Source organism: Pedobacter soli (genome assembly GCF_900101435.1).
GTDB lineage: Bacteria > Bacteroidota > Bacteroidia > Sphingobacteriales > Sphingobacteriaceae > Pedobacter > Pedobacter soli.
On record NZ_FMZH01000004.1, the window covers coordinates 406,313 to 463,983 of the forward strand.

The window sequence follows — 57,671 nt, forward strand, 5'->3', positions numbered from 1 at the left end:
AAGAGCGGTGGTGGTTCTTTGCGGGGTTTGGCTTCTACGGCAGTAATATTACCACCGGTCGGGAAACCCGATGCCACATCTTCAACGAGAGCAAATAGCTTTTCTACTTCTTCTTTGTCCTTATAGTTGGAGGTGGATATGGCTTTAAAAACCTGTTCGTCTTTACTAAGCAGGATGGCGATCTGATAATAGGTTTGTGGCACAAAATTTTTAATCTCCAGGTGGCGCGCGCAAATCATGGCAAGGGTAGGGGTTTGTACCCGGCCAAGCGAAAGAACAGTACGGTTACCTGCCGAAATACTTAAGGCCTGCGTAGCATTCATGCCCACCAGCCAATCCGATTCGGAGCGGCAATGTGCCGAATTAAATAAAGTATCGTAATCGGTTCCCGGTTTTAAATTCCTGAAACCATCTTTTATGGCTTCATCAGTTTGAGAGGAAATCCAAAGGCGCTTAAAAGGTTTTTTACACTTTAAGAAGTAGTAAATGTACCTGAAGATGAGTTCACCTTCGCGCCCGGCATCCGTTGCTACAATAATTTCGGTAGCCTCATCAAAAAGCATCTTAATGGTATCGAGCTGTTTTTTTACAGCAGGATCATCAACAAAGCCGTCTTTAGTTTTTATCTTACGGATAGCCAGCTTAAATTTCTGCGGTAGCATGGGCAAATGTTGCTTTCGCCAGCCAATAAAACCATAGTCCTGCGGAGGTGCCAATTGCAGTAAATGCCCGAATGCCCAGGTAAAAGAATAGCCTTTACCTTCAATATATCCGTCTTTTCTGGTGGTTGCCCCGAAAACTTTTGCAAGCTCACGGCCAACAGATGGCTTTTCTGCAATTACAATCTTCATGAATTGGTTTTATCTTTTCAAACTTCAAATATGCTTAAAATAATGGCAAGAGGACCAATAAAATTATTCACAAATAGCCATGTAGTTGATTTTAAATGTAATGGCAGGGATGAGTTAGGATTAAAAGCCATTGATTAACAGATTAGGATGTGGTTGGGTAATCTGTAGCAAAATTAGCATTATTGATACTGAATATCACGGTCTGAATTGACATAGACCTTATTTTACTTTGATTTGTTGCTGCACACTGCAGGAAGGTTTCAAAGTAGGTTTGATTTGTCGCTGCACACTGCAGGAAGGTTTCAAAGTAAGTTTGATTTGTTGCTGCACACTGCAGGAAGCTTTCAAAGTAACTTTGATTTGTTGCTGCACACTGCAGGAAGGTTTCAAAGTAAAATGGCGGCTTTACAATTATACCGAGGATTTATTGCTTGCAGGCAAACAAACGAGGTTGTAATTTGTCGATGTTGTAGATTTTGCGTAAATGGGTTTAACAAAAGGCCTTTACTTTAATCTAACCAATCAAAAATGAATTAAGGCTCAATGGAAAAAACTTACGAACTGGCAGGAGAACAAATTAAAGCAGGCCTCGAACCGCAAATTATCAGGGTATATAGCAATGCTGCATTGTGGCAATATTTAAGCGTTACGCCACAAATAAGGTTTAACCAGCTTGTAAATACGATTAAAGCAGATTACGAAACGGAGTTTGGGCAAGCGCTTGCTATTGGTAACCGCTCCTTAGTTGTCGAGATTTTGGTACATGTATATTGCGATTACCTGGGCTTATCTTTTAACAGGCTGGTAAAGGTAACCTGGATTCAGAACCTGGTTAAAAAATTGTTAAAACGCGCCGAAGTGGTTGATTGTGGGGAAAAAGGAGTTGATGGAAACAGGTGGGTATGGGATTTACTGGCACCCTTTGCACCGCTTTTCATCAAACTCCTGCCTAAAAATATGAATGCCAAAAATATTAAGCAGCATTAATCTACCTGTGCGGCTAAAACTTGTTCCTGATTTAAAGCTACACTAGCAGCCAGGGTTTCGTTTAAAAAAGAAGAATGATAGGGCTGATCTGAATTATTGATAAACAATACCGTATGATCTGAAATGCTATTGATAACCTGATCGGCCAGCTTAGCCGGTACCGCCGGGCAACCCTGGCTTCTGCCCAGTCGGCCAAGCTCATTGATGGTTTGTTGCGAAACATAATCGGCACCGTGCACCACTATTGATCTTTCGCGCGCCTTATTGTTAAAGCCCTGGTCCATGCCATCCAATCTAAGCGAACGCCCGTGCTTGCCATAGTAGATTTCGCCGGTTACATAAAATCCCAAACTGCTCTGGTTAGAGCTCATGTTGTTCGAAAAATGTGCCGGCTTATCGCCACCGCTGTTTTGTCCGTGCGCTACCCAGGTATTCATCAGTAGTTTTTTATGGTCCAAATCAATAATGTACAGGCGCTTTTTTGTGCTTTCCTGATCAAAGTCGGCAATGGTTAATATGGATTTAGCGCTTAACAAACCGGAATATTTCATGTTGTAGAATCCGGTTAAAGCTTTCTCGAAAACCTGCTCGTTTAACCCTGCCGAATCGAGATGTACGCTGTGGTACAGGTTAGTTATAAATTGATTGTAGAGGCTGTCGGCAGCAATGTTTTTAACTGCCTGTTGTTGTGTTTGTGGAAGCTCCACGGCTTTCCAACTTGTTCCGACAATGCTCATCCCCACTAAAAAAATCGCAGCAATGCCCAGGATTTGTTTCTTCATTCAGTTTGATTTGATAATGAGTTATTTATACGATGGTTTTTCGTATTTGTTGTGTATTACAGGTTTTGTAGTGCCGCAAATACAAAGGGTTTTACACTTTTGTGACTTAAAGTACTGAGATATAGCGCTGAGGAGTAGGTGTTTTGGCGGGGCACGCGCCTGATATCCCCAGATTTCGCGAAGGGTGCAGGTTTTATTCTGCGTTAATCGTCTTAAATCGGCGGGCAAAATAGTTGCGTATCGATTTAAGTTTCCCGCAGATTTCGCTGATTACGCAGATTGTATTTTTATTCTGCGTTAGTCTCTTTTAATCAGCGGGGAAAGCTGTTAGATGCGATTTTTGTTTCCGCAGATTTCGCGGAGTACGCAGATGTATTTTATTCTGCGTTAATCATCTTAAATCAGCGGGCAAAATAGTTGTGTGTCGATTTATGTTTCCCGCAGATTTCGCTGATTACGCAGATTGTATTTTTATTCTGCGTTAGTCTCTTTTAATCAACGGGGAAAGCTGTTAGATGCGATTTTTGTTTCCGCAGATTTCGCTGATTACGCAGATTGCATTTTTATTCTGCGTTAATCATCTTAAATCAGCGGGCAAAATAGTTGCGTATCGATTTAAGTTTCCCGCAGATTTCGCGGAGTACGCAGATTGCATTTTTATTCTGCGTTAATCACCTTTAATCAGCGGGGAAAGCTGTTACATGCTATTTTTGTTTCCCGCAGATTTCGCGGAGTACGCAGATGTATTTTATTCTGCGTTAATCATCTTAAATCAGCGGGCAAAATAGTTGTGTGTCGATTTATGTTTCCCGCAGATTTCGCGGAGTACGCAGATTGCATTTTTATTCTGCGTTAATCACTTTTAATCAGCGGGGAAAGCTGTTGCATGCTATTTTTGTTTCCCGCAGATTTCGCGGAGTACGCAGATGTATTTTTATTCTGCGTTAATCATCTTAAATCAGCGGGAAAACCCTGGCCGATCTTTAAATCTAATTGTTTATTTTTGCGCCATGCCAAACCAAGAAAATGATTATTCGTTCTGGACGAAATACAAAAGATTTGCTTCTACCGAGATCTTAATGTACCTGATCATGATTATCGGTATTGCCCTCGGCATTATTTTTTTAAGCTAAGTGCCAGTTTCAGGTAATCAGCTCCGTTTACATCATTGATAAATTTCGAAAATTCTTCGTACTGTGCAGCCGGAAAAGTTCCATCGTTTAGCACAAATTTGCGGTAATAGGTAAGCTTATTTCCGTTAATACTCGTTTTGCAGGTGTACTGACCAAATGCACTTTTAAACGCTTTATCATGTGCCGTGATTAAACTGGTATCTACTCCATCCGGAAGTGTATAAACAATAGTATCTTCGTCTGTATAACCGCGGTTAATGTAAACCGGCAAAGTTCTGTTTTTAATTTCGGGTACCGATTTTTTGATGTTAAAGGCATTGAGCTGCAAAAACATTTTATCGCCATTTAGCGGTGCATAATTTCTGATACTCAGGTTTACTTCTTCAGTCAATTTGGGGTCGATATCTTTCTTTTGCGCCAAAACAACAGCATCAAAGTCGATATTATCAATGTTGTAGGTCTGTTTTAACAGTTTGTGTTGTTCGGTTTCCGATTTGCCAATTAGCGATTCTTGGTTATCGTATTGTGCACCCGAATAAACCGTATTCATTTTGCCTGATATGTTTCCGTTGCTTTCTACAGTAAGATTAGCTGTTCTGATTTGACGGTTTTCGGCTGTGGTAAGCTTGGGGGTATGGAGTATTTTACCTCCCTCTGCGGTACAGGCCAGTACCAGCCTATCGTCGGTAAAATCGCTTAAAAAGCCAAAAGGTATTTTCTGACTGGTGCATTCTAACCAGGTGGTATCGCCTTTTAGCGGCATACACAAAATGATGTGGTTGCCCTGGGCCATACTGGCGTAATTGGGATTGAGGCTTTTCTTCTCCGAACCAGCTTCCACTACACAATAGTATGAATCAATGTCGGCCGCTTTTAATAAACCTTGCATATAATTAACCAAAGCTTTACAATCGCCATAACCCAAACGGTCTACTTCGCTGGCTGCAATGGGCTGGAAACCCCCAATGCCAATCTGCACGCTTATATATCTTGTTTTTTCCTGCAGATACTGGTAAATTTTACGGGCTTTATCTTTGTCGGTTTTTTCATTCTTTACCAATTCTTTAACCATTTGTACAGTTGCCGGAGACAATGCTGTGCGGCTGGTCAACAAATCATCATATATCCATTTACCTAAATCCTGCCAGTTAGTATAATTTCCTTTATGACCGTAATAATAAAACTCCTGAGGTGCAATTTGAATGCTGGTGCGGTAAGTTTCGGGGTCGGGGCTGTAAGGTTCTGTTCTCACGGCTAAAACATTGCTTACTTTCCAGATTGTCTTTTTTTGCTTTTCATCTGTAAGCACTTCGGGCTCGCCAGTATAGTTTTGTGTTTTTATCCGTACCTGATCGGTTGGTTTGCTGATAAAAGTATAACTGCTTTTTTCTACCGAAACGTCGTTTGCTGGTTTGGGTGTCCAATCGGGGATAAGCAGATTTTGTTTGTTCCTGATTTCATAATTGTAAACTACCGTGTAGGGGTACTGACTTACCGAAGGTAAATAATGTTTCACCCGGCTATCTACAAAGAGTGAAAAGCCATCGGCAGCGCTGGCATCAGTAAAATCGTTTTGGGTAAACTTGCCGGTTAATTTACCAACAGCATTATAAACTTCGCCTTTTATACTTTTTATAGAGATGTTCTTGTCGTAAAAAACTACCAATCGCGCTTCATCCTCACCATTTTCGTTAAATACGGTTATGGCCTTTTTAACACTCATCATTACATTATCCGGCGAACGCATATCGATGGTGGTTTCCTCATTACGGATGCAGGCATTGGCCCTGTTGCGCAATGTGGCCGGAACCAGATCAGCATCATAATTATCCTGAGCAAAACCAGTTAAAGTAATTAATAAAAAAAGGGAAAAGGCAAGTATAGCTCTCATTTCAGTTTACTTCTTCAATAAAAATTCTGTCTTTTGGTTCTGGATAATACGGCTATAAAATTCTTTTAAGAATAGATATTCTTCTGGCTGATAAATGGCGTTGTTAAACTGCAAAATCTGGTTTACACTTATAGTATCTTCTTCTAATTTGCTAGATAGCAGATACCTGCCACCATTATTTGGTAAGCCAATGGCCATATCTTTCGGCTTTTCCAATAACTGGTATTTCGCCGGTAAAGTAATATTCATGGTAATGCGCTCGTCCGATCCCGAACCTAAATCAACCGGGTAAGTACGCTCATTTAAGTTGAAAGGATTTTTAGAAATCGGGTTGATAAAAAACGGACTAAAGTAAAACTGGTTCTGGTTAGTGCCATCATTTATGGTAAACTCCACTTCGTATTTTTCGGTCAGCATGTTTTCTACGCTATCGAGATTCGAAATCTGGTGATCTGTTATTTTAATCCGTGTTAAACGCTCATCCAGTTTTTCTACATATTCATCCGGAGAAGTATAACGCAAAATATCGCGTCTTTTATTGAACGCAGAGTAGCCCATTGAATGCGTAGTAAGTGTGCCTACAATTTTACCGTCAGTGGTCAATTTCCCCGAAAGGATATAGTTGGTAACCGATTTCTGACTGGCTTTAAGATCTATCCAGTAAGAAGGTTTTTTCAGGTTAATTACCCGGCCCTGGTCGTTAATACACCTTAAAGGCAAAAGTCCGAAGGGTAGAAGTGGCTCTGTTGCATCCAGTAAATAACTTTTATCGCCAATATTTACTTTGGCAACCAGGTAATTAAAATCGCTCATTACAGGGTAGAGCTTGTTAACCGTTCCGTTATCGCGGGTAGAAAGAATAACTGCTTCTGCATCTAAATCTGCTGCCGAGAGTGCTGCAATTAAACTCAGGTTGATGTCTGCTACATTGCCAGAACGTGTTTCGAGCGCTTTTTTGATGTTATCGGTCGAATATTTGCCGTAGTAGTTATCCCATTTAATTTGTTTTTTAATGTAATTGAAAATAGCCTGAGCTTTCTCGAGCTCATTTGTTGCTCCTTTCGTTATTCCGGGAATAAGGTCTTTAAAAAGATCTTTTCGCTTCATCTGCGAACCCAGGGTTTTTTCAGACGATAAGTCGTTATCTATATCTTTCCAGGTTTTGGTATAAGAAGTTTTACCTCCGTTTAAATTCTGCACATCAGAAAGTTCAAAGTAAATGGCCGATTTGAAATTGCTGGGCGCCGTCATATTGTCTTCTTCAATAAAAGCTGGAACGTTTTTCATGAGGTAGGTAATTTTCGAACAATCGATAGCGGCGCCAGATAAACGCAAACATTCTTTGCTCAGTTCTACCTTTTGATCGGTAAGTTTCTGAAAACCCCGGAGTGAAACATTATAGTTGTAAATACCTGGAATATAGACCAGGTACTCGCTGTGCACTTTAGGAATATCGCCCTGAAACTCCCAGGTTTTAAAATTAAACAGGTTTGGCGATTTTAAAGTGTAGCTATACTCAATTACCGATCCTTCTTTCAAATTTGGGAGCGTAAATTTGGTTAAGCGGGTATATTTTGACCTGTTTTCGGTGAAAACCGCTTTTCTGTCCATTACGGTTTCCACAAAATTGTTATCGATAAAGTTAAATGTTGAAGCTTTTAAATCACTAATGGTTTCTTCGCGGCTATCGTCTCTATACATTGGAATTACAATATTGGCCTCTTTAAAGCCCTCTTTATTGTAAATTTTCATTTTTACGTGATGTTCGAAAACCAGAACGAGGCTATGTGTATTGTCATCGAGTTGGATAGATGCGGTACCAAATTCCTTTAAAACGATAGCGTTGGCATTACTATCGAGTGTTTTTTTGTCAAACTGGTAATCATCATGGGTAATAGCTCCGTAGGTAAAATTTTGAGCATAAGTACTTAACGATAAAAAAAACAGGAAAATCAGGATGGATATATTCTTCATTAGAGCGTATATAAATTGGCGCAATTTAGGTGTAGCAATTAAGATTCTAAAATAATTTGAAAATTAAATTTATAAATTAATAAAGTGGTTTTATAGAACTAATGAAACCTTTTTAGCATTTTTGGAAAAAAGAATTTGACATGCCGATCCTAAATCTAATGTCGCAAATCTCACATCAAAAGAAATGAAATTAAATTTAAAGCGCCCTTTAGCATTTTTTGATTTAGAAGCTACCGGAATAAATGTCGGAGCCGACAGAATTGTAGAAATTGCAATTTTAAAGGCCATGCCAGATGGAACTGAAACTGTTAAAACCTGGCGTGTGAATCCAGAAATGCCTATTCCGTTGCAAACTTCCTTAATTCATGGGATTTACGATGAGGACGTTGCTAATGAGCCTACTTTTAAAGCCCTTGCTGCAGAAATTGCCGGATTTATTGGCGATAGCGATCTGGCTGGGTATAACTCCAATAAATTTGATATCCCCATGCTTTTAGAAGAATTTTTAAGGGCTGAGATTGATTTCGATATGAACGACCGCAAATTTGTGGATGTACAAAACATATTCCACCAGATGGAACAGCGTACATTAAAAGCGGCTTATAAATTTTACTGTCAGGAAGATTTGGTTAATGCCCACGCGGCCGAAGCAGATGTAATTGCCACTTATAAAGTATTGCTTGGGCAGTTAGAAATGTATAAAGAAACCGAGTTTGAAAACAAACAAGGCGTGAAAAGTATTCCGGTGGTAAATGATGTAGAAGCGTTACATGTTTTTACCAATATCAATAAACCTGTTGATTTTGCCGGCCGTATGGTATACAACGAAAACGATGAGGTATGCTTTAATTTCGGTAAACACAAAGGTAAAACCACAGCACAGGTGTTTGCTGTTGAACCCAGCTACTATGCCTGGATGAAACAAGGCGATTTTCCGTTATATACCAAAAAGAAACTGGACGAGGAATGGGCTAAATTTAACGCGAAGAAAAACGAAAATAAAGCCCCAAGGCCACAAAACACTGCGCCTGTCAATAAACCGTATTTTCAGAAAAAGCCACAGCCAAAACCAGAAAAACCTGCTCAACCCATTAACAACGATATGTTAGAACAGCTGAAAATGAAGTTTGGGAAATAGAGACTTTTAACCACAGATAAAAAGGATAAACACAGATATTTAATTGGATGAACTTAATTCCATAACAGAAAAAATAATTGGAGCTGCCTACACGGTTTCAAATACGCTTGGTTGTGGTTTTTTAGAAAAGGTTTACGAGAATGCAATGTTTTTGGAATTATCGAAATGTGGTTTTTCTGTTATAAAACAACAGCCCTTACCAGTTTTTTATGATAATCATGTTGTAGGTGAGTACTTTGCAGACCTGATTGTGGAAGAGGAAGTTATTGTCGAAATTAAAGCGATTAAAGATTTAAATGAAATTCATCAGGCACAACTGATGAACTACTTGACAGCCTGTAATAGAAGATGTGGGTTATTAATAAACTTTGGAAAACCCAGAGTAGAAATTAAAAGAATTTTAAATGGCTACTAGCTATATCTTGGCAGAAAAAGCTATAAATAAAATCTGTGTTAATCAGTGTCTATCTGTGGTTAAATAACATATAAACGATGCGTATAAAATTATTAGGCCTCTTACTTTGCTCGGCGATATACACGAGCGCGCAAACGCAACTACCTATAGAACCGGTATTTCAGCAGACGTATCAGAAAGAAACCCGGAGTACAACCGGTAAGCCTGGAAAAAATTACTGGCAAAATTCGTCCAAATACGATATTCAGGTAAATTTTAACCCCGTTAGCCGTTTGCTTAAAGGTAAGGTACAGGTAGTGTATACCAACAATAGTCCAGATACCTTAAAGGAAATCTGGTTTAAGCTTTATCCAAACCTCTACAAAAAAGGTACACCAAGGAAAGCTAAATTCTCAGAGTCTGACTTAGGGGAAGGTGTAGCCATCGAAAAAATGGCTGCTAACGGCAAAACCATTACAGGCTTTAAAATCGACGGTACCAATATGACTGTAAATGTTCCTGCGGTATTACCGGGTAAAACCATCAGTTTCGCTATTGAGTATAACTATACTTTAAATAAGGGATCGCATATGCGTACAGGTCAGGTAGATGAAGGTTCTCATTTTGTGGCCTATTTCTTTCCGCGCATTGCTGTTTACGACGATGTAGATGGCTGGAACAAATTCCCTTATACAGGTGCTGAAGAGTTTTACAATGATTTTGATCAGTTTAATGCAGCCATTACCGTGCCAGGTGGTTACGGCGTTTGGGCAACCGGCGATTTGAAAAATCCGAATGAAGTTTTCCAAAAAGATATTGTGAGCAGAATGTTATCGGCAGAGAAAAATGATGCGGTAATTGATGTGATTACTGATAAAGATCTGGCTGATAAGAAAGTAACTCAGTCCAATGCATATAATACTTTTAAGTTTGAGGCAAAAAATGTAACCGATTTTGTATTTGCCTTGAGCGATCACTACCTCTGGAAATCGAGCAGTTTGGTGGTTGATCCTAAAACAAAGCGACGTACACGTGTGGATGCAGTTTTTAATCCAAAGCATAAAGATTATTATGAAGTGATTGATTTTGCCCGTAAAACGGTCGAATCGATGAGTTACACTTTTCCGAAATGGCCTTTTCCGTATAACCACGAAACGATTTTTGATGGTTTAGACCAGATGGAATACCCGATGATGGTGAATGATAATCCCGTTGATAATCGTGCCGATGCCATTACATTAACCGATCACGAAATTTTTCATACCATGTTCCCTTTTTACATGGGCATTAACGAAACCAAGTATGGCTGGATGGACGAAGGTTGGGCAACCATAGGTGAGTGGTTAATTTCGCCAATGATCGATCCAACCATTGTGGATGAATATGGTGTACAACCAACTGCATCTACTTCAGGGAGCAAAGATGATACCCCGATTATGACCTTAACGCCTGATTTAAAAGGATCGGGTACTTTTACCAATTCGTACCCGAAGCCGGGTTTAGCTTATCTTTTTGTTAAGGACTATTTGGGTGATGAATTGTTTATCAAAGCTTTACATACTTATATCAGAAACTGGAATGGTAAACATCCTATGCCATACGATTTCTTTAACAGCATAAACGAAGGTAGCGGCAAAAACCTGAACTGGTTTTGGAAAGCCTGGTTTTTTGAAGATGGCGTAACCGATATGGCCATAAAGTCTGTAGATAAAACCAGCGATGGCTACTCTGTTACTGTTGAGAATAAAAGTGTTAAGCCTTTGCCTATTGACTTAACTTTAACCTATGCTGATGGTAGCACTGAAAAGCATCACAGTACCATAGGTGTTTGGGAAAATGGTGACAAGCAGGTTAAAGTTGAAATAAAAACAACCAAAAAACTAAATAGGGTCGTAATGGGAAGTGCCCATGTACCCGATAAAGTAAAAAGTGACAATAGTTTCTCGGTAAACTAATAAGATTTAAATAGAGGATAGTAAGGCTTGTTAATTGGGCCTTCATCACTAAAAGCCTTATAAATTTCGGCCTTTCTTAAAGCTTTTTTAAGAGAGGCTTTTTTATTGTTGATGAAAATTTTGTTTTGAAAGTTATTTTCAAATTATTTAATCAATTGAATTTTGTAGGCTGGGAAATAGTTATCAATGCTTATGACACTAAGATTTTCGCTAATTGATTGTGCGATAATTAATCTGTCAAATGGATCGTTATGATGGTGTTCTAAAGTTGTAAGCTGCAAAATGTGATTGAGTGTTATAGGTAATATATCAAACCCACTTACCTCGATAATATTAAAAATTTCTTCAATACTTGAATTCAGATTCAGCCTACCAAGTGAGTATTTAATTGATAGTTCCCAGTAAGTTGCAATACTAACAAAACATTTATTGTTGGGATCTTCTATGATACGCTTTAATCTCTTAGGGAGTTTGGTATCATTTGTAATGAACCAAATTACAATATGTGTATCAAGAAGGATATTCATTACAGATAATCTTCAAAACCATCGACAGGATCATCAAAGTTATCTTTCATGCTGACTAATCCTTTTGCCAGACCAGCAGTTCGCTTTTGCTTATCGCTTTTCTGCTGTTGCTTTGCCATTAAGGAATCTATATAATCTGATACCCGCTTCTTCAGTTCAATAGGCAAATCTGCTAGTTTCGTATAGAGTTGAATATCAGTCATAATATCAAATTTATGAAAAAGATTTTAAAACTATTCAGGCTTTAAAAAATCAATATTCCGTTTTAGTCCGGCAAATTTAGTGCGTTTAACTGCTGAGCCTTTAAAAACCTTTTTAAAAACTTCATCAGTAATTTCTGTCAGATCCTTCGCGCTCAAATCCAGTAAGCCACTCTCAGGCTTAAAGGCTGCTTCGTTGTGTGCTTTTGAGAAACGGTTCCAGGGGCAAACATCCTGGCAAATGTCGCAGCCAAACATCCAGTTGCTCATTTTATCTTTAAACGCTGTTGGGATTTCATTTTTAAGCTCAATGGTTAAATAAGAAATACATTTACTGCCATCAACTACCTGCGGGGCAATAATCGCGTCGGTAGGGCAGGCATCTAAACAGCGTGTGCAGCTACCGCAGTAATCGGCCTGGTAAGGGTTGTCGTAATCCAGCTCCAGATCAATGATCAACTCGGCCAGAAAGAAAAATGAACCACTGCTTTTGCTGATCAGGTTAGAATTTTTGCCAATCCAGCCAATACCCGATTTTTTCGCCCATGCGCGATCTAAAACCGGGGCCGAGTCAACAAAAGCTCTGCCCGAAACTTCACCGATGTTGGTTTCTATAAAATGGGTAAGCTCTTTTAACTTGTCTTTTATTACGGTGTGGTAATCCAGGCCGTAAGCATATTTAGAGATTTTTGGCGCATCAGGATCACTTTGTGTTTCGTCGGTATAGTAGTTTAACGAAAGGGAGATAACCGATTTCGCACCCTCTACCAATAACCTCGGATCGAGGCGTTTATCGAAGTAATTTTCCATGTACTTCATTTCGCCATGGTGGTTTTGGCTCAGCCATTTTTCCAGGCGGGGCGCTTCTTCTTCCAAAAATTCTGCCTTGGCAATACCGCAGGCCAGAAAGCCCAGGCGCAGTGCCTCGTCTTTTATCAGTTGACTATATTTTGCAGAATTGTTGTACACCAGCCTGCAAAGATAAGGCATAGGATTAAAACATTTTTACTAATCGCTTGTTCTAAATACAGAAACTAAAAATAGCTTGTAGTTTTTCAAGAACCGGAATTTGACCAGCTAGACTAACAATTTAATCTTAATATTATGGAAAATATAGATCCAAAACATACGGAAACTGGAGGAGCTCACAGACCTATAGAAAAAGATTACGAAAGCCATAAAGATAATCCTGGACCTGCCAAGCCAGCGATTACCGAGAAAGATGTAAATGGCGCAGGACAAGCCTTAAAATGGGTTTTGCCTATATTGATTATTATTGCCTTAATTGTATGGTTCGCCATGCGTAAATAAGGACTTTATGGTTAGATTAAGTGCCGGTTACCTCACAGCAACCGGCATTTTTTATGCTATTTTAAGAGTTTCACCTGATAAAGATCATTTCTTCTGTCTTTTAAAATCTTTACGGTACCATAATGGTGCAATTCATCCAGCAGGTGCAGATCAACATCAACTACCAGAACCATTTCTGTATTGGGCGTTGCCTCGGCCTTGATGGCATTGGTAGGAAAGGCAAAATCAGAAGGGGTAAAAACCGCCGACTGTGCAAACTGGATATCCATATTGTTTACTTTGGGCAAGTTACCCACACAACCTGCAATGGCTACATAACATTCGTTTTCGATGGCGCGGGCCTGTGCGCAGTGCCTTACACGGGTATAACCGTTTTGGGTATCAGTTAAAAAAGGTACAAACAAGATTTGCATTCCTTGGTCGGCATAAATCCGGCTCAACTCTGGAAACTCTACATCGTAGCAGATCAATATACCCACTTTACCACAATCGGTATCAAAAACCTGTACTTTATCGCCACCAATCATCCCATAGTATTTCTGTTCGTTCGGTGTGATGTGAATTTTGCGGTACTCATCTATTTTTCCCGTGCGATGACAAAGGTAGGTAGCGTTGTAAAGTTTGCCGTTATCCAGCAAAGGCATACTACCGGTTATGATATTTACATTATAGCTCAGCGCATATTCATGCATTTTCTGTACAATTTCTTCCGTTTTTTCAGCCAGTTTACGCATGGCTTCAATTTCAGGTAAGTGGTTATAGGGTTGCAGTAAAGGGGTATTGAACAACTCCGGAAACATGATGAAATCTGATTTGTACCCGCTTACGGCATCTACGAAAAACTCTACCTGCTCATAAAATGATTCCATATCAGGAAAAAGCCGCATCTGCCACTGCACCAGCCCGAGGCGAATGGTCATGGCCGAGCGGGCCGAGGCATCAACTCCCTGATAGTAAATATTGTTCCACTCAATGAGGGTGGCATATTCTTTCGATTCCTTATCACCCGGAAGGTAATTCTTTAAAACTTTCCGAACGTGAAAATCGTTTGAAATCTGAAAGGTAAGCGTAGGATCATAAATCTCTTTGGCCTTAACCTTATCAATGTATTGCCGTGGTGTTAAAGTTTCTGCATAAGCGTGATAGCCCGGGATACGGCCACCGGCAATGATACTCTTTAAGTTTAAGCTTTCGCAAAGTTCTTTACGGGCTTCATAAAGTCTGCGGCCCAGTCTCAGCCCCCGGTATTCTGGATGCACAAAAATTTCGATGCCATACAAAGTATCTCCATTTGGATTATGTGTAGAGAAAGAATAATCGCCGGTAATCAGCTTATAAGTGTGCCGGTCGCCATATTCGTCATAATCTACAATAATGGAAAGTGAGCAGGCTACTACCTTTTCATCAACGGCGATACAAAGCTGCCCTTCGGGAAAAAGGTTTAAAAGTTTGGCAATGCTCGATTTAGGCCAGATGGAGCCACCCATGCTATCGTAGGCCTGAAGCATAGATTCTTTGAGGTCTGCGTAATCCTCGAGCGTTAGTTTACGTATTTCGATATTCATGATTTGCTTGATTTTGTATGTAATGAACACCTAAAGGCTATAAATGTTCTGATTTTTCTAATCAAACAGCACGAAAATTACTTGGCATACCACCATGAGATCGTCATTCCCAACTTGATTGGGAATCGTAAAGCTTTAAAAGGATAGATAGCATAAATATTATTGCATTCGCTTTGAGATTCCCGTTTGCACGGGAATGACGTTGATCTATGTGGATCGTTAAAATGTTCTCGTCATTGCGAGCTGAAGAATGGGTTGTGCGCAGGAGCGAAGCAATCTTTTTGGTAGATACTCCAAAGTAGGCCTGTAGCTAGAGTAGATTTCTCCGTTCCACTGCGTTTCAGTCGAAATGACGATTATGCTAGGTCTGTACTAAAACAATTTTCCGCTTTGCCCCGGATAATTCTTTTTCAAATGCTTATAAGCAGCTTCAGTAGCTTCGCGGCCGCGCGAGGTACGCATAATATAACCTTCCTGTATTAAAAAGGGTTCATAAACTTCCTCAATTGTACCTTCATCTTCACCAACAGCGGTAGCAATGGTTTTTAAGCCCACGGGCCCACCTTTAAACTTATCGATAATGGTTGTCAGGATGCGGTTATCCATCTCATCCAGGCCATGTTCATCTACATTTAAGGCATCTAAAGCATAGCGTGCAATTTCCGGATCGATGGTGCCATTTCCTTTAATCTGGGCAAAATCACGGGTTCTACGCAAGAGGGCATTGGCAATACGGGGTGTACCGCGGCTTCTGCGGGCAATTTCGTAAGCACCTTCATCGCTGATCGGCGTTTTCAGGATTTCAGACGAACGGAGTACAATGGTAGTTAACAATTTAGCATCGTAATAGGCCAGTCGCGCGTTGATGCCAAAACGGGCACGTAGAGGCGCCGTTAGCAAGCCCGAGCGTGTAGTAGCTCCCACCAGGGTGAATGGATTGAGCGAAATTTGCACCGAACGGGCATTAGGGCCGGTTTCGAGCATGATATCTATCTTAAAATCTTCCATGGCCGAATAAAGATATTCCTCCACCAAAGGTGATAAACGGTGAATCTCATCGATAAACAAGATGTCGCCTTCATCTAAACCCGTTAACAAACCTGCAAGATCACCTGGTTTATCTAAAACCGGGCCAGAGGTTACTTTAATTCCGGTTGCCATTTCGTTGGCAATAATATGAGACAGCGTAGTTTTCCCCAATCCCGGAGGGCCATGCAGCAGCACATGATCCAGCGCTTCGCCACGAAGTTTGGCCGCCTGAACGAAAATTTTCAGGTTTTCCATCACTTTTTCCTGCCCGGTAAAATCTTCGAATGCTTGCGGCCTTAATACCCGCTCAATATCGCGATCGGTAGGGGTTAAGTGACTTGAATTAGGATCCAGATGCTCATTCATACCGCAAATATAATATTAAATGCTAAAAAAATTAGGATTTTTTAAATTTCTCAGCAACCACTAAATCTTTCGAGCCTGCGGTATAAGTATAAAAGCCTTCGCCGGTTTTAACACCTTTTTTACCCGCTGCCACCATGTTTACCAATAATGGGCAAGGCGCATATTTAGGATTACCGAAACCATCGTGCAACACTTTTAAAATAGCCAGACAAACATCTAAACCAATAAAATCGGCCAGCTGTAATGGTCCCATAGGGTGTGCCATACCCAATTTCATTACTGTATCAATTTCATAAACCCCGGCTACACCTTCGTAAAGGGTATAGATGGCTTCATTAATCATGGGCATTAAAATGCGGTTGGCTACAAAACCAGGGTAATCGTTTACTTCAACCGGAACTTTGGCTAAATTTTCAGATAGCGCCATAATGGTTTTAGTTGTTTCATCGCTCGTGGCGTAACCGCGTATCACCTCAACCAGTTTCATTACGGGAACAGGGTTCATAAAATGCATGCCGATTACTTTGTCGCCCCGTTTAGTAACTGCTGCAATTTGCGTAATCGAGATAGAAGAGGTGTTGGAAGCGAGTATAGCCTGAACAGGTGCATATTGATCCAGTTCTTTGAAAATATTTAACTTCAATTCAACATTTTCAGTAGCGGCTTCTACCACTAAATCAGCATGCGCAACACCATCTTTTAAACTGGTAAAAGTTTGTATGTTTTGAAGGGTCGATGCTTTTTGTTCGGCAGTTAGCGTTCCCTTGCTCACTTGCCTGTCGAGGTTTTTACCAATGGTATCCAACGCTTTGGCTAAAGCCGTTTCGTTAATGTCGATCAGGTTTACCGGATATCCGAATTGTGCAAAAGTATGGGCAATGCCATTTCCCATTGTGCCCGATCCTATAACTGCGATTTGTTTCATCATTTAAATAGATTAATGGACGAATTTACTTATTTGTATCTGACTTCTATCATACCTTAGAGATATATTCAGATCAGCGGATTGATGTAGGAATATAAGTGTTTTGGCGATTGGTTACGTGTTAATGATGTATGTTTTGGTGATTTTTTCTTGTAGGGTTATGATTGTTGGTTGATTGGTGGTCTGATTGTTTTGAATTTCATTATTTCGATAATATTTACGGTGGTTTTCTTCTGAATTTTAGTGTTCTTAATAAAATAATCGAAAATTTCTGTCGAAAAATGTCATTTAACAATGTTAAAACGATTTATCGATACATAAACATAATTTATCGTTTCTTAAAATTTTAGTTATTCTCAAATTTCTTTATTAGTGGCTGAATTATTATTCGCTGCAATTATTCGTGATGGACCGGATCTCCCTTCAATTTCCGGTAACAATGAAAAATTAAACTAATCATTTAACAGGTTTCAATTGATACAGGGCATGCGGTTCTGTTGCGGTACTTGTTGTGGTTAATTCTTCAAAACACATTATTAACTTATTAAACTAAAATGTAAATGAAAAGAAAACTACTAAAGTTTTTGTTGTTCTTTATTGTTTTGCTGGGGGTGAAGGCCTCAGCTCAGGAAAGGACAGTAACAGGAGTGGTCTCAGCCAAAGAAGACGGATTGCCACTGCCGGGGGTAAGTGTTAAGGTTAAAGGAACCAACAACGGGGTAACTACCGGAGCCAACGGTGCTTATTCAATCAAAGTACCATCGGGTATACATAGTCTCGTATTCACTTTCATCGGCTTCAAAACCAGAGAACAAAATGTAAATGCCAGAAATATCGATATCGTACTCGAATCGGATGTAAACAGTCTGGATGAAGTAGTAGTAGCTGCCGGAGGGATTAAACGTGCCGCGCGTGAGCAAGGTTATGCCTCTACCCGTGTAGATGGCGAATCGCTTACCGCAGGTAAATCGCCTACCATTGCCGGCGGTTTGGCAGGTAAAGTAGCCGGCTTGCAAATTAATGCTGTAGGTAGCGGGGTTAATCCGAGCTACCGTTTGGTATTACGCGGAAACCGTTCTATCACGGGCAATAACCAGGCCCTGATTGTACTGGATGGTGCCGTAGTGCCGAATGCTTTACTGGGCAACCTTAATCCGGATGATGTAGATGATATTACGGTTTTGAATGGTGCGAGCGGTGCTGCCCTGTATGGTTCAGATGCTTCTAACGGCGCACTGATTATTACCACTAAAAAAGGTAAGCAGGGTACGCCTGTAATTAAACTATCCAATACAACAGTGTTGGAGCAGGTTAGTTTTTATCCGCTTTTGCAGAATAGTTTTGGTTCGGGCTCTACCTCAGGTGTACAGGTGTATGATCCGATTGAAAACCAGCAATATGGACCAGCTTTTGATGGTACATTAAGACCAATTGGTCGCGTGCTCGAAAACGGTACCCAACAATATGCTGCTTATTCGGCTACCAATGATAAATATGATTTTTGGGATACCGGCGTCTCTAACCAGACCGATTTCTCTATTTCTGCAGCTGACGAGAAATCATCGAGCTATTTATCGGCACAATATCTTAACGGATCGGGTACTACACCAAAAGATGAATATACTCGTATTGCTTTGAGATACAACGGATCACGGAATTTTACCAAAAATTTTACAGCCAATTACAACGCCAGTTACACACAGAATAAATATGATATTACTAGTGCAACTTCTACTATTTATAACAATTTATTGAATACACCGGCACAAATTCCCTTGTTAAGTTATAAAGACTGGCAAAATACCGGTGGCTGGGGTAATCCGGATAATTATTACAACGATTATTACGAAAATCCGTATTGGGCTATTGATAACTACAGGCAAAAAACGCAGAATGAATATTTAACCGGCTTGTTAGAGTTAAAATATAAAGCAACTGACTGGTTAGATTTTACCTATCGGGCTGCCATTAGTAACCGCTATTACAAAAACAAAAACAGTACTGCAGGCTATACTTATACGCAGTACACACTCGATCATTCGGCTAAAACCAACGAAAGTAGTGGAGTTTCTGATCAGATGTTGAGTACCAGTAACTTTAGCACCGACTTTTTTGCCAATATCAAAAAAGATATCAAAGATTTCTCGGTCAATGCATTGGTGGGTACTTCTTTAAAAAGCTACAACTATAAATACCTCAATGCTTCGGGTAGCGGCTTACAGGTTACCGATTTGTATAACCTGGGCAACATTACCGGAACGCCTTCGGCTGATGAATCAAATTACAATACCCGTCAGTATGGTGTGTGGGCCGATGCCACCATTGGTTACAAAAAATATCTTTTCCTGCATTTAACAGGAAGAAATGACTGGGTTTCGGTAATTGGCACCCGCAAACAGATCGTTTTTTTATCCTGCTGCTGATGTGTCGTTCATCCCAACAGATGCTTTTGCTTTCCTGAAAAACAGCAAGGTAATCGATTACATGAAAATCAGGGCAGGTATTTCTAAAGTAGGTAATGTTAACGTAGGTAACAGTACCAATGGTGGCGCTTATTCGCTCGAATCTACTTTCGATTCACAAACTGGTTATGGCTATGGTACAGGTTATACACCAAACAATACTTTAGTTTCCAACAACCTGAAACCTGAAATTACAACAGGCTACGAAGCTGGTATAGATTTCAGGTTATTTAAAGGCCTGGTTGATGGTACGGTAACCTATTACAATACCAGCTCTACCGGACAAGCCATTGTGGCCGGAGTACCGATTACGACTGGTTATAGCTATTATTTGCTTAACACCGGCGAATTAACCAACGAAGGTTTGGAAACCGCACTCCATTTTACACCAATCAGAAAGGGCGACTGGAAATTAACCCTGGGCGGTAACTACACCTACAACAATAATAAGCTGGTGTCTTTATCTAACGATTTAACCCGGATTGGCGTAAGCAACAGCTCAACTATTTTTGGTCAGGTTGGTCAGGTTTACCCGGTAATTATCGGTTCTGATTATATCCGCGATCCGGAAGGCAGGGTAGTGGTTGATCAGAATACAGGCTACCCGGTTGGAAAAACTGAAGGTAATATTTTAGGAAACACCATTCCAAAAAACAGGCTCGGGCTTGATTTTCAGCTGAGCTATAAAGGTTTAACTTTCTCTGGCTTGTTCGAATACCGCTCCAACTATGTTCAATACAGTACAGCAGGCTCAACTTACGACTTCTCGGGGTCATCAGCCCGTAGTGCTTACTACAACAGAGAGAAATTTGTATTCCCTAATTCTTCATACTACGATAGTGCAACAGGTACTTATGTAGCTAATAACAGCATCACTGTTTCTGATGGTGGAGCAGGTTTCTGGACCAGCAGCAGTTTGTACTCGAGTGTAACCAGTAACTATGTGTATTCGGGTAACTATTGGAAACTGCGCGAACTGGCGTTGTCTTATAAACTGCCATCATCGGTATTGCGCAATGTGAAATTTATCAAATCGGCTACCGTTAGTGCACAAGGCAGAAACTTATTTATCTGGATGCCGAAATCGAATGAATACGCCGATCCGGATTACAGCAATAACGGAGCAGACAGTAACGCCGTGGGGATTACCTCACTTTCGCAAACGCCTCCAACCCGTTATTATGGCGGAACTATATCATTAACTTTCTAATGACAAGAATTATGAAAAGACTTTTAAAATTATCGATCATCCTGATTACTGCTTTTACGGTGCAAAGCTGTAAAAAGAGTTATCTGGATATCAACGAAAATACCAACTCAGCTACTTCATCTTCACCGAACCTGGTTTTGCCGGCGGTACTGAATAATACAGCTTCAAATTTTATTACCTATTTTAATTATGGTGCCTGGATGGCTGGTTATCAGGCTAATGCTGGTGGTTACTCATTTACAGGATCGACCTTTTTTACCTATAACTGGAATTCGGGTACCAATAACGGCTTGTTTAATTCGGCTTTTACCGATTTGCGGAGTTATCAATATATCATTACTTCTACTACAGGAGTAAACAAATATGTATTGTACAATGCTGTAGCCCGGATTATGAAATCATATTATTACCAGATTCTGGTTGATGAGTACGGCAATGTACCTTATACAGAAGGCCTGGCTGGTGTAGATAATCTGACACCACATTACGATGATGCAGCTACGGTTTATAAATCGCTGGTTACCGAAATTGATGCCGCCATTAAAGACCTGCAAACTTATGGTTCAAGCTCAGTGGTAAGTGCATTGGGCAGTGCCGATATTGTATTTAAAGGTGATGCAACCAAATGGATTAAATTTGCCAACAACATTAAACTACGGATTTTAACACGTGCGCAGGCCGGAACGCTGGCTGCTTACGCAACAAGTGCATTTGGTACTTTCTCTGCCGAAGGTTTTTTAACCGAAGATGTAACCATTAATCCGGGTTATGTAAGTACGAGTGCCCGTCAAAACCCTTTGTGGAATACCTATCACTCTTCTTATACCGGTAGTAACGGCGCTTATGCAGCACAGCAGATTCCAACCCGCTGGATTTTTTCGTTCTACAATGGTACTAAACTATCGGATGCTACCCGTGGTGCTTTAATTTATAAGAATTATGCAGCCGGTACCACCCCGATTAACCAACTGGGAAATGAAACTAATGTAAGTTCATGGATTTCGGGCTATCCGGCCTGGTACATTGGCGTAGGTACAGCGCTGAATGCACCAGAAACGCAGGGCATTATTAAAAGCAGGGTAATGGGGCAATTAATTATGCCAGCGGCAGAAACTTATTTCCTGTTGGCTGAAGCCGCCTTAAATGGTCATACTTTATCTGGTGATGCCGCTACGAATTTCGATAACGGTATTAAGGCATCTTACAATTATCTCCAAAAAACGGGTGCAAATACCACATCTGCTACTACAGCTGTTTTAGATGCTTACCTAACTGCTTATAAAACAGCAAATACAGGTAATTACCTGGTAAATTATAGCGCTGCAACTACTGCTGCACAACGTTTAGAAGCTATTATTACCCAAAAGTATATTGCGTTGAATTTTGTTAATGGTTACGAGGCCTGGCAAGAGTACAAAAGAACCGGTTATCCAGCCATCTCAGGTACCGGCGCTACCACCACTTTTGTATCGCTGCAATCTTCTGCAACTTCGGCCGATAAACTCCCGGTTAGAAACCTGTACCCAACTACCGAATACAACCTTAATCCAAACGTACCAACGGGTTTAAGCGCCTATACCTCAAAGATTTTTTGGGATGTTAACTAATTGATTTTTTAAACAGAAAGAAATGAAGAATTATAAAAAAATTAGCCTTGCATTGCTGGTATTCACTGCGGGTTTTACCGCTTGTACCAAGCAAGATGGCATTTATACCGAAAATGGTTCGAGCGGGATTATTGAACTAGCCGATTTGCCTTCGAGAACCAGCTCTACGGCTTACGCTGTAGCCACTAAATCTTTTGATGCTGCAGCTTCGATTGATTTTCCGGTAACCATAAATTACACTGGTGTAGATGGAGCAGCTGAAGATGTAAACCTGGTTCTAGGTTTTGACGATGCAGCTGTAGCTACCATGAGCAGTAGTTACACAGTATTGCCTACCACATTGTACACTGTGCCCAGCTATAATGTAACAATCCCAAAAGGATCAAAAACAGCAACTTTTCACCTTACGCTAAATACAGCAGCTTTCGATTTTACCAAAACCTACGCACTGGGCATTAAAATTAAATCTGCTTCATCTGGAACCATTAGCAGTAATTACGGAACTGGTGTATTTTTAATCGTAGCCAAAAATAAGTACGATGGCGTATATACCGTAACGGCTTCGAGTGCCATGGTTGATAATACCTCAAGTACTTTAACCGGTTATTACCCGATGACGCAGGAGTTGAGAACCACTGGTGCTACTTCGGTAGTTGAATATGATGGTTATCTGTATGCCAGCAATTATTATCACCCGATTAAAAGTGGTACATCTACCTCAGCTTATGGAAACTTCGCGCCTATATTTACCATGGATGCCGATGGAAATGTAACTTCAGTAACCAACTATTACGGACAGGGAACTAACTCATCTGTTCGGGCGGCAAGGTTAAATCCGGCAGGGGTAAACAAGTTTACCGTTTCGGGCAATACCAAAGTTTTAGAGGTGAGTTACATCATGACGCAGTCTGGTGCCGACAGGACATTCTTTTACGAAAAGTGGACTTATACTAAAGCAAGATAACAGCTGTTATTGTCATTGGTAAAAGGGAGGTTTCGGTGAGAAATCTCCCTTTTTTTATCTCAAATTTTAATCTATTTATTAATGTTTAATATGTTGATTAACAAAAATATATAGTTAAAAAATGTTAAATGAAATGTTAAATTTTCGATCCTGTTTTTTAGTCGATACAAAGCAATTACTCATCGGTACAAGCTTTCAGATTACAGTCATTTTAAGGACATTTGAATCATCAGAAAAAACAAAAAAGCATTTTAATTGCTTATAGAAGGAAAAGAAAATTACCGCCTGATCTTAAAAAGTAAAGGCGTTTTAATAAAGGTACTTCCTAGTAAATTTAGGTTAGTTAATGATTAGTTAAAATAGAGATCGTGCTGGATAGCCGATCTCTATTTGTTTACAGTAATTTGCTTTTAGCTTTAGTCTTTTAGCTTTCTGCTTAAGGAGCTAACCTGCTTTTCACCCAGCTACCCTTAAGCTTTTCAAAATTAATCCTATCGTGCAATCTGCTGCTACGACCTTGCCAAAACTCAATACGTGTAGGTTTAACCACATAACCACCCCAATGAGCTGGCTTAACAATGGCTTTATCCTGGTTTTTGGCTTTAAAATCGGCGACTTTTTGTTCTAAAAAAGCCCTGTCGGGGATAACCTGACTTTGCGGAGAAGCAATAGCACCAATCTGGCTTTCTTCAGGCCGGGTATTAAAATAAGCCTCTGAAGTTTCTTTATCCAGTTTCTCAACCGTACCCTCAATTCTAACCTGTCTTTCCAGTTCAGGCCAGTGAAACACCAGGCAGGCAAAAGGATTTTTCTTCAGTTCTTTTCCTTTCGCACTCAGGTAATTGGTGTAAAATCTGAAGCCCTGCTCGTCTGCACCTTTTAAAAGCACGATGCGGGCATCAGGCCGACCTGATTTATCGGCAGTGGCCAGCGTCATTACGTTAGGCTCATATATTTTAGCTTCAACAGCGTGTTCAAACCATTTTTTAAACTGTACAATCGGGTCGTTGTCTACATCCGATTCGTCTAGTGAAGCGCTTTTGTAATCTTGGCGCAGGTTTTGTAGAAATTCATTTGTAACTTGCATAAAACAAAAATAGGCATCTTTTACGGTGCTACAAATGATTATCGTCATGCTTAACAATATAAAACCGAAAACCGGCCGGCTCCTGATCTCAGAGCCTTTTATGTCAGATCCTAATTTTAAAAGATCAGTTGTACTGTTAACCGAGCATGGCGAAGAAGGGACGGTGGGCTATATCCTCAATCAGGTAGGGAACTTAATTTTAAATGATGTAATCCAGGATTTATGGCAGGCCGATAACCACATTTATTTTGGCGGACCGGTAGCGGCCGATACACTCCATTTTATACACCGTTGTTACGATAAGCTGCAAAGCGGCGAACCTATTGGCGATGGCTTGTATTGGGGTGGTAATTTCGAAACACTTAAAATTCTGATGAATTCTAATGCGATAGATGCAACTGAAATTAAGTTTTTTATGGGCTATTCGGGCTGGGGTGTAGGGCAGTTAGACCGGGAAATTGAAGAGAACGCCTGGATGGTAAGCGATATTCCGAATACAGACCTGATTTTTGGTAATGACGATGAAAAACTCTGGCGCGATGTGATTGTGCATTTAGGGCCAAAATTTGCCCATGTAAGCAATTTTCCGATTGATCCGAATTTAAATTAGTCAGTTAGCAGTTTGCACTTGACAATAGCTAAATTCAAAATAAGGCTAAAGTATTAATTTTAGTTTCTTTTTAAGCTTGTCACGTTGAGCCTGTCGAAACGCCTCACTTTGTATTTAAGTAGGTCCTTCGACAAGCTCAGGATGACAATCTTTATTTATGATTCAGCCTGTTATATTTTATCATAAACGACCTTCCGACTCAGGACTAAAGACTACATTGTAGCAGCACTTTCCTCAACCTTTTTTCTCAAATCATCTTTGTAAGCCTGCATTTTAACCGTTAAAGATTCATCGGCTGTTGCCAGAATCTGAGCGGCTAGTAAACCAGCATTTTTAGCTGCATTTAAAGCAACTGTAGCTACCGGAATACCGTTTGGCATTTGCAGGATAGACAAAATACTGTCCCAACCATCAATAGAGTTCGATGATTTAACCGGCACACCAATAACCGGAAGCGTAGTGATTGAAGCCACCATACCAGGTAAATGTGCAGCACCACCAGCACCGGCAATAATTACCTTTAAGCCTCTGCCTTGTGCTTCTTTGGCATAGTTAAACATGCGTTCAGGGGTTCTGTGCGCCGAAACCACCGTAATTTCGTAACTGATTCCAAATTCTTTAAGTACATCTGCAGCGTCTTGCATAACCGGTAAATCCGATTTGCTACCCATTATTATGCCGACACTGAAGTTTGATGAATTTGTATTGCTCATGATATATTTTTTAAATTTTATGGTAAGGGTTATGCAATCACACGTAATGTTTTTTGTACAAAACGGGCTTTTTCTATCGCTTTGTCTCTGTCGATATCGACAATGGTAGCGTGGCCCATTTTACGGAAAGGTTTGGTGTATTTCTTGCCATATAAGTGTACATACACACCATCAATGGCTAATATTTTTTCTAAATTTTCGTATTTGGCTACGCCTTCATAGCCTTTTTCGCCCAAAAGGTTAATCATAATTGCATTGGTTATGCTGCTGGTATCGCCCAATGGCAGGTTGTAAATGGAGCGTAAATGTTGCTCAAACTGCGAAACGTAATTGCCTTCAATGGTTTGGTGACCGCTGTTGTGTGGGCGCGGAGCCACTTCATTCACCAATAATTCACCATCCTTACACACAAACATTTCTACCGCTAAAATACCCGTAATATTCATCGCCGAAGCTACATTTTTGGCAATGTTTTCTGCTTTTTGCTGTAAGCTTTCGGCAAAGGTTGAAGGCGAAATCAAGAACTCAACCAGGTTAGCTTCCGGGTTAAACTCCATTTCCACCATCGGAAAAGTTTTCATATCACCGTTGGCATTGCGGGCCACAATTACGGCTACCTCTTTTTCAAAATCAACCAGTTTTTCGATAATACAAGGCGCATCAAAAGCTTTATCTAAATCAGCCGCACTGTTTATTTTCATTACGCCTTTCCCGTCGTAACCATCTTTTCTCAGCTTTAAGATGTATGGGAACTGAAACTGGCTGTTCTCCATATCTTCTTTCGTATTAACAATCTGAAAGGGCGAAGTAGGAATATCGTTTTCTTTAAAAAACTGTTTTTGTACGCCTTTATCCTGTATTAAGCGGATTACCCGCGATTGTGGAAATACTTTTTTACCTTCTTTTTCCAGTTGCTCCAATGCATCGATATTTACTTTTTCAATTTCGATGGTAATGATATCTGCTTTTTTACCGAAGTTATAAACGGTATCAAAATCGGTAATAGAACCGTTTTCGAAGTAATTTGCAATGTGTTTACAGGGCGCATCTGGATCAGGATCTAAAACCAATGAAGTAACATTGTAATTGATGGCTTGCTGGATGAGCATCCTGCCCAATTGTCCACCACCTAAAATACCTAATTTTAATTCGCTTATCTGTTTTGCCATGAGGGGTTGAAAATTATGCTAATTTTGCACAAAAGTAACAATATTTAGATTTATTGATGGATGCAGATGCGATAATTATTGGCGCGGGTGCCTGCGGATTGATGTGTGCGGTACAAGCGGGCTATTTGGGTAAGCAGGTAATTGTACTCGAAAAAAGCGATAAACCGGGTGCCAAAATCTTAATTTCGGGTGGTGGCCGTTGCAATTACACTAACCAATTCGCATCAGCTGAGCAGTTTATCTCGGCCAATCCGCATTTCGTAAAATCGGCTTTTACCCAGTGGACGGTAGAAGATACCATCAGTTTCTTTGAAACTTACGGCATTCAAGGAAAGGAAAAAACTTTAGGCCAGTTATTCCCTGATGATAAAAATGCCAAAGATGTGGTTGCGGTTTTTACCTCAATTTGCGAAGACTTTGGTCAGGAAATCAGGTGTAATGCTGCGGTTAACAATATCGAAATCTTTGACGATTACTTTAAAGTGAGCTACGAAAAGAATGGTAAAACGGTGGTATTAACTACAGAAAAACTGGTAATTGCCAGCGGCGGACTACCCATACCTAAAATGGGCGCCACTGATTTTGCCTTACGTTTTGCCAGAAAAAACGGACTTAATATCATAGAAACCGCGCCAGCTCTGGTGCCATTAACCATTACGGGAAAAGACGAAGAGTGGTTTGCGCAGCTTTCGGGCAATTCAGTTTTCTGCGAAGTGAGCAATGATGAAATCGCTTTCGAAGAAAATATTCTGTTTACACACTGGGGACTAAGTGGCCCGGCCATTTTGCAAATTTCATCTTTCTGGAGGCGGGGCGAAACGATTAACATCAATTTATTGCCAAACCATGATGTACTTGCATTATTGGAAGAGGAACGTAAAACCAATGGAAAAACTTTGTTATCTACCTTGCTACACCGCTTTTATACCAGAAAGTTTACTGATGCATTAGGTAAATTTTTACCTTTAACAAAACCTGTAGCTGCTTTAACCAAGGCCGAACTCGATTTAATTGCAGCAACCATTCACCACTTTAAAGTTAAGCCAGCAGGGGATAAAGGTTATGACAAAGCCGAGGTTATGCGTGGTGGGATTGACACCAGCGAAATCTCTTCTAAAACCCTAGAATGTAAAAAGATACCCAATCTGTTTTTCGGTGGGGAATGTATGGACGTTACCGGCTGGCTGGGTGGTTACAATTTTCAATGGGCATGGGCCAGTGGTTTTGTGATTGCGCAGAATTTGTAATTCAAACCTACAAATAAACATTCGGCATAATCTCCCAGGCCCAGGGCTTTTTAAAAGTTTTAAAGGTTCTTAGCTGGCTGAAGTATAAAACTTCGCTGGTTTTGCGGTTGGCAATATCGCGTCGGTGCAAATTACCTACAGTAGTAAATAACTGGCGGCTACTGAAATCGTAAATCCTTTCGGTCATATCGCCCGTATTCTGATTAAAATAAAGGTTGATGGCACTGGTCAAAAACCAATCTTTGTTTTGGAATTTAAAAGTATAACCCAGTTCCCAGCGCCATTCGCTGCCACCCTTAAACCGTAAAAACAGTTGCTGGTCTTTAATGGCCATTTGCTGTAAAGGATCGCCAACTTTACCACCTTCTTCCGATCGTAATATAAAGTCGTTGTTTTGAGCCGAAAGGTTAAAAACGCCGTTAGCTTTATCTCTGAAATAAATGGCTAAGATGCGGGGTTTCTGTGTTTCCTTAATAATATCCGAATGATTATCGCCATAAGTTCTGGTTTCGTCTGTTACCTGATTGGATTCGAAAACCAGCGCTAAATCATCAGTAGCATCATTGTTTAAGTCGCCGGTGGCACTTTCAATGAGCGTCCAGTTTGGGGGAGTAAGGGCAGCCACAGAAACTCCCTGTGCCTTAACCTTTGGAAAAAGAAAAGTTTTTTGAGCAAATGTGGTTTGAACAAAGAGCAGTATCAAAAGCAGGGGCAAAAATCTCATGTAGCAAAAGGCGTTGATGTTAGTTATAAAACGCCTGAATTGGGTTTTTAGTTTAATTGAATCATATTCTGTTGCTCTTGCTGAATTTACTTTCTAAGTATAAATAGTATTTTCATTGTTTTGGAACTATTATGTAGACTGTGTTTTTTCCATGGATAGACCCTGATCCCGATTTAATAATCGGGACAGGGTGACGACTCTATTAAAAAATCCCTTACTTTTGCATTTTAATCCTTTCTCTCTTGAAAACAGAACTTTTTGTTGTTACGCCGCCTTTTACCCAACTGAATACTCCTTATCCAGCCACAGCGTATATCAAAGGGTTTTTGAATACCAAAAATATTAGTTCAACACAGGCCGATTTAGGTATCGAAGTGATTTTGAAACTGTTCTCAAAAAAGGGATTACAAGATTTATTCAGCTATGCTGATGAATCTAAAAGTGCCAAAAGCGACAATTCCAAACGCATTTTGGCTTTGCAAGACGAGTACTTAAAAACAATTGATGCGGTAATCGCTTTTTTGCAGGGGAAAAACCCAACGCTGGCGCTGCAAATTTGTGGTGATGATTTTCTGCCTCAGGCCTCACGTTTTTCTCAACTGGAAGAGCTAGACTGGGCTTTTGGTGCCATGGGTACACAAGATAAGGCCAAGCACCTGGCCACCTTATATCTCGAAGATATATCTGATTATATTGTAGAATGTGTTGACGGAAATTTTGGCTTTAGCCGTTACGCTGAGCGTTTAGGCAGAAGTGCCAATTCTTTCGATGAGCTATATGCGGCTTTAGCTGAGGCACCAACTTATATCGATCAGATCCTAATTTCGGTACTAAAAGAGAAAATTGAAGCTATTCAACCTAAATTATTCCTGATTTCGGTTCCTTTTCCTGGTAATTTATACAGTGCTTTCCGTTGTGCGCAGTGGGTTAAAGCCAATCATCCGGAAATTAAAATTTCGATGGGTGGTGGTTTTCCCAATACCGAGCTCAGATCTTTATCAGATGCACGTGTATTTGAGTTTTTCGACTATATTACTTTAGATGATGGCGAGCTGCCTATCGAACTGCTTTACCACAATATTACACATCCAGTGCCTGCTGAAGCACATTTTTATAAAAGAACCTTCCTATTGGAAGATAGTAAAGTGGTTTACCGAAACGATGCTTTCAGAAACGATTACAAGCAGGCTGATGTGGGTACTCCTGATTATAGTGATTTGCTGCTCGATCAGTACATTTCGGTAATTGAGATTGTAAACCCCATGCACCGCATGTGGAGCGATGGCCGCTGGAACAAGCTAACCATGGCGCATGGCTGCTATTGGGGTAAATGTACTTTTTGCGACATTTCTTTAGATTATATTAAAGTTTACGAACCTGTAGCTGCAAAACTGATTGTTGACAGGATAGAAGATCTTTATCAGAAAACTGGTCAGAATGGTTTCCATTTTGTAGATGAGGCTGCTCCACCTGCCTTAATGCGAGAGGTAGCCCTGGAAATTATCAGAAGAAAACTTGCCGTAACCTGGTGGACGAATATCCGTTTCGAAAAAAGCTTTACGCGCGATTTATGCCTGCTTTTAAAGGCTTCGGGTTGTATTGCTGTTTCAGGTGGGTTGGAGGTAGCCTCAGATCGTTTGTTAAAACTCATTGATAAAGGGGTAACCGTAGAGCAGGTAGCGCGGGTAACCCGCAATTTTACCGAAGCTGGAATTATGGTACATGCTTATTTAATGTACGGATACCCAACACAAACCGTGCAGGAAACGGTTGATAGTCTGGAGATGGTTCGCCAGCTCTTTGAGGCAGGTGTATTGCAATCGGGTTTCTGGCACCAGTTTGCCATGACGGCCCATAGTCCGGTTGGCATGTACCCCGAGAAGTTTGGTGTGGTAAAAGAAACGGAAGCAATTGGAACTTTTGCCAATAACGACATTAATTACATCGATAAAACGGGTATTGATCATAACAAATTCAGTTTCGGATTAAAGAAATCGTTGTTCAATTTTATGCATGGCATCTGTTTTGATTACGAGCTGCAGGATTGGTTCGATTTTAAAATCCCAAGAACCAAAATTCAGGCTGATTTTATTGAAACGGCCTTAAACGATGATCAGCATTTTAATACCAAACCTACAGCTAAAGTGGTTTGGATTGGGGGAAAGCCAGAAGTTGATTACTTTACCAAATCGAAAAAGGGAAATACCTGGGAGCTGGCCTCGCTAACTTTTCACGATAAAAAGGAAACTTTTACGATACAAACCAATAAAACAGAAGGCGAGTGGTTGAGGAATATCTTAACGCAATTGGCGATTGCAAATGAGCGGGTTTATACTTTTCAGGAGATTAAAGCTGATTTTGAGCGTGAGATGGATAACTTCGAGCTTTTTTGGTACTCGAAACCCATTAATACTTTAAGAACCTACGGTTTACTGGTTTTATAAGATTGCAGTTGCTTAAGAGCAACTGCAATGAAAGGTTTAAGGATTTTTAACGACATTACTACATCTTCAATTTAAAATGCGTTAAGAAATAAATGATGCAGATAACGATGATGGAGTTTAAAATCACCAACAACCACGAAATAACCGATTTCCGGTCTTTCATTAAGGCAATAAACGAACAGGCATAAGCCATAATCATTAAGGCCAGAAACAGGTTTACCGTCGAAATTCCCAATAAACTGTAACCGTCGTAACTAAATACCAGGCAGCCTAAAATCAGGAAAATGGTCGAGGCAATATTGTAAACTTTATTCGGTTTCATCTTAATCGTTTAATATTGCGACTACACGTGCAGGAGCTGCAGAAGCGCCCTCAATCTTTAGTGGAAATACACAAACTTTAAAACCCGAAGGCGGCAAAGCATCGAGGTTAACCAGTTGTTCCATATGGCAATATTCGGCATTTTGACCCACCAAATGCGCCGACCAAAAATAGTCGACATTATTGGTTCTTTTAGCTTCTTTAATCATGTATGGAAGGGGCAAATCCCAGCCCCATTGGTCTATCCCCATCATTTTAATGCCTTGTTCAATTAACCAGCTGGTAGCTTCGGGGCTCATTCCCGTTCCTTTTTCATGGAAATCTTTACTGCCGTTATATTTATCCCTTCCGGTTTTGATCAGCACAATCATTCCTGGTTGAAGGGGAGTATTAGTCTCCTTCAGCGCCGAAGTTAAATCTGTAACAGTAATCGGATCAAAATCAGCTTTATGGCTCATATCGATCACTACGCCATCTCCATAGCACCAATCGAGCGGTATTTCATCAATCGTTTTGGCTTTTTGGCCGTTTACGGTTGGCGAATAATGCCAGGGTGCATCTACATGCGTAGTTGAATGTACGCCCATTTTTTGTATCGTATCATCTGCCCAGCCCACAAAACCAGCAGGGAACAATTTAAATGGCAAACCCAGCAAACGGATCAGCCATTTGGCCTTACTATGTGGTTTATGTTTGATTTTTACCTTCATAAACCAGGGGTCGGAAGCGTTGTAACGGATGGGCTTAGATAAATCGATGATAGTTGGCATTCAATTATATAGTGTAGATGATGTTAAACAGTTAAAAGCCAGTTGATGAAATTAATCGCAATGTGGCACAGTGAAAGTCCAGGTTTCCGATTCGCCTGTTGGAATAATGAAACCATTTCCTCTGGTATTTTCGAACCACAATTTGCCTCTTAATTTCTCCCTGGTACCTACTTCGTTCATGGTTGCACTATCGTAAAGGCGACCATTAATCATCACATACTTAATTTTCTCCGAATTGCGGATATCATCAAGCGGATTGGCATCCATGATCACCATGTCGGCCAGCTTGCCTACTTCAAGCGAGCCAATTTCTTTATCCATGCCCAGATAATGAGCACCATTTAAAGTTGCCGCTTTAATGGCCTGTAATGGCGAAAAACCACCTTGAACCAGCATCCACAGTTCCCAATGAGCGCCTAATCCCTGAATCTGACCATGGGCACCTAAATTAACTTTAGTACCGCCATCGGCAATTTGTTTGGTTGCTTTGGCAATATCGATATGGTTGTAATCGCTATATTCTGATGTGGTACGGCGGCGGGCCCTGGCATCAATAATCGAACGTGGTGTATAGGTCATCAGCTTCTCATTTTCCCAAACATTGGTTCTGTCGTACCAGTAATTTTCACCCCACTGGCCGCCATAAGCTACAATTAAAGTAGGAGTATAGCCTACTTCCGTATTGTTCCAAAGGGTAGTTACATCTTTGTAAACCGGTAAAACCGGGATACTGTGCTCAATTCCGGTATGTCCGTCGGCAACCATATTCATGTTGGTGAAAAACGTAGAACCACCTTCAGGTACCACTTCCATTTTAAGCTGGCGGGCTGCTTCTAAAATCTGCTGGCGTTGCTCACGACGGGGTTGATTGTAAGATTTTACCGAGAAAGCACCTACAGCTTTTAACCTGCGTAAATTAGCCAAAGCATCATCCAGGCTGTTAATCACCACTTTAAAATCACCATCGGCACCATATAAAATCGAACCGGTTGAGTACACACGAGGGCCAACCATGCGACCGGCTTTAAGCATTTCGCTCTGGCTGAAAACCATTTCGGTATTGCTCGATGGATCGTGCGAAGTGGTAACACCAAATGCCAGGTTGGCCATGTAGCTCCAGTCGTTTTGAGGCGTAATTCCGTCCGGACTGGTGCGCAAATGCGCATGCACATCTATAATGCCAGGCATAATCGTTTTGCCGCTTACATCAATTACTTTAGCGTTTGCCGGAATGGTTACAGCATCTACTTTACCAATAGCGGTTATTTTGTTACCATCGGTTAAAATCGTACCGTTTTCAATTACTTCTTCACCTTTCATCGAAATAATTCGGGCACCTTTTAAGGCCACAATTCCGGTAGGTAAATCTGATTTAAGCACCAGGTTAATATCAATTGAAGTAGCTTGTGTTTTAGGTGTAGTGCCATCAAAGTTGAAAGCGCTGTTTACATCAATGCTGTAATATTTAGGGCCTAAAGTCCAGTGCAGGGTTTTGCTGTCGGCAGTCCATTGGATATAGGTACCACCATCGGTAGTAACTTTGGTTACCGGAATGGCTTTATTTCCTGCTGAAGCATCCTGAGCGGTACCCACGTTAATCATAGGCGTGATGTACACATTAAACAGCTCGTTAAAAGCTACCCATTTATTATCCGGACTAATCACGAACTGGTTGGCATATTGCGAAGTAAAGTGCGTACGCTCATTAGCGCCATTTAAATCGATACTTTTTAACGCTTTTTTGCCATCCGCATAGCTCTGAAAATAAATGCGTGTATCGGTATTGTTAAACTGCGGACGAATACCATTTTCTGAAATTAAAGTTTTGGCGCCACCATTGGCTGCCATCATAAAAATACCTGTTCCACGACCGTAATTATAGCCTAAAACATCGTTACCGCTACCTTTTCTGAAAACAATTTTATCGCCTTTGGTTGAATATTGTGGCGAATAATAAAAACCTTTTTCATCACTCAATGTAATGGTTTTGCCTGATTTATAGTCTGTTCTTTTAATAGCTCCCCTCAGTTCATCACTCCATGTGGTGTAAATTACATATTTACCATCCGGGCTAAAGGCTGGTTCGAACTCGAAATCTAAACCATTGGTTAAACGCTCAGGTGTTCCTGCAGGCAATTCCTGTTTGTAAAGATAACCTGCTGCATTGAAAACAATTGTTTTTCCATCAGGTGATGTGATTAGCTGTCTTAGCATTTTGGCCGAAAATTCATTGCTGAAAACCTGTTGCTCGAAATGCAAAGCCTGTTGTACGGTTTGGATAGTATTGGCCTGAAAAGGAATGGTGCTATTAATTAAAGTGCCGATTTCAGTTTTCCTGATTTTACCTTTGGCATAATAGATCAGGCTTTTGCTGTCTGGTGTCCAGGCAAAGTTAGGGTAAACACCAAAAATGGCCCAGGTTTCCTGCTGATCGTGTGATAATTCTTCGCTTACCGGCCATTCTTCGCCAGTTTTGAGGTTTTGTACGTATAAAGTAGATTTTAATCTTACACGTTTTACAAATGCAATCAAATTGCCATCTGGAGAAGCTTGCGGACGGCAGGCACCACCTTGTTCGTTAATCAGGGTATTTAATTTCCCAGTTGTCAAATCCAGCTGACGGATGGCATAAATGGTTCCGTTAGGGTCTTTGCTATATTCGAAATTCGGGCCAGGGCTCACATCTTCACTAAAATAAACATAGCGGCCATCAGGCGAAACATTTGGTTCACCAGCATCTTGCTGGTCGTTTTTGCGTTTGGTTAGCTGCACACCGTCTCCACCATTAATGCTGTACATCCACATTTCGCCTGCGCCTAAAGAGCGGCTTGCTGTAAAATGTTTGCGGGCCACAACATATTCGCTGTTAGGCATCCAGGTAGCATTATTTAATAACCTGAAGCTTTCTTTCGTAATCTGTTTTTTACCTGAACCATCACGGTTCATGATCCAGATGTTATCGCCACCGCTTTTATCGCTGGTGTACGAAATATATTTGCCATTCGGGCTAAAACGTGGCTGAACATCCCAGGCAATACCGCCACTGATTAGCTTTGCCACACCACCTGTTACTGGCATTACGTAAATATCACCCAATAAATCGAACACAATTTCCTGTCCATCGGCACTTACATCCAGATTCATCCAGGTGCCTTCATCAGTATTTAAAGTGAAATTTTTCGTAGTACCCTGGTATTTTTCAATGTCCCATTTTTTTTCCTGGGCATTCGAATTTAAAAACAATAGGGTGAGGGCTGAGAGAAAATAAAGGTGTTTCATCAAATTTTTGATTAATTGTGTCGCAATTTAGGCAATATCAACAGCTTTTTTATAGTTTTGAGATCGCCGATTTATGACAGCAATAGAGATTTTACAAAAATATTGGGGATACCAGGCTTTCAGGCCGCTGCAGGAAGATATTATTGCTTCGGTTTTAGAAGGGAAAGATAGCTTGGCACTTTTACCTACTGGTGGAGGCAAATCGATTTGCTTTCAGGTACCTGCAATGGTAAAAGAAGGCATTTGTATAGTGGTTTCGCCTTTAATAGCCCTGATGAAAGATCAGGTAGAAAACCTGAAAGCAAAAGGCATTGAAGCTATTGCCATTTATGCAGGCATGGGTAAGCGCGAAATTGATATTTTGCTGGATAACTGTATCTATGGCAAGGTTAAATTCCTTTACCTTTCACCCGAAAGATTGCTCTCAGAATTGGTTCAGGTAAGGATTTCTTACATGAATGTAAATCTCATTGCGGTTGATGAAGCACATTGTATTTCGCAGTGGGGATATGATTTCAGGCCACCGTACCAGCAACTGGCTAAACTTCGTGAAATTCATCCTCAGGTGCCGGTACTTGCACTCACCGCTACAGCCACTGCCTTTGTACGTGAGGATATTGTGGCTAAACTGGAGATGAAAGATCCGCAAGTTTTTATTAAAAGCTTTGCACGCGATAACCTTAGCTATGTGGTTTTCGGCAACGAAGACAAGTATAAAAAACTGATCGATATTTGCCGGAATGTAAAGGGCACAGGGCTCGTTTACGTACGTAACCGAAGGGAAACTGCCGAAGTAGCTAATTTTCTAAACCGCAACCAGATCAGGGCCGATTATTACCATGCCGGACTGGAAAGAGACATTCGTTTTCAAAAACAGGAAGACTGGAAGCAAAATAAAACCAGAATCATGGTAGCTACCAATGCCTTTGGCATGGGTATAGATAAAACCGATGTACGTACTGTGGTGCATTTGGATCTGCCGGAAAGCTTAGAAGCTTATTATCAGGAAGCTGGTCGAGCGGGGCGCGATGAAAAGCGGAGCTATGCGGTTTTACTCGCCAATCAGTCAGACATTATGGGGCTTGAGTCGAGGCACCTGGATAGTTTTCCTTCACCCGATGAAATCAGAAAAATATACCATTACCTGGGCAATTACTTTCAGCTGGCTTTTGGAGCAGGCGAGGGGCTGACCTTTTCTTTTGATTTAGCTGACTTTTGCAAGCGATTTAATATTAGTGTTTTAAAAACTATTTCCGGTTTGAAATTTCTTGAGCACGATGGTTACCTCACCCTTTCTGAAAGCGTGTTTTTGCCTTCACGTATGATGTTTATTGCCAGTCACGAAGATATTTACCGGTTTCAAATCGAAAATAAAACTTATGATGGGATTATTAAAACCATATTGCGCTCGCACGGTGGGGCTTTTGATGGCTTTGTAAAAATAAACGAATCCGATCTGGCTAAACGGACAGGCTTAGCTTACCGGGATGTGGTTGCCTTATTAAATAAACTACAGTCCATAGAATTACTTACCTATATTCCACAAACAGACCAACCACAATTGCAATATATCCGATCGAGGGTAGATATGGATCATTTCGATTTAGATGTTAAATACCTGGGCTTAAGGAAAGAAATCCTGCACAAGCAAATTAATGCTGTAGTTAAATACGCTTTATCACATATCTGTCGGAGCATTCAGCTGCTCGAATATTTTGATGAGCAAAATGCTTCAAAGTGTGGCGTATGTGATGTTTGTCTGGCCGAAAGAAGGGTGGAGAATCAGAGCCAACTCAGCGAAGAAATAGAATTTGAAATTATTTCACTGCTGCAACAAGAAGCGCAGATGCTTGATGATCTGGTGATGAATATCAAAAATGGTGCTGAAAATGAACGCATCGAAATTATCCGCGAATTATTAGATGCCGGTAAAATTAAAACTGACGGGAAGAAGTATTATCTTTAGCGGGCTAAAATGGTTAATTGTTTAAACTGTAGGAATTGGTTAATCGTACAATTCGCTTTAAATGATTTACAATATAGCCTGCCTTACGATTAAACAGTTAACCTCCTTAAAACTAAATGATAGAAAAAAACAATAAGAAAACCATACGCTCATGGGCTTTCTTCGATTGGGCAAACTCTGCCTATAACCTGGTAATCACTTCAACAATTTTCCCGGCTTATTACACCATTATTACCACCACTAATGAGCATGGCGATAAAGTAACCTTTTTTGGCCGTACCTATGTAAATACTTCGCTATCTAACTATGCGTTGTCTTTCGCTTATCTGATCATGGCGCTGGCATTACCCATTTTATCGTCTATTGCAGATAGAAGAGGGAATAAGAAATCGTTTATGAAATTCTTCACCTATATGGGCGGTCTGGCCTGTGTGGGTTTATATTTCTTTAAGCTCGACACGCTCGAAATGAGCATCATTTTATTTGCTTTGGCGGCTATGGGCTACATTGGAGGGGTTTTGTTCAGTAATTCTTATCTGCCAGAAATTGCTACCGAAGAGCACCAGGACCGTGTAAGTGCGCAAGGATTTTCGTATGGCTATATTGGTTCGGTTTTATTGCAGTTAATTTGCTTTTTATTTGTGTTAAAACCTGAGTGGTTCGGCATTACCGATGCTTCTTTCCCGCCACGTTTATCGTTCTTGCTGGTTGGTGTATGGTGGATCGCCTTTTCGCAGATTCCTTTCTCGGTACTTCCAAATGGAACACCGCAAGCCAGCAAAGTTAAAACCAATATCATTAAAGATGGTTTCAGTGAGTTAAGCAAAGTTTGGGGACAGTTAAAGCAGATCAAAAAACTGAAAGGATTTCTGGTTTCTTTCTTTTTCTACTCGATGGGCGTACAAACCATTATGCTGGCAGCAGCAGGTTTTGCAGAAAAAACGTTGAAACTGGGTACAGCTAAACTCATTGCAGTTATCCTCATTATTCAACTGGTGGCCATTCCAGGTGCCATGCTAATGTCTTACCTGGCTAAAAAGATTGGCAACGTAAACGTACTGATCATGGTGGTGCTGGTTTGGATTGGCTGCTGCGTATATGGTTATTATATTACCAACGAATACCAGTTTTATTCGCTTGCTGCAATTGTCGGACTAATCATGGGCGGTATCCAGTCTTTATCACGTTCTACCTATTCTAAATATTTACCAGTTGATACGCAGGATACCACTTCGTTTTTTAGTTTTTACGATGTTACCGAGAAACTGGCCATTGTAATCGGCTTATTTAGTTTTGCTTACATAGAAGAAATTACCGGCAATATCCGTTATTCTATTATTGCCCTGGCATCATTTTTCATTATTGGTTTAATCCTTTTGTTTGTTTTGAAAAAAATCGAACGCAAAGAAGCTCCAAAATTGTAAGTTTGTAGGCTAAAGATTATGATGAAAGTAGAATTATTTGTGCCCTGTTTTGTAGATCAGTTATATCCTGAAACCGCTTTTAATACCCTTAAATTGCTGGAAAAATCGGGTTGCGAGGTCAGCTATAATTCAAAACAAACCTGTTGCGGTCAACCCGCCTATAATGCAGGTTATTGGGATGAAGCCAAACAGGTAGGCACTAAATTCTTAAACGATTTTTCTGAAAATACCTACGTTGTTGCACCGTCAGCATCGTGTGTAGGGATGGTAAAGGGTGGTTTTAACGATCTGTTTACCAATACCATTGTTCACAATAAATGCAGAAATCTGCAATCCAATATCTGGGAGCTTTCTGATTTCCTGGTTAAAGTGGCTAAAAAAGATTATTTTGGAGCAGAGCTGGAAGGAAAAGCTGTTTATCACGATTCGTGCAGTGCTTTGCGTGAGTGTAAAATTAAAGACGAACCCCGTCATTTACTTTCAAAAGTACATGGTTTGGAAATGATCGAAATGGAAGATACCGACATGTGCTGTGGTTTTGGCGGTACCTTTGCCGTTAAATTCGATGCTATTTCTTCGGCAATGGCCGAGCAAAAAGTAAACCATGCCCTGGCACAAGGTGCTGATTATATCATTTCTACAGATTTATCTTGCCTGTTGCACCTTCAGGGTTATATCGATAAAAACAACCTTCCGGTAAAAACCATGCACATTGCCGATGTGCTGTGTAACGGCTGGCTCGAAAGCACGGAATATTAAATTATTAAAGCAAGCAGGTTTTAAAAACCTGCGAGGCTTTCTATCCTAATCCATGGCTGATCGGCTCCTGCCAATTCATAAAACCTATGTAAAAAATAAATTACAAGGAGCATTTGTTGCCTATAAAACAGTCATTTAGTTAATCTTACTATTTAAATTAACACTTTTTAACAAGCTTTACGTTAAATCTAAAATACCTTTGTTAAACCTTTTCAAGGCATTAAACTCTAACTAGCAAATTCAAAACAAAATGAAAAAAATATTCATCGCTTTATTTGGTGTTTTATCGGTTGTGTCGGTTGCAAACGCACAAAAGAAAAAAACTTCAGGAGCTATACAATTCGAAAACACGATCGATCCTGCAGCTATGGCATCGGCCAATGGCATTCAGTTAACCGATCAGATGAAAGCCAGAATGCCTTCATCAAGTAAAACCAATTTTGAGCTATTGTTTACAGCAACCAATGCCAGTTACATGCCGGTTGAAGAAACCGAAGATAGCAATGGTGCAGGCGGGGGCGGTGGCGGAATGGGCCGGATGATGATGCGTTTCGGTGGTGGTGGCGGTAACCGCGAATACTACTATACCTTTGCTGATAAAGGCTTAACTGAAGTGTTCGATCTGAACGATACCACGTATTACATGCCAAGTAAACTAACTCTTTCTACTTCAGGACCAATTTCTTCGTTCAGAATGGGAGGCGGTAACCGTAATGATACCACTACGGCAAAACCTGCTCCGGCTCCAAAAATTGAAGTGGTTAAAACCGATTCAACCAAACAGATTTTAGGCTTCACCTGCCACCAGGCGATTGTGAGATCGACCAGGGCCATTAAAATTTTAGATATGGATAAAAATGTAGTAGAAGAAACCAAAATCTGGTACACCAACGATTTAGGCTTCGATTTTTCTCCAAATCCAAACATGTGGACAGAAGGTGCAGTTCTAGCTATTGAAGGCAGAGGAAATAGCTCAATTGCCAAAAGCATTGAGTATAGAAATGTAAGTGCAAAAGATGTGACCGCTCCTAAAAAAGCAAAACTGATTACCGCAGAAGAGTATAAAACTAAAATGGAGAATATGATGAAACGTTTTAGACAAAACAGACCAGGCGGTGGTGCTGGCCAGGTAAGAGTATTTGGCGGCGGTGGCAACTAAAATATACAAGCAACAAAACATAGCAGCCTGTTCCATTTTTTGGGGCAGGCTTTTTTTGTATCATTTTTGAAGTCGTTAATTGTAATTCTGACATTTTTCCTATTATTGGAGTCAGATATAAACTAACCAAAGTGATTACAGCAGAAAACAGAACGAATTTACTCAGTACCAAACAACATTTTGAAATTTTAGACGGATTAAGGGGAGTAGCCGCCATTGTAGTAGTAATTTTCCACTTTATGGAGATTGCAATAACCGATTATAGCAAGAATTTTGTCGGGCACGGTTATCTGGCTGTCGATTTCTTTTTCTGTTTATCAGGCTTTGTAATCGCCTATGCCTACGATACCAGGGCCCCACACATTGGTATTACACAGTTTTTCAAATTAAGACTTATCCGCTTACATCCATTGGTTGTAATAGGAGCGGTTTTAGGTTTGCTTACTTTCCTCTTCGATCCCTTCAGCGATTTCTATCCCGTTTACGGCTTTGGCAAAACCGCATTATTGTTTTTAACAACTGCCTTTCTGATTCCATATCCGATTATGCCTGAGCGTTATACCAATTTATTTTGTTTAAATGCGCCGGCCTGGTCATTGTTTTGGGAGTATGTGGCCAATATTTTTTATATCCTGTTGCTCTATAAAATCAACAAAAAAGCTTTAATAAGCCTAGTTTTAGTTGGCGCAGCTGTACTTTGTTATGTAGCTGTTCATTCAAAAAATGTAGGCGGCGGCTGGGGCGGACAAAACTTTTGGGATGGCGGAGCAAGAGTACTTTATTCTTTTACAGCCGGGATGCTGGTTTATCGCTTTAACCTGATTATTAAAAATAAACTAGGCTTTTTAGGCGTTACAGCACTTTTATTGGTTGCTTTTGTGTTTCCATATAGCGATGATTATAACTGGATTACCGAACCCATAATCGTATTGCTTTATTTCCCTTTATTGGTTGCGTTAGGTGCGGGTGCCACATTAAGTCCCGCTTTAAAAAATGCCTGCAGGTTATCTGGAGAAATATCTTATCCACTTTACATGACGCATTATCCGTTTTTATGGATTTACCTTACCTATGTAGCTGTGGTGAAGCCTAAAGGCATGATGCTCTTTGGCATTATCCCTATTTGCGTAATATTACTCATTATTTTGGCTTATCTGATTATGCGGTTTATTGATATCCCTTTACGTAAATATTTGAAGGATAGGTTTTTAACTAAGGAATAAGGTTTAGCCATACAACTCATATCAGCAAGATAAAATGCTCGGGTGAACAGCCATGGCTGAGAAATCTGTGCATCTGTGGCATTTTATGACGTTTGGAATGATATGAATACCGTTAATTGCGCTTCGACTCCTCTTAGGTTAACAACGATTAGAGATTCTAGAAAAATCCCTCCTAATCCTTGCATTCGTGGCGATGTGATGTAAAGTAAATCTTGCTTTTTGATCAATAAATCCATACCTTTGCACAAAATAAAATCACATTGTAAGTGATCTTTAAAACCATTTTATTTAAATTTTAAATCATAGTTGTAGATGATTAACATTACTTTACCTGACGGCTCTGTTCGTCAGTACGAAAAGGGCACTTCTGCCCATCAAATTGCATTATCAATTTCAGAGGGCTTAGCCCGTAACGTATTAGCCGCTGAGGTTAATGGCGAAGTTTGGGATTCAACAAGACCAATCGAAGCTGACTCATCTGTTAAGTTATTAACCTGGAATGATGCTGCCGGAAAATCGACTTTTTGGCATTCATCAGCCCACTTAATGGCCGAAGCCTTAGAAGCCCTTTATCCCGGAACTAAATTTGGTATTGGTCCGGCGATTGAAACAGGGTTTTACTACGATGTAGATTTTGGAGATAAAGAATTCTCATCAGACGATTTCAAAGCTATCGAAACCAAAATGATCGAGTTGGCTAAACAAAAGGAAACTTTTGTACGCGAAAGTGTAAGCAAAGCTGATGCTGTCAAATATTTTACCGAGAAAGGCGATGAGTACAAACTCGATTTAATTGATGGTTTAGAGGATGGAAAAATTACTTTCTATACTCAGGGTCAATTTACCGATTTATGCCGTGGTCCACACATTCCGAATACTGGTTTTGTAAAAGCTGTAAAACTGATGAATGTGGCTGGTGCTTACTGGCGTGGCGATGAAACTAAAAAACAGTTAACCCGTATATATGGCGTAACTTTCCCTAAGGCAAGCGAGCTTACCGAATATCTGGCTATGATTGAGGAAGCTAAAAAACGCGATCACCGTAAGTTGGGTAAAGAACTCGAATTGTTTGCTTTCTCAGAAAAAGTAGGGATGGGTTTACCGCTATGGTTACCTAAAGGAACGGCTTTGCGCGAGCGTTTGGTTAATTTCTTAACTAAAGCACAGGCTAAAGCTGGTTACGAGCAAGTGGTTACACCACATATCGGTCATAAAAACCTGTATGTAACTTCCGGTCACTGGGAAAAATATGGTAAAGATTCTTTTCAGCCGATTAAAACCCCGCAGGAAGGAGAGGAGTTCTTCTTAAAACCGATGAACTGCCCGCACCACTGTGAAATTTATAAAACCAAACCACGTTCTTACAAGGATCTTCCGGTTCGTTTTGCCGAGTTCGGTACCGTATACCGTTACGAACAAAGTGGCGAGTTACATGGTTTAACCCGTGTACGTGGCTTTACTCAGGATGATGCACACTTATTCTGTATGCCTGAGCAGGTTAAAGACGAGTTTAAAAAAGTGATCGACCTGGTACTTTATGTATTCAAATCGTTAGGTTTCGAAAACTACACTGCACAGGTTTCGTTAAGAGATCCTGAAAATAAGTCGAAGTACATTGGTTCTGATGAGAACTGGAAATTATCTGAAACTGCAATTATCGAAGCAGCGGCGGAAAAAGGCTTAAACACCGTTGTAGAATATGGAGAAGCGGCTTTTTATGGTCCTAAGCTCGATTTTATGGTTAAAGATGCCTTAGGTAGAAAATGGCAACTGGGCACTATTCAGGTAGATTATAACCTACCTGAGCGTTTCGAACTGGAGTACACTGGTAGCGATAACCAGAAACACAGACCGGTAATGATTCACCGTGCGCCGTTTGGTTCGTTAGAAAGATTTATTGCCGTATTGATTGAACATTGTGCCGGAAATTTCCCGTTATGGTTAAGTCCGGAGCAGTTTATCATTCTTCCTATTTCAGAAAAATATGAAGATTATGCAAAAAAAGTTTTAGATGAACTAAATAATTCCGATATTCGCGGGCTGATTGACTTTCGCGATGAGAAAATCGGTCGTAAAATACGCGACGCGGAGGTTAAAAAGATCCCATACATGCTCATTATCGGCGATAAAGAGATGGCAGAAGGTAAAGTTTCTGTACGTAAACATGGTGAGGGAGATTTAGGCGAAATGACGTTGGAAGAGTTCAACAATTTATTAAGAAAAGAAATAACAGTTTAAATTAAAATAATACAAATTTGGCATTAGGAAGACCAGGATTTAACAGGGGGCCACGTCCACCTTTTAAGAAAAAAGAAGCAGAGCATAACATTAATCAGTATATAAAATCGCCAGAAGTGCGTTTAGCTGGCGATAATGTTGAACCAGGGATTTATCCTTTGGCGAAAGCTTTGGCGCTTGCTGATGAACTGGAATTGGATTTGGTAGAGATTTCTCCAAATGCCGTACCACCGGTTTGTAGGATTATTGATTACAGTAAATTTGTTTACGAGCAAAAGAAAAAGCAAAAGGAAATTAAAGCCAATGCTAAACAAACTGTAATTAAGGAGATCCGTTTTGGTCCTAACACCAACGATCACGATTTCCAGTTTAAATTAAAACATGCGGTAAGCTTTTTGGAGAACGGCGAGAAAGTTAGGGCTTACGTGCATTTTAAAGGTAGAGCAATTGTGTACAAAGAACAGGGAGAAATTTTATTATTGAAATTTGCCCAGGCTTTGGAAGATGTAGGAAAAGTAGAGTTATTACCGAAGTTAGAAGGTAAACGTATGTTCCTTACTGTTGCGCCTAAAGTAGCAAAAAAATAAAAACAATTTTATAAATTAAATAACAGGTTATGCCAAAAATGAAAACCAATTCCAGTGCCAAAAAGCGTTTTTCGCTTACTGGAACAGGTAAAATCAAAAGAAACAAAGCATACAAAAGTCACATCTTAACCAAGATGAGTACTAAACGTAAACGTGCGCTTGGAAATGCAGGAATTGTAACAGATGCAGATTCAGGTAACGTAAAACGTATGCTTTGCATCGGAAAGTAATTCATTAATTTCACCAGGTATCAGGCATTAAAGTTCCTTAAGTGGACGCCGCTTACCAAAAAACAACAACAACATGCCACGTTCGGTAAACGCAGTAGCTTCGAGAAGAAGAAGAAAAAAGATCCTTAATTTAGCCAAAGGTTATTGGGGAGCAAGAAGTAAGGTTTATACTGTTGCTAAAAACACAGTAGAAAAAGGTTTGCAATATGCATACCGCGACCGTAAAGTTAAGAAAAGAGAATTCCGCGGATTGTGGATCCAACGTATCAACGCTGGTGCACGTCAACACGGTATTTCTTACTCTCAATTAATCGGTAAACTAGCTTCTAAAGAAATCGGTTTAAACCGTAAAGTATTGGCTGATTTAGCAATGAATCACCCAGAAGCTTTCAAAGCTGTAATTGATGCAGTAAAATAGAAATTTTCGCTCAGGCGATAATCATATTTAAAAAAGGGAATCAGTCTGGTTCCCTTTTTTTGTGCACTTAACTTTGATCATCTGTGTCTGCATCTGGTGCATTCTTTTGAACAGATTCAATACCATTATCTCTTGCAGCTGTACTTTCGTACATTTCGCTCGAGCCGATAATTTGCCCGTTGCTAGCTTTTAGGCTAAAATAGTACTTACCATTGCTCGAGGTTTTCTTTTCAAATTTAGAATCGTCTTGTGCGTTCTTTTTAACAGACTCGATGCCGTTTTCACAGCTTGATTTTGCTGCGTAACCTTCGCTGGATAAAATAACCTGACCATTACCTGCTTTCAGATTAAACTGATATTCGCCGTTAGTCCTTTTAGTAATTACAAATTTTCCCATAATACTGATTTTAATTATCTGGTTTAAAATGTCTTATACTTAAAGTTATAAAAGTTTGTAAGTAAAATCAATACGGGGATGAGAATTAAAGAAAACTTAACGCGGAATGTTATAGCGATAAAAAAGGGATCGTCATTGCGAGAAGGCTTTTCAGCCGACGAAGCAATCTTACAACGGTCGCTACCAGCATACGCTTTAAGATTGCTTCGTCGTTCCTTCTCGCAATGACGAATTTTTTAATACAATCCCAGTTCTGCTAAACAAGCAAATTGCTGACCATCGTGTGCAGATTTTGCAATAATTTTATAGTATAGAAAGGTTTGTGGCGAAGCAAAATCAAAGTACTGTACACCACTAATGTTTTTAGCCACATAATTACCTTGCGAGGTAAAATTAATGCCATCTGTACTGGTTAGTATTTCGAAATCTTTAACTGCACGGCTTAAGCTGCTGCGCTGCAATAAACTTACACCACTAGCTGTTTTTGATGTTGTTCCTATCTTTATCACCACGTTATGCGGATAAGAGGTAGCGGAGGTTCTCCATCTCGAATGCCAAACGGTATTGGCATCGCCATCTATTAAACTGGTGGCTTTACCATCAGAACTTTCCTCCGAGCTGAATGAGGCAATGCTCCATCCGGTTTTACTTAGCTCGTTTTTAGTTGAGAATCCCAACACAGGTAAGCCACCCGAAAAGGTATAAGCATAAATCTGTTCAGTTACTGTACCATTATCATGCACCAGTTTCACTTTCAGCTCATAAGGAATACCATCGGCCTTTTCCTGCAAATCGGCAATAGGCATGACAACCCTGAAACTATCTGTGCCAATTTTTTTCGATTCCCAGGTAATGGCATTATAATCTTTGTTAACCCCTGTACCTTCGTTGTTTACATTTGGATCGTTATAATACAAGATGCTGGTTACATTACCGGTTGAGGTGAATTTTCCGGATACCACGATTGATGCCAAACCGCTATCGTAGCTGGCATAAATTTTAGGAATATTGGTAGTAACTGAGCCGTAATAGGTATTGGAGTTGTTGTTAAAAACCTGGTTAGCATTTAAAATTGCAGCATCGGCGGCAGTTAAAAAGGTTGGACTTTTACCTAACGTTCCGTTACCGGCCCACATTAATGCCATGCCCAGTGTTGAGTTTTCGGAAACTTTTTGTCTGTTGTGTGGTAAATTTAAGCCATGGCCCAGTTCGTGCACCATACCACCAAACCAAACGCTGAAGCGATTACCTACCGTTGTGTTTAAGCCAAGGTTGGCAATATCCATTTCTTCATAATCAAGGGCATAACACCAACGGCCGGTACCATAAAACGGACCACCGCTTGGCGTGCCATTCGAGCCGATGGAGTACCTTGGTATGATAATTAAAGTATGGTCGCTGGTTTTATCGGCAGGGTGGGCTGCAAAATAAGCATTAACTTCGCTGGCCACAGCACCAGAACCACCTGAGTAAGGATAACTGCTTTTTGGCAAACTTCCTCTGATAGTTAGAATTTTTACGCCTCCAGAGCCGTCATCGGCCAGACCAAAAGTTTTGTTGCCATAGCCATTCCGGTTCATTTCCTGTTTGTACCAGTCCTGGGTCCACAGTAGAAGGTCGCTTAATCTTTTTCTGTAACCCGCTAAGGTATCCAGATCGTTTGGCACAAAATACACAACATTTACATTGCGTGTTTGTGTAACAATGTTTGCCGTGGCCATTTTGTGGCTAATGGTTGGCGTTTTTTCTTCTGGTTGTAAAGTTTCGGCCTTTTTACAAGATAGGGCAAACAGACAGGCGGAGACAAGGCCTGCAAAAAGTAGACTGTTTTTTTTCATCAGATAATTTTTAGGTTAGGAATTGATAATATGCAATTTGGTTAATAATGCCTTGTTTAACGTGCTGATCTCAGCCACATGTCCTGATCTTTTTTTAAGATCACATCATCAATATTTGCCAAACCTGGCCGCTATCTCTCAACTTTTTGATTAAAAATGAAGCGTAATAAGTTAGTTTCTGCTTGTTTTGTAATCCTTAAGTTACATACAGAAATTGTACTTCGTTAAAATAAATCAGCGCAAACGTTTGTGTTATAATTGTCTGAAATACATTTAATAATAATACCTGAAAAACATATACAGTACATTTTAAGCACTTTTTTACATAAGCCAAAGAGATGGAGGGATTATAAAACGCAAACGTTTGACTGTTTAGTCAAAGCATATTTGTTGTGCTTATGTTATCGCTGTTATTTTTTAAATGTAGTATTTGTGAGACTTGTGAGCTTTGTTTTTGCGGCTGAAACAGCTGAATGGAAATAACAGCATTTTTTTAATTAAAAAATGGAAAGCCAGCAAATTAAATTTTGAGATAGGAGAGCGACCAGAAGCCAGATCACAGGTGTTAATTTGTGCTTCAGTAATCAAAAATAATTAGAAAATAGCTGTAATCTTTTAGCCTAATGTATTGGTGAATTTCATTCTGATTCCACTTTGAAAGGAGAGTATAATTTTAAAGATTTCGACCAGTGTTACCTTTTCGATTTTGGTGAGCGTATCGATTTCAATAAAGTTATTGGGTGCTGCCTGATGGTTAATAATTAAATTGGCCTGGTGTTTTAATCTTAAACCCATCAGGTAATAATAAGATTGTGAAAGTTCGTTAAACTGCCCTTCAGTAAAAACACCGAGTTCTTTTAAGGTTTTTAAACGTTCGCCGGTGTTTTCTTTCTGGAATATCCTGTTTTGTAATGCATAAACCCGCGCCAGATCAACAATGGGCGTCATGGCTGTTTTAATATCAAAAACCTCCTTCTTATGTATTTTTTGCGTTCTGATGTTTCTGAAATAGGTAAGTGGAGGTTCGTACAAGAGGGCATTTTTAGCCAGGTACACATAAAATTTTTCAATGGGTTTCTGCAGTTCTTCATCTACGAAAGACCTCAAACTTTCCATGATGCTTAAATCGCCGTAAATAGCCCGGCAATCAAAAAAAGCTGCAAATTTTACTGCCGCCTCAGGCAAAGCTTCTTCGATCCAGTTCTTGTAATTGTATTTCCAGTGCGATAAAGAATGGGTCCAGTTGGGGTTGGTCGCCATGTAATCACCATCACAATACACAAAGCCAACATAGTTTAATTTATCTGAAACCTGGGTAGCCAGGTCAAGAAAATAGGTGCGTACAGCAGCCCTTCTATCTTCCGTGGTATCTTCGTAAATAATGGCGTTATCCTGATCGGTTTTAAGGCTTACTTCTTTACGGCCCTCGCTACCCAAAACCATAAACACAAATTTTGCAGGTGGTGGACCAAGTTTCGTAATTACCTCTTCAATAATTTTGAATGAAATGGTATCGGCAATGGTGGTAATAACTTCGTTTACAATTTTGGCATGTACGCCTCTGTTTAAGAGTTGTGCAACAATATGAGGTACTTTTTGCCATTTCAGTTTCAGATCGCTGGTGTTAACTGCCGATTTTACCGACTGAATAAAAACCAGGGGAGATTCTGCCTGCTCGCTTAATAGTCTGTTGCGGCTCAAAAAACCAACGTAATTGCCATTATCGTTAACCAGCAAATAGCGAGATTTTTTGCTGAACATCATCAATATAGCCTCATAAACGTAAGCATCGGGTGTTATGGTTACAATATTGTGGTCCATAACGGTTTCAATAGCCAGGCTGGTATTTAATTGTTTGGCAATCACTTCGTTCCTTAAAGTAATATCGGTTACGAAACCAAGATAAGCCTGCGTTTCATCTTTTATAAAAAGACAGCTGGTCTTTTGCTCGGCCATTTTAATCGCGGCTTCAAAAATTGGCGTAGCAGGGCCGCAACTCACTATTTTTTTAAAGGTGATATCGCCGATACGGGCTGTATAAATGCGGTCGGCTAGTTTATCTTCCATTAAAAATACTTTTTAAAATTTTTTTGAATGAAAATGCTTCTGCTTTCTTCTTTTCGCGGTTAAAGTTGTGTTGCTGACTATACACTGATGATAAACTGATTTTTTTGCTTTCTATCAGGTGAAAGAAAATTTTGGCTGCACTTAATGCATCAGCAAGAGCATTATGCATATTCTCCGGCACCTCGTTAAACAATATGGCATAAAATTTATCAAGTTTGAGGTGATTGATTACAGCATCGGTAATGTATAAGGCACTTGCTTTCATGGTACAGAAAAACTGCAGGTCTTTAAAAACATTTTCCTTACCCATTCTAAATAATTCTACATTCACCATGTGATAATCGAGTTCAATAAAATGCCCTACAACCAAAGGTTTATACTGCTTAATATCTTCGTAAAACCTAAGCATAATTTCTTCTTTATTTTCACCATGCAAGCGCAAATATTCTGCGCTAATGTTGTGGATTTTTTGTGCTGCTTTATCAATATCAAAACCCGTATTGCTCAGGTAATGGTTCTCGCGTTTTACTTCCTGGTAATTGGCATCGTAAATTATCCAGGCAATTTGAACAATATGCGGCCAGTTGTTTTCTTTAGCATAAGGTGCCGACCAGTTTTTGGGCAGACCAGATGTTTCAGTATCAACTATGAGGAAATATGCTGACAAATTGCTTGGTTAGTTTTTACAGTTAAAGGCTGATGTTTGATCAAAGGTAATTAATAAGGGCGATAAACGATAATAATTCAATCAAAGTGCTGCGCAGAAAATTATTTTCAAATTATGAATATATTATTTGATAAAGTAAAAGATTTGCACTTATTTGCCGCAAAAAATGAATTGAAATTATGCTCTCACGATTATTTTGCGTTTTCGCATGTATTATGTGTTTGGGTTCTGCTTTTGCCCAAAAGAAGCTTGCTGAAAATATGCACTTCAAAAAGCTGGCTAATGGCCTCGAAGTATTGGTTGTTGTAGACCGTACGGTACCTTTGGTTACCATCGAAATGGCCTGCAGGAATGGCTCTTTTACCGAAACCAATGAATTTAACGGACTGAGCCACCTATACGAACACCTTTTCTTTAAGGCGAATAAAGATTATCCTGATTTTGAAAGCCTTAATGGCAGAATGAACGATCTGGATATCAACTCAAACGCCACTACAAGAGAAGAAGTAGTGAATTACTTTTTTACCCTCCCGGCTGCTAATTTAAAAGCTGGCTTAAGCCTGATGAATTCTTCAATCCGCTATCCGAAGTTTATTAAAGAAGATATGGCGCTTGAAAATGAAGTGGTGAATGCAGAATTTACGCGGCATGAGTCGAGCCCGATCTTTGCTTTAATGGAGGCCAACTCCCGCCACATGTGGGGTTCAAATTATTCGCGTAAAAACGTAATTGGCAGCCATGAGGTAATTTTATCGGCTACGCCAGCCAAAATGGATTCGATTAAAAACAAATATTACTGGCCAAACAATTCGGTGCTGGTTATTGCCGGCGATGTTAAGGTTGATGATGCCTTTGGTTATGTAGATTATATTTTTAGCGGCTGGAAACCATCAAAAGTAGATCCTTTTGTAAAATGGCCTATTCCTGAGTTTAAGCCATTAACTAAAAATGATTATTATCTGGTAGAATCGAATAAAAGCCCCGTGCCCTACATGTTGTTTAGCTGGCATGGCCCCGATACACGTAATGATATTCCGGCAACCTATGCGGCCGATGTGTTTTCATTTATTGTTAATCAGAACGGTTCGAAAATGAAACAGGCTTTGATTAATTCGGGATTGGCGCAGGAAGCAGATGTAAATTATTATACACAGAAATATACTGGCCCGATAAGCTTAATGGTTAGCCCCAATCCGGCAAAAGTGAAAGAATGTTATGATGAGGTGTTGAAGCAGATTTCGCTTTGGGCCAATGAAGATTATTTATCAGACCTTCAGATAGAACGCGCAAAAAGATTGTTATCCATCGAACAGGTAGAAAGGAGAGAAGTAACCTCAGATTACGCACATTTACTCTCTTTTTGGTGGGCATCAGCTTCAATCGATTATTATACCCATTATGAAGAAGAGGTAAATAAAGTTACCCGAAAGGATTTATTGGATTATGTACGGAAATATATTAAAGATAAGCCTTATTGTGCAGGTTTAATGATGGATAATGCGAGTATGAAAACAGTTAAACCTGAAACATTTTTTAAATCGACTAATTAACCCGATCTGATGAAAAGAATTATATTTTTTATTGTTTTTGCACTGTTGTACCAATATAGCAACGCGCAAACAAAAGCCATTTCATTTGATGTTAATGGTTTGAAAGTGATTTTAAAACCTACCGAAAAAGAAACGGTTAGCATTAGTATGTTTTTTCGGGGCGGTGTAATGAATTATACTGCTCAACAGGCGGGTATAGAAAACCTGGCGCTAGCTGCTGCAGCTACCTGTGGTACCAAAAATTACAGTGTAGTCGATTATCAGGAGCTTGCCGATGAATACGGAATCGCTATTTCAGGTTCTTCTACAACTGATTATGGAACCATCACCATGAATTGCATTTCTAAATACCTGGATCAGGGCTGGAAACTGTTTTCTGATGCTGTGGTTAATCCGGCATTTGATAAAAATGAATTCCAAACCACTAAAGAGCGCATGATATCGGCTATTTACCACAGTCAGTCTGATCCTGAAACAAGGATTGAGCAAATGAGCATGGAAAGTATGTTCAAAGATTCACCTTATAGCATTAATCCTTTGGGTAGCGATAAAACAGTAGGAGGATTTACCGCCGAAATGGTTAGTAACTATTACCATAACGAACTCTTAAACCGAAATAAAATGTTTCTGGTGGTGGCTGGCAAGATTACCAAAGAAGCACTGGAACAAAAAATACAAGCTTCTTTTAAAGAACTTAAAGGTAAAGCCTATACCCCTCCGGTTTACGACCGTAAAATGTTAACCGGCGAGCGTTTGGTGGTTGAACAAAGAGATATTGCCACCAATTATATGAGTTGCATTATGAATGCGCCAACCATGAGCAGCCCCGATTACCATGCCTTTGTTTTGATTATTAATGCATTAAGTGGTAGTATGAACTACGAGTTGAGAACACGTTTAGGTTTATCTTACGCGCCAGGCGCAACCGTTAAGACCCAACAAATTCCATACAGTTCGATGTATGTAAGTACTACGCAGCCTAAAAAAGCTTTTCAGGCCATGGTTACGGTTTACAATAACATTAAAGAAGGAAAATACAGTCAGCGGTACCTCGATGCCTTAAAAAAAGACCATCGGGATGGTTATTACAGGCACCAGGAGAGTGCAAGCTCGATTGTAGAAGATTTAGGCGAAGCAGAAGTACTGGGAAGTTACACACTTGTTGATGATATGGTACCTAATTTTAATAAAGTAACCCTGGCTGATATGAAAGATTCTTTTACCAAATACCTGAAAGGGGCAATCTGGGTTTATCTGGGAGATGAACAGGTAGGGAAGGCTGCTTTTCAGTAATGAACGTATTTTAATGGGGATCGTCTTTTAGCGTATAGTGGAGAAATCTGATTAAAGATCTCTCCACTACGCTTCGCTTCGGTCGAGGTGACGATTTACCTATTTATGCATAAACAGGTAAACTACTGCAGCCAAAGTAGCGCCAGCTATAGGACCAATTATAGGTACCCAGGCATAATCCCAGTCACTGCTCCCTTTACCTTTCATCGGAATTAAGGCATGTATAATTCTCGGCCCCAAATCTCTTGCCGGGTTAATGGCGTAACCTGTTGTACCACCCAGTGCCAAACCGATTACCCAAACCAAAAATGCAACAGGTATAGCTCCCAGCGATCCTAAACCAATGGGTGTAGTATTTTCTTTTGTGCCCATACTGGCATCGGTGAAATAGAAAATTACAAAAATGAGCACAAAAGTTCCGATAATTTCAGAAACCAGATTAGAAGCCTTGTTTCTGATGGCCGGAGCTGTTGCAAACGGAGCCGCTTTTAATCCCGGATCTTCGGTTGCATCGAAATGATCTTTATACATTACCCAAACCAGGAAGGAACCCGTCATGGCACCGGCCAGCTGTGCCAGGATGTAAAAAGGAACTAATTCCCAGTTAAAACCTTTACCAATGGCTAAACCTAATGTTACAATGGGATTGAGGTGCGCCCCACTGTAAGGTCCGGCTACCACAACACCAACAAATACGGCAAGTGCCCAGGCCGTGGTAATGGAAATCCAGCCACCATTATTTCCTTTTGTACCTTTAAGTACCACATTGGCTACCACACCATTACCCAAAAGGATCATTAATGCGGTGCCAATAAATTCTGCGAGATATATGTTCATACGTTAAATTCTTATGCTGATATAATTAATCTTCTGCGTTTACTCTTGCTGCTTTTACGGCTCTGTTCCAGCCTTTTATTCTGGTTGTATTGTCTATGCCAGCTTCAGCAACAAAAGTGTTGTCTATTTTCCATTGCGATCTGATCTGGTCGATATCTTTCCAGAAGCCAGTTGCCAATCCGGCCAGGTAGGCAGCACCTATTGCGGTAACCTCCGTTACTTTTGGTCTGATTACTTTACAATTTAACAAGTCGGCCTGGAATTGCATTAAAAGGTTATTGGCAGTGGCACCGCCATCAACACGCAATTCGGCAATGTTTACATCCGCATCAGCTTCCATGGCTTTTAAAACATCCATGGTTTGGTAGGCAATACTTTCAAGCGCTGCACGCGCAATGTGCGATTTGTTTGTGCCCCGGGTTAAGCCGGTAATAGTGCCACGCGCGTGCTGATCCCAGTGTGGGGCACCTAAGCCCGCAAATGCAGGTACTACGTACACGCCATCAGTATCTTTCACTTTTTTAGCCAAAGTTTCTACATCAGCCGATTTGGAAATTAAGCCCATTTCATCGCGAAGCCACTGTACAACAGCTCCGCCAATAAAAATACTGCCTTCTAAAGCGTATTGTACTTCGCCGTTAATCTGCCAGGCTATAGTGGTGAGTAAATTGTTTTCCGAAATTTTAGGTGTTGTTCCGATATTCATCAGCATAAAACAGCCAGTACCGTATGTGTTTTTTACCATACCCACTTCGGTACACATTTGGCCAAATAAAGCCGATTGCTGATCGCCGGCAATACCCGCAATAGGAATTTTAGCTGCTAAAATCTTACCAGCCGTTTGGCCATATACTTCGCTTGATGATTTTACCTCCGGTAGCATTTGTTTCGGAATGCCAAAAAGATCAAGCAGTTCATCATCCCAGCTTAAGGTATGGATGTTGTAAATCATGGTACGTGAGGCATTGGTTACATCGGTAACATGTTTCTCTCCGGCAGTTAATTTCCAGATCAGCCAGCTATCAATGGTGCCAAAGGCCAGTTTACCCGCTTCGGCCTTTGCCCTGGCGCCGGCAACATTTTCGAGTATCCACCTTATTTTAGTAGCCGAAAAATAGGCATCTATAATCAGTCCGGTTTTTTCCTGTATCTTACCCGATAGGCCTTTAGCCTTAATTTCATCACAATAAGCAGAAGTGCGCCGGTCTTGCCAAACAATGGCATTGTGTACGGGCATGCCGGTTTCTTTATCCCAAACTACAGTTGTTTCGCGCTGATTGGTAATGCCGATCGAGTCGATATCACTCACGGTTAAGCCGGCTTTAACAATTACTTCGGTTACAACGGCCAGTTGTGTTGACCATATTTCCATTGGATCGTGCTCAACCCAGCCTGCCTGGGGGTAAATTTGTGTGAACTCGCGCTGCGCAATAGCGGTAATATCGCCATTGTGATCAAAAATAATTGCTCTCGAACTTGTGGTTCCCTGATCGAGAGACAGGATGTATTTGCTCATAATTAAGAATTTGGTTAGTGGGCTAAAGCCGTTCCGGTTTTTATCTGTGTTGAATGATAAATATAACCATCGGCTAAGGTATTAAAAGTTTCAATCTGATTTGTTTCCCAATCCTGATCTGCTGCTAATTCTTGCGCAAGGAGAGCAGCCACTTTTGGGGCCATATCTTTAGCCGCCTGTGCATCTATAAAAAGAATACGCATCCTGCGGCTTAAAATATCTTCTGCAGTTTCGGCCATTTCGTTTCTCGCCGACCATATTACTTCGGCACAGGTGTAAGGGAAACCGGGATGCAGCTTTTCTGCCAGATCAGGGTTTTGCTGCATTAATGCTTCAATTTTGCTGCGATCTGAACCATAGGTATCCAGATAATGGTCTCCTGCAACATCGATACTGCCGTGAATTTTTAAATGCTCAGTTACGCATGCTTTCGCTTCAAGCCCGGCATGCGAAATGGCCAGGTTTACTGTTTCTTCGGCCATTCGGCGATAGGTTGTCCATTTGCCTCCTGTAATGGTAATTAAACCTTTGGCAGAAACCATTAATTTATGGTCGCGGCTAATTTCTTTGGTACTGTTACCATTGTTGTTGGTAGGTGCAGCAAGTGGTCTCAGACCTGAAAAAACGCTTAAAATATCTTTTTCTAATGGTTTGCGCTTAAAGTAACTTGCGGCTGTACTCATAATAAAATCAACCTCCTGCTTTAAAGCCCTTGGCTCCAGGCTGTGCTCATCTAAGGGTGTATCGGTAGTGCCAACCAGTAAATGCTCGTGCCATGGAACGGCAAATAATACCCTTCCATCAGATGTTTTAGGGATCATGAGTGCCGATTCACTGTTTAAAAAGCTTTTATCCAGCACAACGTGAACGCCTTGGCTCGGACGTACCAGTTTTTTTGCACTGGGATTGTTCATCTGTAAAATATCATCAACAAATACTCCTGTAGCATTAATCACCACTTTACCGTAGTGTTTAGCTTTTTCGCCGGTTATAACATCTTCTGTTTCAATACCGGTAACTATTTCGCCTTCACTTTTTAACAGCGCAGTTACTTTGGTATAGTTTAACAAAATGGCGCCGTTTTCAATAGCTGTTTGGGCAATATTGATGGCCAGACGAGCATCATCGAATTTGCCATCATAATACCTGATGCTTCCTTTTAAGCCCTTCTCTTTAATACCTGGCATCATGTTTAGCGTTTCTGTTTTGCTGAAATATTTCGATTTTCCGAAACTGTATTTGCCAGAAAGCCAATCGTACAGCGTTAAACCTGCAAGATATTTGATTACAGAAAACCAGTTGTAGCAGGGGATGAGGAATGCTTCTTTGTTTACCAAATGTTTAGCATTTTGCTGGAGCAGCCCACGTTCTTTCAAAGCGTGCCGAACCAGGGCAATGTCTCCCTGAGCCAGATAACGTACGCCACCATGTACCAGTTTCGTACTCCGGCTTGATGTTCCTTTTGCAAAATCTGACTGTTCTACCAGCAGGGTTTTTAGGCCACGGCTGGCGGCATCTAAAGCGGTGCCCAGGCCGGTAGCTCCTCCACCAATAATAATCAGATCCCAATTCGTGTTTTCGGCAAGTATATGTTGGTGTAATCTCTTCATTGGTTTCATTCGTTAATCAATTATGTTGCTTGCTGACTGTGTTTAAGGCTTACCAAACTATGGTTAGGTTAAAACAATAAATCGCCGCATTCTTAACCGCGACTTGCGTCGGCTATCAGGTTTCGTTATGTTTTAAAAAATAATAAAACGAAACAATACGCAATTATAACAAATCGTAATCGAAATAATATAATAAGTAGATTAAAAATTTATTAATTATTTTTATAAAATAGGTTAAAGCCTGTTTTTATTGCTAT

At 40.3% G+C, this 57,671-nt stretch carries 48 protein-coding genes (1 of these 48 cut by a window edge); 24 read left to right on the top strand and 24 right to left on the bottom strand.

Annotated elements, in window-relative coordinates; all coding sequences use genetic code 11:
• Positions 1-851, bottom strand: partial view of a DNA topoisomerase III gene (gene topB, locus BLR37_RS11280; protein WP_090768626.1) — the 5' portion only. It extends 1,003 nt beyond the left edge of the window; 851 of the gene's 1,854 nt are visible here — the first part of the coding sequence; it begins with the start codon at positions 849-851; its stop codon lies beyond the left edge, outside the window.
• A 543-nt stretch (positions 852-1,394) separates the two neighbouring features.
• On the opposite strand from topB, the gene BLR37_RS11290 reads away from it, so the two are divergent.
• Positions 1,395-1,838 (top strand): hypothetical protein, encoded by a 444-nt coding sequence (locus BLR37_RS11290; RefSeq protein WP_090768631.1) that lies wholly within the window; start codon positions 1,395-1,397, stop codon positions 1,836-1,838.
• On the opposite strand, the gene BLR37_RS11295 is transcribed toward BLR37_RS11290, so the two are convergent.
• Positions 1,835-2,620, bottom strand: a complete 786-nt coding sequence (locus BLR37_RS11295) for a murein L,D-transpeptidase catalytic domain family protein (protein WP_090768633.1) — start codon at positions 2,618-2,620, stop codon at positions 1,835-1,837. The genes BLR37_RS11290 and BLR37_RS11295 overlap by 4 nt on opposite strands.
• 1,010 nt (positions 2,621-3,630) lie before the next feature.
• Here BLR37_RS11295 and BLR37_RS25655 point away from each other — a divergent pair.
• On the top strand, positions 3,631-3,753 hold the full coding sequence (locus tag BLR37_RS25655; protein ID WP_255420107.1) for a hypothetical protein: 123 nt from the start codon (positions 3,631-3,633) through the stop codon (positions 3,751-3,753).
• Here the strand turns inward: BLR37_RS25655 and BLR37_RS11305 are convergent.
• Both BLR37_RS11305 and BLR37_RS11310 read right to left on the bottom strand, forming a co-directional pair.
• Positions 3,737-5,644 carry a DUF3857 domain-containing transglutaminase family protein gene (locus BLR37_RS11305; RefSeq protein WP_090768637.1) on the bottom strand — a complete coding sequence of 636 codons (1,908 nt, stop codon included), beginning with the start codon at positions 5,642-5,644 and terminating at the stop codon, positions 3,737-3,739. The genes BLR37_RS25655 and BLR37_RS11305 overlap by 17 nt on opposite strands.
• A 6-nt stretch (positions 5,645-5,650) precedes the next feature.
• Entirely contained in the window at positions 5,651-7,618 is a 1,968-nt protein-coding gene (locus BLR37_RS11310) for a transglutaminase family protein (RefSeq protein ID WP_090768639.1), read from the bottom strand.
• 184 nt (positions 7,619-7,802) lie between these two features.
• Here BLR37_RS11310 and BLR37_RS11315 point away from each other — a divergent pair, with 184 nt between their 5' ends.
• The 3 genes from BLR37_RS11315 to BLR37_RS11325 all read left to right on the top strand — a co-directional run bounded on the left by BLR37_RS11315 (position 7,803) and on the right by BLR37_RS11325 (position 11,105).
• Positions 7,803-8,756 carry a 3'-5' exonuclease gene (locus tag BLR37_RS11315; protein ID WP_090768641.1) on the top strand — a complete coding sequence of 318 codons (954 nt, stop codon included), beginning with the start codon at positions 7,803-7,805 and terminating at the stop codon, positions 8,754-8,756.
• A 43-nt stretch (positions 8,757-8,799) separates the two neighbouring features.
• Positions 8,800-9,171, top strand: coding sequence for a GxxExxY protein (locus BLR37_RS11320; protein ID WP_090768643.1), 372 nt, complete (start codon positions 8,800-8,802; stop codon positions 9,169-9,171).
• Positions 9,172-9,248: 77 nt separating this feature from the next.
• Entirely contained in the window at positions 9,249-11,105 is a 1,857-nt protein-coding gene (locus BLR37_RS11325; RefSeq protein ID WP_090768645.1) for a M1 family metallopeptidase, read from the top strand.
• A 143-nt stretch (positions 11,106-11,248) separates the two neighbouring features.
• Here the strand turns inward: BLR37_RS11325 and BLR37_RS11330 are convergent, their stop codons facing one another.
• The 3 genes from BLR37_RS11330 to queG are packed head-to-tail and all read right to left on the bottom strand — an operon-like array spanning position 11,249 to position 12,822.
• Complete coding sequence (locus tag BLR37_RS11330; RefSeq protein ID WP_090768646.1) at positions 11,249-11,632, bottom strand: type II toxin-antitoxin system VapC family toxin; 384 nt, start codon at positions 11,630-11,632, stop codon at positions 11,249-11,251.
• On the bottom strand, positions 11,632-11,835 hold the full coding sequence (gene vapB / locus BLR37_RS11335) for a type II toxin-antitoxin system VapB family antitoxin (protein WP_090768648.1): 204 nt from the start codon (positions 11,833-11,835) through the stop codon (positions 11,632-11,634). The genes BLR37_RS11330 and vapB overlap by 1 nt, the downstream gene beginning before the upstream one ends.
• 30 nt (positions 11,836-11,865) lie before the next feature.
• A complete protein-coding gene (gene queG, locus BLR37_RS11340) occupies positions 11,866-12,822 on the bottom strand; it encodes a tRNA epoxyqueuosine(34) reductase QueG (RefSeq protein WP_244154641.1) in 957 nt (318 codons plus the stop codon).
• A 114-nt stretch (positions 12,823-12,936) separates the two neighbouring features.
• Here queG and BLR37_RS11345 point away from each other — a divergent pair, with 114 nt between their 5' ends.
• Positions 12,937-13,143: a hypothetical protein gene (locus BLR37_RS11345; RefSeq protein ID WP_090768650.1), complete on the top strand. Its 207-nt coding sequence runs from the start codon at positions 12,937-12,939 to the stop codon at positions 13,141-13,143.
• A gap of 56 nt (positions 13,144-13,199) precedes the next feature.
• Here BLR37_RS11345 and BLR37_RS11350 read toward each other — a convergent pair whose 3' ends face one another.
• The 3 genes from BLR37_RS11350 to BLR37_RS11360 all read right to left on the bottom strand — a co-directional run bounded on the left by BLR37_RS11350 (position 13,200) and on the right by BLR37_RS11360 (position 17,028).
• Positions 13,200-14,708 carry a bifunctional GNAT family N-acetyltransferase/carbon-nitrogen hydrolase family protein gene (locus tag BLR37_RS11350; protein WP_039472452.1) on the bottom strand — a complete coding sequence of 503 codons (1,509 nt, stop codon included), beginning with the start codon at positions 14,706-14,708 and terminating at the stop codon, positions 13,200-13,202.
• Positions 14,709-15,080: 372 nt separating this feature from the next.
• Entirely contained in the window at positions 15,081-16,103 is a 1,023-nt protein-coding gene (ruvB, locus tag BLR37_RS11355; RefSeq protein WP_090768652.1) for a Holliday junction branch migration DNA helicase RuvB, read from the bottom strand.
• A 31-nt stretch (positions 16,104-16,134) separates the two neighbouring features.
• A complete protein-coding gene (locus BLR37_RS11360; RefSeq protein ID WP_090768654.1) occupies positions 16,135-17,028 on the bottom strand; it encodes a 3-hydroxyacyl-CoA dehydrogenase family protein in 894 nt (297 codons plus the stop codon).
• 560 nt (positions 17,029-17,588) lie between these two features.
• Between BLR37_RS11360 and BLR37_RS25500 the strand changes: the two genes are divergently transcribed.
• From BLR37_RS25500 to BLR37_RS11375, 4 genes are read left to right on the top strand one after another with little or no spacing between them, the layout of a single operon-like run.
• Complete coding sequence (locus tag BLR37_RS25500) at positions 17,589-19,451, top strand: carboxypeptidase-like regulatory domain-containing protein (RefSeq protein WP_208599637.1); 1,863 nt, start codon at positions 17,589-17,591, stop codon at positions 19,449-19,451.
• 1 nt (position 19,452) lies between these two features.
• Positions 19,453-20,700 (top strand): TonB-dependent receptor domain-containing protein, encoded by a 1,248-nt coding sequence (locus BLR37_RS25505; RefSeq protein ID WP_208599638.1) that lies wholly within the window; start codon positions 19,453-19,455, stop codon positions 20,698-20,700.
• Between the two features lie 11 nt (positions 20,701-20,711).
• Positions 20,712-22,307, top strand: coding sequence for a SusD/RagB family nutrient-binding outer membrane lipoprotein (locus BLR37_RS11370; protein WP_244154642.1), 1,596 nt, complete (start codon positions 20,712-20,714; stop codon positions 22,305-22,307).
• Positions 22,308-22,329: 22 nt separating this feature from the next.
• A complete protein-coding gene (locus BLR37_RS11375; protein ID WP_090768658.1) occupies positions 22,330-23,271 on the top strand; it encodes a DUF1735 domain-containing protein in 942 nt (313 codons plus the stop codon).
• 436 nt (positions 23,272-23,707) lie between these two features.
• Here BLR37_RS11375 and pdxH read toward each other — a convergent pair whose 3' ends face one another.
• Positions 23,708-24,358, bottom strand: coding sequence for a pyridoxamine 5'-phosphate oxidase (gene pdxH / locus BLR37_RS11380; protein WP_090768837.1), 651 nt, complete (start codon positions 24,356-24,358; stop codon positions 23,708-23,710).
• Between the two features lie 100 nt (positions 24,359-24,458).
• Between pdxH and BLR37_RS11385 the strand changes: the two genes are divergently transcribed.
• Positions 24,459-24,968: a YqgE/AlgH family protein gene (locus BLR37_RS11385; protein ID WP_341844515.1), complete on the top strand. Its 510-nt coding sequence runs from the start codon at positions 24,459-24,461 to the stop codon at positions 24,966-24,968.
• A 212-nt stretch (positions 24,969-25,180) separates the two neighbouring features.
• On the opposite strand, the gene purE is transcribed toward BLR37_RS11385, so the two are convergent.
• Positions 25,181-25,681 (bottom strand): 5-(carboxyamino)imidazole ribonucleotide mutase, encoded by a 501-nt coding sequence (gene purE, locus BLR37_RS11390; RefSeq protein ID WP_090768662.1) that lies wholly within the window; start codon positions 25,679-25,681, stop codon positions 25,181-25,183.
• Between the two features lie 29 nt (positions 25,682-25,710).
• Entirely contained in the window at positions 25,711-26,850 is a 1,140-nt protein-coding gene (locus tag BLR37_RS11395) for a 5-(carboxyamino)imidazole ribonucleotide synthase (RefSeq protein ID WP_090768664.1), read from the bottom strand.
• Between the two features lie 56 nt (positions 26,851-26,906).
• On the opposite strand from BLR37_RS11395, the gene BLR37_RS11400 reads away from it, so the two are divergent.
• The gene (locus tag BLR37_RS11400; protein ID WP_090768666.1) at positions 26,907-28,097 is read left to right on the top strand and encodes a BaiN/RdsA family NAD(P)/FAD-dependent oxidoreductase; all 1,191 of its coding nucleotides are present in this window, start codon (positions 26,907-26,909) and stop codon (positions 28,095-28,097) included.
• Between the two features lie 7 nt (positions 28,098-28,104).
• Here BLR37_RS11400 and BLR37_RS11405 read toward each other — a convergent pair whose 3' ends face one another.
• Positions 28,105-28,821, bottom strand: coding sequence for a hypothetical protein (locus BLR37_RS11405; RefSeq protein WP_090768668.1), 717 nt, complete (start codon positions 28,819-28,821; stop codon positions 28,105-28,107).
• 242 nt (positions 28,822-29,063) lie between these two features.
• Between BLR37_RS11405 and BLR37_RS11410 the strand changes: the two genes are divergently transcribed.
• The gene (locus BLR37_RS11410; protein ID WP_090768670.1) at positions 29,064-31,265 is read left to right on the top strand and encodes a B12-binding domain-containing radical SAM protein; all 2,202 of its coding nucleotides are present in this window, start codon (positions 29,064-29,066) and stop codon (positions 31,263-31,265) included.
• 58 nt (positions 31,266-31,323) lie between these two features.
• On the opposite strand, the gene BLR37_RS11415 is transcribed toward BLR37_RS11410, so the two are convergent.
• From BLR37_RS11415 to BLR37_RS11425, 3 genes are read right to left on the bottom strand one after another with little or no spacing between them, the layout of a single operon-like run.
• Positions 31,324-31,587, bottom strand: a complete 264-nt coding sequence (locus BLR37_RS11415) for a hypothetical protein (protein WP_039472474.1) — start codon at positions 31,585-31,587, stop codon at positions 31,324-31,326.
• A 1-nt stretch (position 31,588) separates the two neighbouring features.
• The gene (locus BLR37_RS11420; protein WP_090768673.1) at positions 31,589-32,356 is read right to left on the bottom strand and encodes a cyclase family protein; all 768 of its coding nucleotides are present in this window, start codon (positions 32,354-32,356) and stop codon (positions 31,589-31,591) included.
• A gap of 51 nt (positions 32,357-32,407) precedes the next feature.
• Positions 32,408-35,635, bottom strand: coding sequence for an amidohydrolase family protein (locus tag BLR37_RS11425; RefSeq protein ID WP_167356593.1), 3,228 nt, complete (start codon positions 35,633-35,635; stop codon positions 32,408-32,410).
• Between the two features lie 73 nt (positions 35,636-35,708).
• On the opposite strand from BLR37_RS11425, the gene BLR37_RS11430 reads away from it, so the two are divergent.
• The 9 genes from BLR37_RS11430 to rplT all read left to right on the top strand — a co-directional run bounded on the left by BLR37_RS11430 (position 35,709) and on the right by rplT (position 45,639).
• Positions 35,709-37,601 (top strand): RecQ family ATP-dependent DNA helicase, encoded by a 1,893-nt coding sequence (locus BLR37_RS11430; RefSeq protein WP_090768675.1) that lies wholly within the window; start codon positions 35,709-35,711, stop codon positions 37,599-37,601.
• A 116-nt stretch (positions 37,602-37,717) separates the two neighbouring features.
• On the top strand, positions 37,718-39,025 hold the full coding sequence (locus tag BLR37_RS11435) for an MFS transporter (RefSeq protein ID WP_090768677.1): 1,308 nt from the start codon (positions 37,718-37,720) through the stop codon (positions 39,023-39,025).
• Positions 39,026-39,046: 21 nt separating this feature from the next.
• Positions 39,047-39,784: a (Fe-S)-binding protein gene (locus BLR37_RS11440; RefSeq protein WP_090768679.1), complete on the top strand. Its 738-nt coding sequence runs from the start codon at positions 39,047-39,049 to the stop codon at positions 39,782-39,784.
• Between the two features lie 250 nt (positions 39,785-40,034).
• Positions 40,035-40,943 carry a hypothetical protein gene (locus tag BLR37_RS11445; RefSeq protein ID WP_090768681.1) on the top strand — a complete coding sequence of 303 codons (909 nt, stop codon included), beginning with the start codon at positions 40,035-40,037 and terminating at the stop codon, positions 40,941-40,943.
• A 131-nt stretch (positions 40,944-41,074) separates the two neighbouring features.
• On the top strand, positions 41,075-42,166 hold the full coding sequence (locus BLR37_RS11450) for an acyltransferase family protein (protein WP_090768683.1): 1,092 nt from the start codon (positions 41,075-41,077) through the stop codon (positions 42,164-42,166).
• A gap of 312 nt (positions 42,167-42,478) precedes the next feature.
• Positions 42,479-44,404 carry a threonine--tRNA ligase gene (gene thrS, locus BLR37_RS11455; RefSeq protein ID WP_090768685.1) on the top strand — a complete coding sequence of 642 codons (1,926 nt, stop codon included), beginning with the start codon at positions 42,479-42,481 and terminating at the stop codon, positions 44,402-44,404.
• A 17-nt stretch (positions 44,405-44,421) separates the two neighbouring features.
• Positions 44,422-44,991: a translation initiation factor IF-3 gene (infC, locus tag BLR37_RS11460; protein WP_051691975.1), complete on the top strand. Its 570-nt coding sequence runs from the start codon at positions 44,422-44,424 to the stop codon at positions 44,989-44,991.
• A gap of 29 nt (positions 44,992-45,020) precedes the next feature.
• Complete coding sequence (gene rpmI / locus BLR37_RS11465) at positions 45,021-45,221, top strand: 50S ribosomal protein L35 (RefSeq protein ID WP_010600880.1); 201 nt, start codon at positions 45,021-45,023, stop codon at positions 45,219-45,221.
• Between the two features lie 73 nt (positions 45,222-45,294).
• Complete coding sequence (gene rplT / locus BLR37_RS11470; RefSeq protein WP_025144714.1) at positions 45,295-45,639, top strand: 50S ribosomal protein L20; 345 nt, start codon at positions 45,295-45,297, stop codon at positions 45,637-45,639.
• 67 nt (positions 45,640-45,706) lie between these two features.
• Here the strand turns inward: rplT and BLR37_RS11475 are convergent, their stop codons facing one another.
• The 4 genes from BLR37_RS11475 to BLR37_RS11490 all read right to left on the bottom strand — a co-directional run bounded on the left by BLR37_RS11475 (position 45,707) and on the right by BLR37_RS11490 (position 50,608).
• Positions 45,707-46,036 carry a YegP family protein gene (locus BLR37_RS11475; RefSeq protein WP_090768687.1) on the bottom strand — a complete coding sequence of 110 codons (330 nt, stop codon included), beginning with the start codon at positions 46,034-46,036 and terminating at the stop codon, positions 45,707-45,709.
• Positions 46,037-46,272: 236 nt separating this feature from the next.
• Positions 46,273-47,874, bottom strand: coding sequence for a discoidin domain-containing protein (locus tag BLR37_RS11480; protein WP_090768689.1), 1,602 nt, complete (start codon positions 47,872-47,874; stop codon positions 46,273-46,275).
• Positions 47,875-48,489: 615 nt separating this feature from the next.
• A complete protein-coding gene (locus BLR37_RS11485) occupies positions 48,490-49,941 on the bottom strand; it encodes a DUF294 nucleotidyltransferase-like domain-containing protein (protein ID WP_090768691.1) in 1,452 nt (483 codons plus the stop codon).
• Positions 49,931-50,608: a 3'-5' exonuclease gene (locus tag BLR37_RS11490; RefSeq protein WP_052265968.1), complete on the bottom strand. Its 678-nt coding sequence runs from the start codon at positions 50,606-50,608 to the stop codon at positions 49,931-49,933. Before BLR37_RS11490 ends, BLR37_RS11485 begins: the two co-directional genes overlap by 11 nt.
• A gap of 260 nt (positions 50,609-50,868) precedes the next feature.
• On the opposite strand from BLR37_RS11490, the gene BLR37_RS11495 reads away from it, so the two are divergent.
• Positions 50,869-52,158: a M16 family metallopeptidase gene (locus BLR37_RS11495; RefSeq protein ID WP_244154643.1), complete on the top strand. Its 1,290-nt coding sequence runs from the start codon at positions 50,869-50,871 to the stop codon at positions 52,156-52,158.
• A 9-nt stretch (positions 52,159-52,167) separates the two neighbouring features.
• The gene (locus tag BLR37_RS11500) at positions 52,168-53,451 is read left to right on the top strand and encodes a M16 family metallopeptidase (RefSeq protein ID WP_090768695.1); all 1,284 of its coding nucleotides are present in this window, start codon (positions 52,168-52,170) and stop codon (positions 53,449-53,451) included.
• 99 nt (positions 53,452-53,550) lie between these two features.
• Here the strand turns inward: BLR37_RS11500 and BLR37_RS11505 are convergent, their stop codons facing one another.
• The 3 genes from BLR37_RS11505 to BLR37_RS11515 are packed head-to-tail and all read right to left on the bottom strand — an operon-like array spanning position 53,551 to position 57,414.
• Positions 53,551-54,288, bottom strand: a complete 738-nt coding sequence (locus tag BLR37_RS11505) for an MIP/aquaporin family protein (protein WP_090768697.1) — start codon at positions 54,286-54,288, stop codon at positions 53,551-53,553.
• Between the two features lie 25 nt (positions 54,289-54,313).
• Positions 54,314-55,804: a glycerol kinase GlpK gene (gene glpK, locus BLR37_RS11510; protein WP_090768699.1), complete on the bottom strand. Its 1,491-nt coding sequence runs from the start codon at positions 55,802-55,804 to the stop codon at positions 54,314-54,316.
• Positions 55,805-55,818: 14 nt separating this feature from the next.
• Positions 55,819-57,414 carry a glycerol-3-phosphate dehydrogenase/oxidase gene (locus BLR37_RS11515; RefSeq protein WP_208599639.1) on the bottom strand — a complete coding sequence of 532 codons (1,596 nt, stop codon included), beginning with the start codon at positions 57,412-57,414 and terminating at the stop codon, positions 55,819-55,821.
• Positions 57,415-57,671 lie beyond the last annotated feature (257 nt).

What these genes read in the sequence shown, in the direction of transcription:
- BLR37_RS11290 (WP_090768631.1), top strand. Translation starts at nt 1,395, where the DNA reads ATGGAAAAAACTTACGAACTGGCAGGAGAACAAATTAAAGCAGGCCTC.
- BLR37_RS11295 (WP_090768633.1), bottom strand. Translation starts at nt 2,620, where the DNA reads ATGAAGAAACAAATCCTGGGCATTGCTGCGATTTTTTTAGTGGGGATG.
- BLR37_RS25655 (WP_255420107.1), top strand. Translation starts at nt 3,631, where the DNA reads ATGCCAAACCAAGAAAATGATTATTCGTTCTGGACGAAATACAAAAGA.
- BLR37_RS11305 (WP_090768637.1), bottom strand. Translation starts at nt 5,644, where the DNA reads ATGAGAGCTATACTTGCCTTTTCCCTTTTTTTATTAATTACTTTAACT.
- BLR37_RS11310 (WP_090768639.1), bottom strand. Translation starts at nt 7,618, where the DNA reads ATGAAGAATATATCCATCCTGATTTTCCTGTTTTTTTTATCGTTAAGT.
- BLR37_RS11315 (WP_090768641.1), top strand. Translation starts at nt 7,803, where the DNA reads ATGAAATTAAATTTAAAGCGCCCTTTAGCATTTTTTGATTTAGAAGCT.
- BLR37_RS11325 (WP_090768645.1), top strand. Translation starts at nt 9,249, where the DNA reads ATGCGTATAAAATTATTAGGCCTCTTACTTTGCTCGGCGATATACACG.
- BLR37_RS11330 (WP_090768646.1), bottom strand. Translation starts at nt 11,632, where the DNA reads ATGAATATCCTTCTTGATACACATATTGTAATTTGGTTCATTACAAAT.
- vapB (WP_090768648.1), bottom strand. Translation starts at nt 11,835, where the DNA reads ATGACTGATATTCAACTCTATACGAAACTAGCAGATTTGCCTATTGAA.
- queG (WP_244154641.1), bottom strand. Translation starts at nt 12,822, where the DNA reads ATGCCTTATCTTTGCAGGCTGGTGTACAACAATTCTGCAAAATATAGT.
- BLR37_RS11345 (WP_090768650.1), top strand. Translation starts at nt 12,937, where the DNA reads ATGGAAAATATAGATCCAAAACATACGGAAACTGGAGGAGCTCACAGA.
- BLR37_RS11350 (WP_039472452.1), bottom strand. Translation starts at nt 14,708, where the DNA reads ATGAATATCGAAATACGTAAACTAACGCTCGAGGATTACGCAGACCTC.
- ruvB (WP_090768652.1), bottom strand. Translation starts at nt 16,103, where the DNA reads ATGAATGAGCATCTGGATCCTAATTCAAGTCACTTAACCCCTACCGAT.
- BLR37_RS11360 (WP_090768654.1), bottom strand. Translation starts at nt 17,028, where the DNA reads ATGAAACAAATCGCAGTTATAGGATCGGGCACAATGGGAAATGGCATT.
- BLR37_RS25500 (WP_208599637.1), top strand. Translation starts at nt 17,589, where the DNA reads ATGAAAAGAAAACTACTAAAGTTTTTGTTGTTCTTTATTGTTTTGCTG.
- BLR37_RS11370 (WP_244154642.1), top strand. Translation starts at nt 20,712, where the DNA reads ATGAAAAGACTTTTAAAATTATCGATCATCCTGATTACTGCTTTTACG.
- BLR37_RS11375 (WP_090768658.1), top strand. Translation starts at nt 22,330, where the DNA reads ATGAAGAATTATAAAAAAATTAGCCTTGCATTGCTGGTATTCACTGCG.
- pdxH (WP_090768837.1), bottom strand. Translation starts at nt 24,358, where the DNA reads ATGCAAGTTACAAATGAATTTCTACAAAACCTGCGCCAAGATTACAAA.
- BLR37_RS11385 (WP_341844515.1), top strand. Translation starts at nt 24,459, where the DNA reads ATGTCAGATCCTAATTTTAAAAGATCAGTTGTACTGTTAACCGAGCAT.
- purE (WP_090768662.1), bottom strand. Translation starts at nt 25,681, where the DNA reads ATGAGCAATACAAATTCATCAAACTTCAGTGTCGGCATAATAATGGGT.
- BLR37_RS11395 (WP_090768664.1), bottom strand. Translation starts at nt 26,850, where the DNA reads ATGGCAAAACAGATAAGCGAATTAAAATTAGGTATTTTAGGTGGTGGA.
- BLR37_RS11400 (WP_090768666.1), top strand. Translation starts at nt 26,907, where the DNA reads ATGGATGCAGATGCGATAATTATTGGCGCGGGTGCCTGCGGATTGATG.
- BLR37_RS11405 (WP_090768668.1), bottom strand. Translation starts at nt 28,821, where the DNA reads ATGAGATTTTTGCCCCTGCTTTTGATACTGCTCTTTGTTCAAACCACA.
- BLR37_RS11415 (WP_039472474.1), bottom strand. Translation starts at nt 31,587, where the DNA reads ATGAAACCGAATAAAGTTTACAATATTGCCTCGACCATTTTCCTGATT.
- BLR37_RS11420 (WP_090768673.1), bottom strand. Translation starts at nt 32,356, where the DNA reads ATGCCAACTATCATCGATTTATCTAAGCCCATCCGTTACAACGCTTCC.
- BLR37_RS11425 (WP_167356593.1), bottom strand. Translation starts at nt 35,635, where the DNA reads ATGAAACACCTTTATTTTCTCTCAGCCCTCACCCTATTGTTTTTAAAT.
- BLR37_RS11430 (WP_090768675.1), top strand. Translation starts at nt 35,709, where the DNA reads ATGACAGCAATAGAGATTTTACAAAAATATTGGGGATACCAGGCTTTC.
- BLR37_RS11435 (WP_090768677.1), top strand. Translation starts at nt 37,718, where the DNA reads ATGATAGAAAAAAACAATAAGAAAACCATACGCTCATGGGCTTTCTTC.
- BLR37_RS11440 (WP_090768679.1), top strand. Translation starts at nt 39,047, where the DNA reads ATGAAAGTAGAATTATTTGTGCCCTGTTTTGTAGATCAGTTATATCCT.
- BLR37_RS11445 (WP_090768681.1), top strand. Translation starts at nt 40,035, where the DNA reads ATGAAAAAAATATTCATCGCTTTATTTGGTGTTTTATCGGTTGTGTCG.
- thrS (WP_090768685.1), top strand. Translation starts at nt 42,479, where the DNA reads ATGATTAACATTACTTTACCTGACGGCTCTGTTCGTCAGTACGAAAAG.
- rpmI (WP_010600880.1), top strand. Translation starts at nt 45,021, where the DNA reads ATGCCAAAAATGAAAACCAATTCCAGTGCCAAAAAGCGTTTTTCGCTT.
- rplT (WP_025144714.1), top strand. Translation starts at nt 45,295, where the DNA reads ATGCCACGTTCGGTAAACGCAGTAGCTTCGAGAAGAAGAAGAAAAAAG.
- BLR37_RS11475 (WP_090768687.1), bottom strand. Translation starts at nt 46,036, where the DNA reads ATGGGAAAATTTGTAATTACTAAAAGGACTAACGGCGAATATCAGTTT.
- BLR37_RS11480 (WP_090768689.1), bottom strand. Translation starts at nt 47,874, where the DNA reads ATGAAAAAAAACAGTCTACTTTTTGCAGGCCTTGTCTCCGCCTGTCTG.
- BLR37_RS11485 (WP_090768691.1), bottom strand. Translation starts at nt 49,941, where the DNA reads ATGGAAGATAAACTAGCCGACCGCATTTATACAGCCCGTATCGGCGAT.
- BLR37_RS11495 (WP_244154643.1), top strand. Translation starts at nt 50,869, where the DNA reads ATGCACTTCAAAAAGCTGGCTAATGGCCTCGAAGTATTGGTTGTTGTA.
- BLR37_RS11500 (WP_090768695.1), top strand. Translation starts at nt 52,168, where the DNA reads ATGAAAAGAATTATATTTTTTATTGTTTTTGCACTGTTGTACCAATAT.
- BLR37_RS11505 (WP_090768697.1), bottom strand. Translation starts at nt 54,288, where the DNA reads ATGAACATATATCTCGCAGAATTTATTGGCACCGCATTAATGATCCTT.
- glpK (WP_090768699.1), bottom strand. Translation starts at nt 55,804, where the DNA reads ATGAGCAAATACATCCTGTCTCTCGATCAGGGAACCACAAGTTCGAGA.
- BLR37_RS11515 (WP_208599639.1), bottom strand. Translation starts at nt 57,414, where the DNA reads ATGAAGAGATTACACCAACATATACTTGCCGAAAACACGAATTGGGAT.